General features: G+C 68.6%; 59 protein-coding genes (2 of these 59 only partly in view). 24 read left to right on the top strand and 35 right to left on the bottom strand.

Annotated elements, in window-relative coordinates:
- Both SH203_RS10540 and SH203_RS10535 read left to right on the top strand, forming a co-directional pair.
- Nucleotides 1-346 carry the 3' end of a hydroxymethylglutaryl-CoA lyase gene (locus SH203_RS10540; RefSeq protein WP_087120889.1) on the top strand. Its footprint begins 569 nt before the window's first position, so the window shows 346 of its 915 coding nt (coding positions 570-915); its start codon lies off the left edge, out of view; its stop codon occupies nucleotides 344-346.
- Between the two features lie 103 nt (nucleotides 347-449).
- Nucleotides 450-875 (top strand): hypothetical protein, encoded by a 426-nt coding sequence (locus tag SH203_RS10535; protein WP_087120888.1) that lies wholly within the window; start codon nucleotides 450-452, stop codon nucleotides 873-875.
- A 260-nt stretch (nucleotides 876-1,135) separates the two neighbouring features.
- Here the strand turns inward: SH203_RS10535 and SH203_RS10530 are convergent, their stop codons facing one another.
- The 3 genes from SH203_RS10530 to SH203_RS10520 all read right to left on the bottom strand — a co-directional run bounded on the left by SH203_RS10530 (nucleotide 1,136) and on the right by SH203_RS10520 (nucleotide 2,925).
- Nucleotides 1,136-1,492 carry a hypothetical protein gene (locus tag SH203_RS10530; protein WP_087120887.1) on the bottom strand — a complete coding sequence of 119 codons (357 nt, stop codon included), beginning with the start codon at nucleotides 1,490-1,492 and terminating at the stop codon, nucleotides 1,136-1,138.
- Nucleotides 1,489-2,118 (bottom strand): polyhydroxyalkanoate synthesis repressor PhaR, encoded by a 630-nt coding sequence (gene phaR, locus SH203_RS10525; protein ID WP_234989465.1) that lies wholly within the window; start codon nucleotides 2,116-2,118, stop codon nucleotides 1,489-1,491. The genes SH203_RS10530 and phaR overlap by 4 nt, the downstream gene beginning before the upstream one ends.
- Nucleotides 2,119-2,211: 93 nt before the next feature.
- Nucleotides 2,212-2,925, bottom strand: a complete 714-nt coding sequence (locus SH203_RS10520; protein WP_087120885.1) for a hemolysin III family protein — start codon at nucleotides 2,923-2,925, stop codon at nucleotides 2,212-2,214.
- Between the two features lie 160 nt (nucleotides 2,926-3,085).
- Here SH203_RS10520 and SH203_RS10515 point away from each other — a divergent pair, with 160 nt between their 5' ends.
- Nucleotides 3,086-4,267 (top strand): acetyl-CoA C-acetyltransferase, encoded by a 1,182-nt coding sequence (locus SH203_RS10515; RefSeq protein ID WP_087120884.1) that lies wholly within the window; start codon nucleotides 3,086-3,088, stop codon nucleotides 4,265-4,267.
- Between the two features lie 135 nt (nucleotides 4,268-4,402).
- Here SH203_RS10515 and SH203_RS10510 read toward each other — a convergent pair whose 3' ends face one another.
- Nucleotides 4,403-6,007, bottom strand: coding sequence for a M20/M25/M40 family metallo-hydrolase (locus tag SH203_RS10510; protein ID WP_087120883.1), 1,605 nt, complete (start codon nucleotides 6,005-6,007; stop codon nucleotides 4,403-4,405).
- A gap of 90 nt (nucleotides 6,008-6,097) precedes the next feature.
- A complete protein-coding gene (gene htpX, locus SH203_RS10505; RefSeq protein ID WP_087120882.1) occupies nucleotides 6,098-7,063 on the bottom strand; it encodes a zinc metalloprotease HtpX in 966 nt (321 codons plus the stop codon).
- A 95-nt stretch (nucleotides 7,064-7,158) separates the two neighbouring features.
- Here htpX and SH203_RS10500 point away from each other — a divergent pair, with 95 nt between their 5' ends.
- Nucleotides 7,159-7,419, top strand: coding sequence for a DUF1674 domain-containing protein (locus tag SH203_RS10500; RefSeq protein ID WP_087120881.1), 261 nt, complete (start codon nucleotides 7,159-7,161; stop codon nucleotides 7,417-7,419).
- A gap of 111 nt (nucleotides 7,420-7,530) precedes the next feature.
- Nucleotides 7,531-8,721, top strand: a complete 1,191-nt coding sequence (locus tag SH203_RS15915) for a hypothetical protein (RefSeq protein WP_200808899.1) — start codon at nucleotides 7,531-7,533, stop codon at nucleotides 8,719-8,721.
- A gap of 42 nt (nucleotides 8,722-8,763) precedes the next feature.
- Here the strand turns inward: SH203_RS15915 and pyrF are convergent, their stop codons facing one another.
- Nucleotides 8,764-9,495 (bottom strand): orotidine-5'-phosphate decarboxylase, encoded by a 732-nt coding sequence (gene pyrF, locus SH203_RS10490; RefSeq protein ID WP_087120879.1) that lies wholly within the window; start codon nucleotides 9,493-9,495, stop codon nucleotides 8,764-8,766.
- Nucleotides 9,496-9,577: 82 nt separating this feature from the next.
- Between pyrF and SH203_RS10485 the strand changes: the two genes are divergently transcribed.
- Nucleotides 9,578-10,273: a MarC family protein gene (locus tag SH203_RS10485; RefSeq protein WP_087120878.1), complete on the top strand. Its 696-nt coding sequence runs from the start codon at nucleotides 9,578-9,580 to the stop codon at nucleotides 10,271-10,273.
- 7 nt (nucleotides 10,274-10,280) lie between these two features.
- On the opposite strand, the gene SH203_RS10480 is transcribed toward SH203_RS10485, so the two are convergent.
- The gene (locus SH203_RS10480; protein ID WP_087121009.1) at nucleotides 10,281-10,679 is read right to left on the bottom strand and encodes a metallopeptidase family protein; all 399 of its coding nucleotides are present in this window, start codon (nucleotides 10,677-10,679) and stop codon (nucleotides 10,281-10,283) included.
- A 129-nt stretch (nucleotides 10,680-10,808) separates the two neighbouring features.
- Here SH203_RS10480 and SH203_RS10475 point away from each other — a divergent pair, with 129 nt between their 5' ends.
- A complete protein-coding gene (locus SH203_RS10475; protein WP_087120877.1) occupies nucleotides 10,809-13,130 on the top strand; it encodes a PAS domain-containing sensor histidine kinase in 2,322 nt (773 codons plus the stop codon).
- On the opposite strand, the gene SH203_RS10470 is transcribed toward SH203_RS10475, so the two are convergent.
- Together SH203_RS10470 and SH203_RS10465 are read right to left on the bottom strand one after the other, a co-directional pair.
- Entirely contained in the window at nucleotides 13,127-14,770 is a 1,644-nt protein-coding gene (locus SH203_RS10470) for a M28 family peptidase (RefSeq protein ID WP_087120876.1), read from the bottom strand. The two genes, SH203_RS10475 and SH203_RS10470, sit on opposite strands and share 4 nt — an antisense overlap.
- Nucleotides 14,771-14,807: 37 nt before the next feature.
- The gene (locus SH203_RS10465) at nucleotides 14,808-16,013 is read right to left on the bottom strand and encodes a TIGR03862 family flavoprotein (protein ID WP_087120875.1); all 1,206 of its coding nucleotides are present in this window, start codon (nucleotides 16,011-16,013) and stop codon (nucleotides 14,808-14,810) included.
- A gap of 65 nt (nucleotides 16,014-16,078) precedes the next feature.
- On the opposite strand from SH203_RS10465, the gene greA reads away from it, so the two are divergent.
- Nucleotides 16,079-16,558 (top strand): transcription elongation factor GreA, encoded by a 480-nt coding sequence (greA, locus tag SH203_RS10460; protein ID WP_200808909.1) that lies wholly within the window; start codon nucleotides 16,079-16,081, stop codon nucleotides 16,556-16,558.
- Between the two features lie 3 nt (nucleotides 16,559-16,561).
- Here greA and SH203_RS10455 read toward each other — a convergent pair whose 3' ends face one another.
- The 12 genes from SH203_RS10455 to SH203_RS10400 form a co-directional block, all read right to left on the bottom strand.
- On the bottom strand, nucleotides 16,562-16,975 hold the full coding sequence (locus tag SH203_RS10455) for a helix-turn-helix domain-containing protein (protein ID WP_087121008.1): 414 nt from the start codon (nucleotides 16,973-16,975) through the stop codon (nucleotides 16,562-16,564).
- A gap of 17 nt (nucleotides 16,976-16,992) precedes the next feature.
- Nucleotides 16,993-18,630 (bottom strand): apolipoprotein N-acyltransferase, encoded by a 1,638-nt coding sequence (gene lnt / locus SH203_RS10450; RefSeq protein ID WP_087120873.1) that lies wholly within the window; start codon nucleotides 18,628-18,630, stop codon nucleotides 16,993-16,995.
- 1 nt (nucleotide 18,631) lies between these two features.
- Nucleotides 18,632-19,087 carry an rRNA maturation RNase YbeY gene (gene ybeY / locus SH203_RS10445; RefSeq protein ID WP_087120872.1) on the bottom strand — a complete coding sequence of 152 codons (456 nt, stop codon included), beginning with the start codon at nucleotides 19,085-19,087 and terminating at the stop codon, nucleotides 18,632-18,634.
- Nucleotides 19,084-20,070 carry a PhoH family protein gene (locus SH203_RS10440; protein ID WP_087120871.1) on the bottom strand — a complete coding sequence of 329 codons (987 nt, stop codon included), beginning with the start codon at nucleotides 20,068-20,070 and terminating at the stop codon, nucleotides 19,084-19,086. The genes ybeY and SH203_RS10440 overlap by 4 nt, the downstream gene beginning before the upstream one ends.
- Nucleotides 20,070-21,509, bottom strand: a complete 1,440-nt coding sequence (gene miaB / locus SH203_RS10435) for a tRNA (N6-isopentenyl adenosine(37)-C2)-methylthiotransferase MiaB (RefSeq protein ID WP_087120870.1) — start codon at nucleotides 21,507-21,509, stop codon at nucleotides 20,070-20,072. Before miaB ends, SH203_RS10440 begins: the two co-directional genes overlap by 1 nt.
- A gap of 44 nt (nucleotides 21,510-21,553) precedes the next feature.
- Nucleotides 21,554-22,039, bottom strand: a complete 486-nt coding sequence (locus tag SH203_RS10430) for a Fur family transcriptional regulator (protein WP_087120869.1) — start codon at nucleotides 22,037-22,039, stop codon at nucleotides 21,554-21,556.
- A 28-nt stretch (nucleotides 22,040-22,067) separates the two neighbouring features.
- Nucleotides 22,068-22,511, bottom strand: coding sequence for a ribosomal protein S18-alanine N-acetyltransferase (rimI, locus tag SH203_RS10425; RefSeq protein ID WP_087120868.1), 444 nt, complete (start codon nucleotides 22,509-22,511; stop codon nucleotides 22,068-22,070).
- Nucleotides 22,508-23,188, bottom strand: a complete 681-nt coding sequence (gene tsaB, locus SH203_RS10420; RefSeq protein WP_087120867.1) for a tRNA (adenosine(37)-N6)-threonylcarbamoyltransferase complex dimerization subunit type 1 TsaB — start codon at nucleotides 23,186-23,188, stop codon at nucleotides 22,508-22,510. The genes rimI and tsaB overlap by 4 nt, the downstream gene beginning before the upstream one ends.
- 9 nt (nucleotides 23,189-23,197) lie before the next feature.
- The gene (locus tag SH203_RS10415) at nucleotides 23,198-23,599 is read right to left on the bottom strand and encodes a helix-turn-helix domain-containing protein (RefSeq protein ID WP_087120866.1); all 402 of its coding nucleotides are present in this window, start codon (nucleotides 23,597-23,599) and stop codon (nucleotides 23,198-23,200) included.
- Between the two features lie 45 nt (nucleotides 23,600-23,644).
- Nucleotides 23,645-24,241 carry a helix-turn-helix transcriptional regulator gene (locus SH203_RS10410; protein WP_087120865.1) on the bottom strand — a complete coding sequence of 199 codons (597 nt, stop codon included), beginning with the start codon at nucleotides 24,239-24,241 and terminating at the stop codon, nucleotides 23,645-23,647.
- A 57-nt stretch (nucleotides 24,242-24,298) separates the two neighbouring features.
- The gene (locus SH203_RS10405) at nucleotides 24,299-24,859 is read right to left on the bottom strand and encodes a NifU family protein (RefSeq protein WP_087120864.1); all 561 of its coding nucleotides are present in this window, start codon (nucleotides 24,857-24,859) and stop codon (nucleotides 24,299-24,301) included.
- An 83-nt stretch (nucleotides 24,860-24,942) separates the two neighbouring features.
- Nucleotides 24,943-26,514 (bottom strand): helicase HerA-like domain-containing protein, encoded by a 1,572-nt coding sequence (locus SH203_RS10400; RefSeq protein WP_087120863.1) that lies wholly within the window; start codon nucleotides 26,512-26,514, stop codon nucleotides 24,943-24,945.
- A gap of 97 nt (nucleotides 26,515-26,611) precedes the next feature.
- Here SH203_RS10400 and SH203_RS10395 point away from each other — a divergent pair, with 97 nt between their 5' ends.
- A complete protein-coding gene (locus SH203_RS10395) occupies nucleotides 26,612-27,736 on the top strand; it encodes an AI-2E family transporter (protein WP_087120862.1) in 1,125 nt (374 codons plus the stop codon).
- Here SH203_RS10395 and obgE read toward each other — a convergent pair whose 3' ends face one another.
- The 6 genes from obgE to SH203_RS10365 form a co-directional block, all read right to left on the bottom strand.
- The gene (gene obgE / locus SH203_RS10390; RefSeq protein ID WP_087120861.1) at nucleotides 27,737-28,783 is read right to left on the bottom strand and encodes a GTPase ObgE; all 1,047 of its coding nucleotides are present in this window, start codon (nucleotides 28,781-28,783) and stop codon (nucleotides 27,737-27,739) included.
- A gap of 52 nt (nucleotides 28,784-28,835) precedes the next feature.
- Nucleotides 28,836-30,290 carry an NAD-dependent succinate-semialdehyde dehydrogenase gene (locus SH203_RS10385; RefSeq protein WP_087121007.1) on the bottom strand — a complete coding sequence of 485 codons (1,455 nt, stop codon included), beginning with the start codon at nucleotides 30,288-30,290 and terminating at the stop codon, nucleotides 28,836-28,838.
- An 88-nt stretch (nucleotides 30,291-30,378) separates the two neighbouring features.
- Complete coding sequence (locus tag SH203_RS10380) at nucleotides 30,379-30,516, bottom strand: entericidin A/B family lipoprotein (RefSeq protein ID WP_017505506.1); 138 nt, start codon at nucleotides 30,514-30,516, stop codon at nucleotides 30,379-30,381.
- 47 nt (nucleotides 30,517-30,563) lie between these two features.
- A complete protein-coding gene (locus SH203_RS10375) occupies nucleotides 30,564-32,267 on the bottom strand; it encodes a sensor histidine kinase (protein WP_087121006.1) in 1,704 nt (567 codons plus the stop codon).
- Between the two features lie 99 nt (nucleotides 32,268-32,366).
- Nucleotides 32,367-32,978 (bottom strand): sigma-70 family RNA polymerase sigma factor, encoded by a 612-nt coding sequence (locus tag SH203_RS10370; RefSeq protein ID WP_087120860.1) that lies wholly within the window; start codon nucleotides 32,976-32,978, stop codon nucleotides 32,367-32,369.
- Nucleotides 32,975-33,178, bottom strand: a complete 204-nt coding sequence (locus SH203_RS10365) for a NepR family anti-sigma factor (RefSeq protein WP_087120859.1) — start codon at nucleotides 33,176-33,178, stop codon at nucleotides 32,975-32,977. The genes SH203_RS10370 and SH203_RS10365 overlap by 4 nt, the downstream gene beginning before the upstream one ends.
- 197 nt (nucleotides 33,179-33,375) lie before the next feature.
- On the opposite strand from SH203_RS10365, the gene SH203_RS10360 reads away from it, so the two are divergent.
- From SH203_RS10360 to SH203_RS10350, 3 genes are all read left to right on the top strand, one after another.
- The gene (locus SH203_RS10360) at nucleotides 33,376-34,173 is read left to right on the top strand and encodes a response regulator (protein WP_087120858.1); all 798 of its coding nucleotides are present in this window, start codon (nucleotides 33,376-33,378) and stop codon (nucleotides 34,171-34,173) included.
- Nucleotides 34,174-34,487: 314 nt separating this feature from the next.
- Entirely contained in the window at nucleotides 34,488-35,519 is a 1,032-nt protein-coding gene (locus tag SH203_RS10355; protein WP_087120857.1) for an NADP-dependent oxidoreductase, read from the top strand.
- A 22-nt stretch (nucleotides 35,520-35,541) separates the two neighbouring features.
- The gene (locus tag SH203_RS10350) at nucleotides 35,542-35,949 is read left to right on the top strand and encodes an acyl dehydratase (RefSeq protein WP_087120856.1); all 408 of its coding nucleotides are present in this window, start codon (nucleotides 35,542-35,544) and stop codon (nucleotides 35,947-35,949) included.
- Between the two features lie 63 nt (nucleotides 35,950-36,012).
- Here the strand turns inward: SH203_RS10350 and SH203_RS10345 are convergent, their stop codons facing one another.
- Entirely contained in the window at nucleotides 36,013-36,792 is a 780-nt protein-coding gene (locus SH203_RS10345) for a SapC family protein (protein ID WP_087120855.1), read from the bottom strand.
- 120 nt (nucleotides 36,793-36,912) lie between these two features.
- Here SH203_RS10345 and SH203_RS10340 point away from each other — a divergent pair, with 120 nt between their 5' ends.
- The 7 genes from SH203_RS10340 (at nucleotide 36,913) to SH203_RS10310 (ending at nucleotide 42,695) form a co-directional block, all read left to right on the top strand.
- Entirely contained in the window at nucleotides 36,913-37,404 is a 492-nt protein-coding gene (locus SH203_RS10340) for a Fur family transcriptional regulator (protein ID WP_087120854.1), read from the top strand.
- Nucleotides 37,405-37,421: 17 nt separating this feature from the next.
- Entirely contained in the window at nucleotides 37,422-38,303 is an 882-nt protein-coding gene (locus SH203_RS10335; RefSeq protein ID WP_234989464.1) for an alpha/beta fold hydrolase, read from the top strand.
- Between the two features lie 77 nt (nucleotides 38,304-38,380).
- The gene (locus SH203_RS10330; protein WP_087120852.1) at nucleotides 38,381-39,058 is read left to right on the top strand and encodes a nicotinate-nucleotide adenylyltransferase; all 678 of its coding nucleotides are present in this window, start codon (nucleotides 38,381-38,383) and stop codon (nucleotides 39,056-39,058) included.
- A gap of 145 nt (nucleotides 39,059-39,203) precedes the next feature.
- Nucleotides 39,204-39,629 (top strand): ribosome silencing factor, encoded by a 426-nt coding sequence (gene rsfS, locus SH203_RS10325; RefSeq protein WP_200808897.1) that lies wholly within the window; start codon nucleotides 39,204-39,206, stop codon nucleotides 39,627-39,629.
- A 4-nt stretch (nucleotides 39,630-39,633) separates the two neighbouring features.
- Nucleotides 39,634-40,098, top strand: coding sequence for a 23S rRNA (pseudouridine(1915)-N(3))-methyltransferase RlmH (gene rlmH / locus SH203_RS10320; RefSeq protein WP_087120851.1), 465 nt, complete (start codon nucleotides 39,634-39,636; stop codon nucleotides 40,096-40,098).
- 1 nt (nucleotide 40,099) lies between these two features.
- A complete protein-coding gene (locus SH203_RS10315) occupies nucleotides 40,100-41,179 on the top strand; it encodes a murein hydrolase activator EnvC (RefSeq protein ID WP_087120850.1) in 1,080 nt (359 codons plus the stop codon).
- Between the two features lie 139 nt (nucleotides 41,180-41,318).
- On the top strand, nucleotides 41,319-42,695 hold the full coding sequence (locus SH203_RS10310; RefSeq protein WP_087120849.1) for a S41 family peptidase: 1,377 nt from the start codon (nucleotides 41,319-41,321) through the stop codon (nucleotides 42,693-42,695).
- 325 nt (nucleotides 42,696-43,020) lie between these two features.
- On the opposite strand, the gene SH203_RS10305 is transcribed toward SH203_RS10310, so the two are convergent.
- On the bottom strand, nucleotides 43,021-44,193 hold the full coding sequence (locus SH203_RS10305; RefSeq protein WP_087120848.1) for a carboxynorspermidine decarboxylase: 1,173 nt from the start codon (nucleotides 44,191-44,193) through the stop codon (nucleotides 43,021-43,023).
- A gap of 14 nt (nucleotides 44,194-44,207) precedes the next feature.
- Nucleotides 44,208-45,413 carry a saccharopine dehydrogenase family protein gene (locus SH203_RS10300; protein ID WP_087120847.1) on the bottom strand — a complete coding sequence of 402 codons (1,206 nt, stop codon included), beginning with the start codon at nucleotides 45,411-45,413 and terminating at the stop codon, nucleotides 44,208-44,210.
- 391 nt (nucleotides 45,414-45,804) lie between these two features.
- On the opposite strand from SH203_RS10300, the gene ffh reads away from it, so the two are divergent.
- From ffh to rimM, 3 genes are all read left to right on the top strand, one after another.
- Nucleotides 45,805-47,340 carry a signal recognition particle protein gene (gene ffh / locus SH203_RS10295; RefSeq protein ID WP_087120846.1) on the top strand — a complete coding sequence of 512 codons (1,536 nt, stop codon included), beginning with the start codon at nucleotides 45,805-45,807 and terminating at the stop codon, nucleotides 47,338-47,340.
- A 24-nt stretch (nucleotides 47,341-47,364) separates the two neighbouring features.
- Nucleotides 47,365-47,904, top strand: a complete 540-nt coding sequence (gene rpsP / locus SH203_RS10290; protein ID WP_087120845.1) for a 30S ribosomal protein S16 — start codon at nucleotides 47,365-47,367, stop codon at nucleotides 47,902-47,904.
- 69 nt (nucleotides 47,905-47,973) lie between these two features.
- Entirely contained in the window at nucleotides 47,974-48,501 is a 528-nt protein-coding gene (rimM, locus tag SH203_RS10285) for a ribosome maturation factor RimM (protein WP_087120844.1), read from the top strand.
- Nucleotides 48,502-48,519: 18 nt separating this feature from the next.
- Here rimM and SH203_RS10280 read toward each other — a convergent pair whose 3' ends face one another.
- Nucleotides 48,520-48,693, bottom strand: a complete 174-nt coding sequence (locus SH203_RS10280; RefSeq protein ID WP_087120843.1) for a DUF1508 domain-containing protein — start codon at nucleotides 48,691-48,693, stop codon at nucleotides 48,520-48,522.
- A gap of 161 nt (nucleotides 48,694-48,854) precedes the next feature.
- Here SH203_RS10280 and SH203_RS10275 point away from each other — a divergent pair, with 161 nt between their 5' ends.
- Complete coding sequence (locus SH203_RS10275) at nucleotides 48,855-49,568, top strand: glutathione S-transferase N-terminal domain-containing protein (RefSeq protein ID WP_087120842.1); 714 nt, start codon at nucleotides 48,855-48,857, stop codon at nucleotides 49,566-49,568.
- Nucleotides 49,569-49,619: 51 nt separating this feature from the next.
- Nucleotides 49,620-50,006 carry a DUF3597 domain-containing protein gene (locus SH203_RS10270; protein WP_087120841.1) on the top strand — a complete coding sequence of 129 codons (387 nt, stop codon included), beginning with the start codon at nucleotides 49,620-49,622 and terminating at the stop codon, nucleotides 50,004-50,006.
- 56 nt (nucleotides 50,007-50,062) lie between these two features.
- On the opposite strand, the gene SH203_RS10265 is transcribed toward SH203_RS10270, so the two are convergent.
- The 4 genes from SH203_RS10265 to SH203_RS10250 all read right to left on the bottom strand — a co-directional run.
- Complete coding sequence (locus SH203_RS10265; RefSeq protein WP_087120840.1) at nucleotides 50,063-51,235, bottom strand: benzoate/H(+) symporter BenE family transporter; 1,173 nt, start codon at nucleotides 51,233-51,235, stop codon at nucleotides 50,063-50,065.
- A gap of 94 nt (nucleotides 51,236-51,329) precedes the next feature.
- Entirely contained in the window at nucleotides 51,330-52,127 is a 798-nt protein-coding gene (locus tag SH203_RS10260; protein ID WP_200808907.1) for an enoyl-ACP reductase, read from the bottom strand.
- Between the two features lie 125 nt (nucleotides 52,128-52,252).
- A complete protein-coding gene (gene galU, locus SH203_RS10255) occupies nucleotides 52,253-53,131 on the bottom strand; it encodes a UTP--glucose-1-phosphate uridylyltransferase GalU (protein ID WP_087120838.1) in 879 nt (292 codons plus the stop codon).
- Between the two features lie 83 nt (nucleotides 53,132-53,214).
- Nucleotides 53,215-53,799 carry the 3' portion of a substrate-binding domain-containing protein gene (locus SH203_RS10250; protein WP_087120837.1) on the bottom strand. The gene runs 486 nt beyond the window's last position, so only the last 585 of its 1,071 coding nucleotides appear in the window; the start codon falls outside the window, past its right edge — the gene reads right to left on this strand; the stop codon is at nucleotides 53,215-53,217.

Genomic DNA, 53,799 nt, shown 5'->3' with positions numbered 1-53,799 from the left:
GGTGACGAAGAAGGTCGAGGCGGCCAGGGCGGCGGCGCCTGGCGCGGTCCTGCGCCTGCATTTCCACGACACCCGCAACACCGGCCTGGCCAACGCCCATGCGGCGGTCGAGGCCGGGGTCGACGTTCTGGACGCCTCGGTCGGCGGCATCGGCGGCTGTCCGTTCGCGCCCGGCGCCACGGGCAATATCGCCACCGAGGATCTGGTCTATATGCTGGAGCGCGGCGGGTTCCAGACGGGCTACGACCTGGACGCCCTGATCGAGACAGCGCGGTGGATCGGCCAGGCCATCGGCCGGCCGGCGCCCTCGGCGCTCAGCCGTGCGGGCGGCTTTCCCCGGTCCTGACCACCCCAAGCGTGGCTGTGGCCCCATGGCGGCCGGATGCAATCGGCGCTATTCATGATGAATGACGCGAAGGCCGGGGGGCCGGTCGCGTAGAGGACCGACCATGCTGATCGCCATTCCGCTGCTGCTGATCCCGGTGGTTCTCTACAATATTGTGGTCCTGTTCGGCGGTGCGGGCGACGCGGGCGTGGCCCAGGCCGACGTGCTGCTGCGCGATCCGCTGTTCGCCGTCACCATGACGTCCGGCGCGCAATGGACCATAGGCTCGGGCGACCTGATCCTGTTTCTGGGGCTGATCCTGCTGTTCTTCGAACTGCTGAAATCGACGTCCAGCCAGCGGGTGGCCATCATCAATCACGCCCTGTCGATGATCCTGTTCATCGGGGTGCTGATCGAGTTCCTGCTGCTGCCGGGCTTTGCGACCTCGACCTTCTTCCTGATCGTGACGATGATCCTGCTGGACGTGCTGGCGGGCTTCATCGTCACCATCGTCGCCTCGCGCAAGGACTTCGACTTCGGCGGGGCGTGACGCCCGGCCTCAAGCAGCGCGACGCGCGGTAGGACAAACGTTCAGGCCTCAAGCAGCGCGACGCGCGGTAGGACAAACGTTCGGGCCTCAAGTAGCGCGAAGCGCGATAGGCCCAAAAAACTGCCCTAAGAGAACACCGAGAAGATCAGGGCCACGACGGCGACGTCGAAGACTTTGGCGGCGAGGCTGAAGGCGGCGGGCATGGGCGGGTCCGGCGTGAGGCGACTGCCCGCCTCTTCAGCAAGCCCCGTGCCGCCGGATCAGATCTCGGTCTTGGTCGTCTTGCCCGTGGTCGGGCGGCGCTCGGCCGCGCCCGAATATTCGGTCCCCAGATAGGCGGAGCGGGCCGCGTCCAGCACGGGCGGGCCGCCGCGCAGGCCGCGCTTCTGGCCGCCCTGGCCCATCTGCTGGGCGACGAAGGCGGCCGCGCCCGGCTCGGCGGCGGGCTGCACGGCAGCTCTTGCCGGGCGATCCTGAGCCCTGGTCTGCGGTTCGGGCGGGGCCAGGGGAACCAGCTCGCGCGAGGCGGCGCGGGCGCGCCGCTCGCGTTCGCGACGTTCGCCCTCGCGCCGCTCGATGCGCTCGGGCCCGCCGACGGGGCCGATGCGGTCGGTCATTTGGGTCTGGCGCCGGCCAAGCTGTCGATCTGGCGGCGCATCTCGTCCATCTGGCGGCGCATTTCGTCCAGGGCGTCGGGCGCCTTTTCGGCCGTTTCGGAGGAGTGGGCCGGGTCGACCCTGGCCTCGGTCGGCTCGGCGCGGGCATAGCCGAAGCCGGGGAACATCTGCATGGCGCGTTCGAACATGGCGATGTTGGCCCGGGCCGCGTCCTCCATCAGGCTGGCGCCCGCGCCGGTCCCAAAGGCGCGGCTCATCTGGCTGGCGAACTGTTCCTGCTGGCGGCCGAAGTTGGCCAGGGACATCTCCAGATATGAGGGCAGCACCCCCTGCATCTGGCCGCCGTAGAAGCCGATCAGCTGGCGCAGGAACTGGACCGGCAGCAGGGCCTCGCCCCGGCTTTCTTCCTCGAAGATGATCTGGGTCAGGATCTGGCGGGTCAGGTCGTCGTTGGTCTTGGCGTCATAGACGACGAAATCGACCCCTTCGCGCACCATGGTCGCCAGGTCCTCCAGCGTCACATAGGCGCTGGTCCGCGTGTTGTAGAGACGTCGGTTCGCATACTTCTTGATGACGACCGTTTCGGCCGCGTTCTTGTTTCCGCCCTTGGATTTTTCGTCAGCCACGCTTGTTCTCGCGATGTTGCAACGCATCACTATCCCCCCTTGCGCGCCCGAGCGCCAGAGGGGGCGACAATGCGCCGGAAGCGGAACGTCGTCCTAGTGCGTCAGGGCGGGGGCCAGAACGACCCCAACCAGCACCGCCGCCCAGTGGACGGTGGCGCCGGTGACGACGAACCCATGCCAGATGGCGCGGCGGAACCGGACCTTGGGGCTGATGAAGACGAAGACTCCGGCGGTGTAGATCAGGCCGCCGATGACCAGCAGGGTCAGGGCGACGGGATGCACCGTCTCGACCATCGGCTTCAGCGCCGCCACCGCCAGCCAGCCGAAGACGACATAGACGCCGCTCCAGAACCGATCCGAGATGCGCGGCGCGAACAGCTTCACGCCCGCGCCCATGAAGGCCAGGGTCCAGATCAGGGTGGTGAAGCCCACGGCCCACAGCCCCTCGAACCGCTGGGTGGTGAAGGGGGTGTAGCTGCCAGCGATCATCAGGAAGATGGCCGCCTCGTCCAGGCGACGCAGAACCGGCCGCGCGGCGCACGGATTGGTCCAATTATAGATAGTCGAGGCCGTCAGCATTCCCACCAGACAAAGCGCATAGATGGCCGTCGAAAGCACGCCGCCGATGCCCGTGTAAACGCCCGCCAGCCCCGCCAGAATGACGCCGCCGACCGCCGCCAGCATCAGGCCGACGACATGGACCCACAGGTCCGCCAGCTTTTCGGCCTGGGTCGGATAATGCTCGATCATATCCAGCTCGTCCGGCGTGCAGACGTGGGCGACAAGACGTTTGATCGTGCGCAGCATGGCCAATCCAATCCCAGATCGCGCGTATCGTTCCGCCACAATGCGCCGACAGGGTGACGATTGGCTGAATCCGCAGCCGGGTTGCGTCGTCGCAGGTGACGAAGCCCTCGCGATGCGGCAAAACGGCCACGCATCCTTATTCCGCAGAGAGTGAAATCCCATGACCGAGGTCGTCATCGTCTCCGCCGCCCGCACGCCCGTCGGGGCCTTCATGGGCGGTCTGGCCGCCCTGCCGGCCTCCAAACTGGGCGAGATCGCCATCAAGGCGGCGGTGGAGCGCGCCGGCGTCTCGGGCGAGGAGGTGGACGAGGTGATACTGGGTCATGTGCTTCAGGCCGCCGCCGGTCAGGGACCGGCGCGTCAGGCCGCCGTCGGCGCGGGCGTCCGAAAGGAAGCCGCCGCCTGGAGTCTGAACCAGATCTGCGGCTCGGGCCTGCGGGCCGTGGCCATCGCCGCCCAGCAGATCGCGCTAGGCGATGCGAAGATCGTCGTCGCCGGCGGTCAGGAAAGCATGAGCCAGGCGCCCCACGCCCAGCAACTGAGGGCGGGCGCCAAGATGGGCGACGTGGCCTTCGTCGACACCATGATCAAGGACGGCCTGTGGGACGCCTTCAACGGCTATCACATGGGCCAGACGGCCGAGAACATCGCCGACAAGTGGGAGATCACGCGCGAGGCCCAGGACGATTTCGCCCTGGCCAGCCAGCGCAAGGCCGAGGCGGCCCAGACCGCCGGCAAGTTCGACGACGAGATCGTTCCCGTCGTCATCCCCGGCAAGAAGGCCGACGTCACGGTCGACAAGGACGAATACATCCGCCACGGCGCGACCATCGAGGCGATGCAGAAGCTGCGCCCGGCCTTCGCCAAGGACGGATCGGTGACGGCCGCCAACGCCTCGGGCCTGAACGACGGCGCCGCCGCCCTGGTGCTGATGAGCGCGGACGAGGCCAGGGCGCGCGGGCTGGAGCCGCTGGCCCGCATCGCCTCCTACGCCACCGCCGGCGTCGATCCCTCGGTCATGGGCACGGGGCCGATCCCGGCCTCGAAGAAGGCGCTGGAGAAGGCGGGCTGGACTGTCGCCGACCTCGATCTGGTCGAATCCAACGAGGCCTTCGCCGCCCAGAGCCTGTGCGTCTTGAAGGAACTGGGTCTCGATCCGGCCAAGGTCAACGTCAACGGCGGCGCCATCGCCATCGGCCACCCCATCGGCGCCTCGGGCGCCCGCATCCTGACGACGCTGCTGTTCGAAATGAAGCGGTCGGGCGCGAAGAAGGGTCTGGCCACCCTGTGCATCGGCGGCGGCATGGGCGTGGCGATGTGCGTCGAGCGGGCGAACGCTTAAACCGTCATTCCGGGGCCGAGCGAAGCGAGGAACCCGGAACCCAGGACTGCCCGCTCGCTCTTAACCGCGTCGAGAATGGCCGCCATCCTCCTGGGTTCCGGGTTCGCCCGATGGGCGCCCCGGAATGACGTGGTTTCAATCCGCCGGATATTCGAACGGATCGCTCGGCGTCGGTTGGGTCGGCAACGGCATCCGGGGCAGGGGCTCGTCGCGGTTGGCGGCGTTCAACAGGAAGCTGGCCAGGATGACGGCGGCCTGACGCAGATCCTCGGCCTTCAGGTGGTCGTAGCTGTCGATGCTGGTGTGGTGCAGGCGGCTGGAATAGTCGAGCGGGTCCTGAATGAACTGATACCCCGGCACGCCCACGGTCTGCATATAGACATGGTCGGTGCCGCCCGAGTTGCGCAGCGACACGCTGGTCGCGCCCAGGCTGGCGAAGGGCGCCAGCCAGTCCTGGAAGATCGGGGCGGCGGCGACATTGCCCTCGGCGTTGATGCCGCGAATCTTGCCCGAGCCGTTGTCCAGATTGAAATAGGCGACCAGATCGCGATAGCCGGCGCGCGGTTCGACGGGCCAGCGGCTGCGCCAGGTGCGATTGTTCGACAGGCCCGCCAGCGCCGGATCGTTCGACGGCGCGCGCGTCGCCAGATGACGGTCCACATAGGCCAGCGAGCCCAGGATGCCCTGTTCCTCGCCGTTCCACAGGGCGAAGCGGATGGTGCGTTTGGGCCGCACGTTCAGCGCCTTCAGGATGCGCGCCGCCTCCAGGACGACGGCGCTGCCCGCCGCATTGTCCACCGCGCCGTCGGAGGCGACCCAACTGTCCAGATGGGCGCCGGCCATGACATATTCGGTCCCGCGCGCGGTGCCGGGAATGTCGGCCAGGATGTTGTAGGCGTTGACGTCCTCGTCGTGGAACCGGACCTCGCTGTTCAGCTCCAGCGTCGGCGGGGCGTCGGTCAGGGCCAGACGCGCCAGACGGCGATAATCCTCGGCCGCCAGCTCCATCCCCGCCAGTTTCGGCGTGGCGCCGACCTGATAGGTGTAGCCCGTGCCGTGCAACAGGCCGCCGTCCCGCTGGGAAATCCGCACCCAGGCCAAGGCGCCCTGTTCGACCAGGAAGGCGTCCATCTTCGAGGCGAAATCTGCGGTCTCCAGCGACTTGCGGATGGCGGCGGGGGAATACTGCGGCTGGTTATAGGTGTTGCGCTCGGCCAGTTCGGCGCTGGTCCAGCGGCGGAAGGCCGGCTCGGTCGGCTCCGACCCCGCGCCCGGCTGGGAGATCATGACGATCTTGCCCGCCAGCTTGCCGCGCCATTTGTCGAAATCCTCGACCTTGGACAGGGGCGCCACGATCACGCCCGCGCTGATCGTTCCATTCGTGCCGGGCGTCCAGGCCACCGGAATGGCCCGCAGGTCCAGCGGGCGCGGCGCGGTCATGCGGGCGCTGGAGCGGACGATGGACCAGCCCCGACCGAACTCGAAACCCTCGGCGCGCACGTCGGACAGGCCCCAGGCGCGGAACTGCTGCTGCGCCCAGCGTTCGGCCTCGCGCATCTGGGGCGAGTTGGTCATCCGCCCGCCGATCCGGTCGGTCAGATAGGCGGCGGTCTGCATCACCTGGCTGTGGTTCAGCCCCTGGTCGATGATGCCGTTGACGGCGACGCGATCCACAGACTGGGCGGCGACGGGCGTGGCGAGCAGGGCGGCGGCGGACACGAAGGCGAGCAGGCGCGACATGGATTCCCCTTTACTGAACAGGGGCGCATCTGAGGCGATCCGCCCGGGGAGTGCAAATCGCAAAGGTCGCTCAGGCCGCGACGATCAGCCTCAGCCCCAGGGGCCGCGCGGCTCGGTCGGGGTGGTCGGAACGCCCGTGGTCGTGAAGCCGGCGGCGGGGCGCGGCTGGGTCAGATCGGGCGTCTGCGACCGGGGCTGCATCCCCATCCGCGCGCCCAGCTCCATCAGCGCCCGCACGCGGTTGCCCGTCGCCGGGTGGGTCGAGAACAGGTTGTCCGCCCCGCGTCCCGCCAGCGGATTGATGATGAACAGCTGGCCCGAGGCCGGATTGCGCTCGGCCGTCGGATTGTGGATGCGCTTGGCGTAGGCCTCGATCTTCTGCAGGGCGCTGGCCAGGGCCTGGGGATCGCCGGCGATCTCGGCGCCGACGCGGTCGGCCTCGTATTCGCGGCCCCGGCTGATGGCCATCTGCACCAGGCCCGCCGCCATGGGCGCCAGCAGCATCAGGGCGATCGTGCCGATAATGCCGCCCGGACGCTCGCGGTCGTTGCCGCCGAAGAACAGGGCGAAATTGGCCAGGGCGGCGATGGCCCCGGCGATGGTCGCCGTCACCGTCATGATCAGGGTGTCGCGGTTCTTCACATGGGCCAGTTCGTGCGCCATCACCCCGCGCACCTCTTCCCGCGTCAGCATGTCCAACAGGCCGGTGGTGGCGCAGACGGCGGCGTTCTGCGGATTTCGTCCGGTGGCGAAGGCGTTGGGCTGGTCGTTGGGGATGATGGCGACCTGGGGCTGTGGCAGGCCGGCGTCCTGGGCCATCTGGCGCACGTCGGCGACATAGTTCCTGACCACGGCGTTCGGATGCTGCTCGTCGACCGGCTGGGCCCGGTACATCTTCAGCACGATCTTGTCGGCGTTCCAGTAGCTGAACAGATTCATCCCGCCTGCGAACAGCAGGGCGATGGCCATGCCGGTCGCGCCGCCGATCAGATAACCCAGCCCCATGAACAGGGCGGTCATGACGGCCAGCAGGATGAAGGTCTTCAGATGGTTCATCGCGGTTCCATGCCCGATCCGGCCGCAGCGTCTGGCGTCACGGGTTCGATCGTCTATTTGAGGAAAGGCGCACCAAGCCTCAAGGGAGCCGCCCTGTGACCGAACATCCCACCCCCGCGCCCGACGGCGACGACCAAACGGCGCCGACAGGCCCGGTTTTCAACGCCGACGTGCCGCACGCCACGCCCGAAAGGCCCCTGAGCGAAGCCGCCCGTCGCGCGCTTCAGGAGGCGGCGGATCGCCGCGCGAAGCAGTTGGAGGAGGCGAAGGCCGATCCCGAACATGGCGGACCCAGGGGGCCGGAGCCGACCCGGTTCGGCGATTGGGAGAAGAAGGGCATCGCCGTGGATTTCTGACGCCGCGGCGGCCCCTCGCGCGGCGGGCGTTAACCTTCGCTTAAGAAATAGGCGCCGGACTTGCCAGTGTCGGGACAACTCAGAGGAGTCTGTCCCGTGACGATACAGTCGATGATCACCGCCGCGTCGGCGGCTCTGCTGCTCTCCGCAGCGCCCGCCCTGGCCGGAGGCCCCGGCGGTTATGGCGGCGGCCATGGCGGCATGCCCGGCGGCTGCGGAGGATGCGGCGGCGGCGGCCATTACGGCGGCGGCGCCTACAACGCCAACAACAACGTCAATGTGAACGTGAACGGCGGGGCCAACGCCTATTCCAACGCCTACGCCAATGCGGGGGCCTATGCCGGCGCGACCGGCTATTCGGCCATCAACGCCCGGTCTTATTCCAGTTCGTCCAGCTTCCAGCGCGGCTATGTCGGCGGCGGCACGACCTATGTGGGCGGCGGCGGCTATTCGGACGGCTATGTCGGCGGCGGTTATGGCGGCGGTTACGTGACGTCGGCCCCGGTTCTGGTCGGTCGTCCGCCCGTCAGCGCTCCGGTCGGCTATCCGGTCTATGGCTTCGGCCGCGACTATATCGGCTGGCGTCCCTATCCGGGCCGTCCGGCGGACTGCAACTGCCGCCCGCCCGTCCGTCAGCCCGCCCGTCCGCCCGTGCGTTATGAACAGCGCTACGAGCAACGCTATGAGCAACGCTATGAGCAGCGTTACGTCGAACAGCCGCCGGTCTATGTGCAGGCGCCGCCGGTCCAGGTCGCGCCCCAGCGCATCTATGTCGCCCCGTCCCAGGTGAACATCGCTCCGGCCCAGGTCGAGATGGGTCCGCCCACCTATATCGAACAGCCGCCGATCTATGTGCAGGCGCCGCCGGTCAACATCGGGCCCCAGCGCGTGCAGGTGGCCCCGGCCCAAGTCAATATGGCCCCGGCCCAGGTCGACGTCGGACCGCCCGTCTATGTCGATCAGGCCCCGATCTACGCCCAGTCCGCGCCGGTCAACATCGGCCCGCAACGGGTTCAGGTCGCCCCGGCCCAGGTCAATGTCGCGCCCGCCCAGGTTGAGGTCGGCGGTCCGGTCTATGTCGATCAGTCGCCGGTCTATGTGCAGTCGGCGCCGGTCAATGTGGCTCCGGCCCAGGTCTATGTCGCGCCGCCCGAGGTGAACACGGCGCCTCCGCCCCCGGCCCCGCCGCCTCCGCCGCCCCCGCCGTCGGGCTATTACGGCGATCTGCCGCCGCCGGACGCCCCGGCGCCCCGCGCGCCGGCGCATCACCGCTACGCCCAGGAGCCGGGCGAGCGGGGCTGATCGCGCGAAACTATTGAAGCGTAACCGTCGCCCTGATCTGTCTCAGATCAGGGCGATCTGCTGTGCGATGGCCTGGGCGGCCGCGCGCGGATCGACGGCGGCCGTGATCGGGCGGCCGATGACCAGATGGGTCGCGCCGGCCTGCAGGGCCTCGGCCGGCGTCGCCGCCCGCGCCTGATCGTCCAGCGCCGCGCCCGCCGGCCGCACGCCCGGCGTCACGATCAGGAAGTCCGGTCGTCCCGTCGCGACGGCCAGGGCGCGGACGCGCGCCGCCTCGTGCGGGCTGGAGACGACGCCGTCGATCCCCGCGTCCAGCGCCTGGCGCACGCGCAGCTCGACCAGGTCCGCCGGCGACAGGCTGTGATCGTCCGCCGACACATCCTCGGCCGTCAGGCTGGTCAGGACCGTGACCCCCAGCACCTTCAGCGTCGACCCGTCCGCGCCCCGCCGAGCCGCCGCCATCACCTGGGGCCGGGCGTGGACGGTCAGAAGATCGCAACCGGCCCCCGCCAGATTGGCCGTCGCCTTCTCCACCGTCGCGCCGATGTCGTGCAGCTTCCAGTCCAGAAAGACCTGTCGCCCTTGCGCCTTCAGGTCGCGCGCCAGCTCCATGCCGCCCGCCGCGAACAGCTGAAGCCCGATCTTGTAGAAGCCGACCGCATCGCCGATCCCCTCGACCAAAGCGGCCGCTTCATCGGTCGTCGGCACGTCCAGGGCGCAGATGATGCGCGCGTCGGGGCCGGGCGCGGGCGCCGCTGTGTGGGTCTGGGTCATCGACGGACTCGCGCTGAGCGGCTATGCCGGACGAGAGGGCGCGTCGACATGCGGCGTTATGGACTGAGGGCGAGGGCAGGCGATGAACGCAGTCGATTTGGGTGTCAACCTGTTCGTGACCCTGTTCGCCCTGTTGGACCCGATCGGCAACCTGCCGATCTTCGCCGCCGCCACGGCCGGGGCCACGCTGCGTCAGCGGATTTCGGTCTCGGCCCTGATCTGCGCCTTCGCCACGGTCTTTCTGGCCTTCTTCCTGTTCACCGGCCTGGGCCTTCTGCAGTTCTTCGGCATTTCGCTGGCCGCCTTCCGCATCGCCGGGGGCATTCTGCTGCTGTTCCTGGGGCTGGACATGGCGCGCGGCGACTTCCTGGCCATGTTCGCCGACAAGGATGCGCTGAGCGACGCCAAGGACGTGCGCGGCTATGCGCGTCGCCGGTTCCAGCGGCTGGTCGTGCCCTTCGCCATTCCGCTGATGATCGGGCCGGGCGCCATTTCGGCCGTCATCATCCAGGCGGGCGAGGCGGCCAAGCTGGGCTATGCCGGCACGATGGGGTCGCTGATCGCCATCGCCGCCGCCTGCGCCGTGTCCTTCGTCTGTTTCGCCCTGACCGGCTCGCTCAGCCGCCTGCTGGGCGAGGTGGGCATGGCCATCGTGGTCAAGGTGCTGGGCCTGATCCTGTGCGCCCTGGCGATCCAGTTCATCCTGCTGGGTCTGGGCGAGGCCATTCCCGGCATGATCTCTGGCGCGGTGACGACGCCCTATCCGGCGGATCGGTGACCGGCGTTCAGTCGGCGTCGTCCTCGATGGCGTGGATGTCGTCGTCGGTCAGGCCCAGGTGATGGCCGATCTCGTGGATCAGGACGTGGGCGATCAATTCGGCGATCCCCACATTCCCGCGCTCGCACCATTCGTCCAGGATCGGACGGCGATAAAGGAAGACCCGCGACGGCTCGGCCGCCGGCCCCAGACCGTCGCGCCGACCGATGTCCACGCCATGATACAGGCCCGTCAGTTCGAACGGGTCCTCGATCTCCATCTCCGCCAATGTGGCCTCGTCCGCAAAGTCGTCGATGCGGATGACCACCTCGCCCGCGGCCTGGCGGAACGGGGCGGGCAGGGCGTCGAACGCCTCGCGCGCCAGGCGGGCGAAGTCATCGAGCGAGGGGGCGATGGGGTCGGTCATGGGCCGCATATCGCCGCGCCGGGCCGCCTTCGCAACGGGGCGCGATGACGCGATCAAGAGACTGCCGCATTTTCGCGCGGTTGGCGTTATGGTTAAGCGAATCGCGGCGCGAACTCTCCAGGGACACGAATGGCCGAGGCCGACATCGCCTACGTCGCCACTGCAGGCGCAGCCGGACTGGCCATGGCGGTCAGCGCCTGGGCCTTGCTGATGCGCGGGCGGTTGAACACCGCCGCCGACGAGGCCGAGCGCGAGCGGATCGACGCCCTGGCCAGCCTGGGCCGCCATGACGCCATGCTGCGCGCCTTCGACGACGTCAGCCTGGCCCTGACGCCCGACGGCCGGGCGGCCGGGGCGCCGATCGGTTCGCCCGAACTGGTGGCGCGGTTGGCCGAGGACAGCGACGATGTCGGCCCCGCCGTCCTGGCCCGCCTCAGGGAAACGCACGGCGCCCTGATCGACGCCCTGGTGCAGTCGGGACAGGCGTTCGAGGGTCTGACGGCGCTGGATGCGGGCGAACCCTGGCGGATCGAGGGGCGGGTCGCGGGCGGGGTCGCCTGGCTGCGCCTGGCGCCGGCCTCGCGCTTCACCCTGACCGGGGCGGATGCGACCGAAAGCGGCCTGGCCATGCTGGGCGACGCCTCGCCCACCCCGACCTGGGTGGTCGACGGCGCGGGCAAGCTGGCCTGGGCCAACCGGGCCTGGTTGAACGCGGTCAACGCCGAGACGCTGGACGCGGCCGTCGAGGGCGGCCTGTCGTTCGATCGCGGCGCCGACGCCCTGGTCGCCGAGGCTGCGCGGCTGGGCGTGCGTCAGGAGGGCTTCCGCTGGACGACCGGCGGCGGCGCGCGGCGGGCCTGGCGCATCATCGCCGAACCGGCGGGCGGCGGCGCCGTCACCGCCTTCGCCATCGACGTGACCGAGGCGGAGGAGACGCGCGACACCCTGCGTCGCCACGTCGAGGCCCATGACGAAACGCTGAACCATCTGGCGGACGCGGTGGCCATCTTCGGCCCGCAGAAACGGCTGGCCTTCCACAACACCGCCTTCCAGACCCTGTTCGACATCGACCCTGCCTGGCTGGACGAACGGCCGACCCACGCCGAACTGCTGGACCGCCTGCGCCAGCGCCGCAGCCTGCCCGAGGTCGTCGATTACGCTGGGTGGAAGGCGCGCGAGCTGGACTTCTACGGTGCGTCCGAGGCTTCGCCCGACGACAGCTGGTCCCTGCCGGACGGCCGGACGTTGCGCATGGTGCGCCAGCCCCACCCGCTGGGCGGCATCCTGCTGATCTTCTCGGACATCACCGACGAACTGAAGCTGCGCAGCCGGTTCAACGCCCAGATCCAGGTCCAGCGCGCCACCCTGGACAAGCTGAACGACGCCGTGGCCGTGTTCGGCTCCGACGGTCGGCTTCGCCTGCATAACGAGGCGTTCGAGAGTTTCTGGAGCCTGTCGGCCGACCGGATCGCCGTCCTGGCCGACTTCGACGACCTGGCCGAACTGTGCAAGGCGGTCCTGCCTGATCCGGCCCTGTGGCTGGGGCTGAAGGCGCGGGTGGCCGATCCCGATCCCGAAAGCCGGGTGGCCATTTCGGGCGAGGGGCGCACCGTCGACGGCCGCGTCGCCGCCTGGCAGACCCGCCCCCTGCCGGACGGCGCCACCCTGGTCGCCTTTTCCGACGTCACCGCCCGCCGCGGGCTGGAACAGGCCCTGGTCCAGCGCGAACAGGCTTTGGCCGAAAGCCAGGCCCTGAAGCGCGAGTTCGTGGGCAGCGTCTCCTATGAGCTGCGCACGCCGCTGACGACCATCGTCGGCTATTCCGAACTGCTGGAGACGATGGGCGATCTGCCCGACCGCAGCCGCCAGCACGCCGGCGCCATCCGCGTCGCCGCCAGCCAGTTGGCCCGCTCCATCGACGACGTGCTGGACATGGCCCAGATCGACGCCGGCGAGATGGAGCTGTCGCTGGGCGACCTGCGCGTTTGCGACCTGCTGGCCGAGGCGGGAGAAAAAGTCCGTTCACGGATCGAGGGACGCGGCGCCAGCCTGACCGTATCCTGCCCGACCGATCTGAAACCGATCCGCGCCGACCAGCATCGCATCGGCCAGGCGCTGGATCATCTGCTGGAAAACGCCGCGCGGGCGGTGTCGGACGGCGGGGCTGTGGTGCTGAAGGCCGAGGGCGGGCCGTCCGAAGTCCGTCTGAGCGTGTCCGACACCGGGCGCGGCATCCCCTATCATCTGCAGGCCCACGTCTTCGACCGTTTCGTGCGGCGCGAACGCGGCGGCCCCGGCGTCGGCCTGGCCCTGGTCAAGGCGCTGGTCGAACTGCACGGCGGCTGGGCCGAGGTGGAAAGCGAGCCAGGCAAGGGCGCCGCCTTCATCCTGCATCTGCCGCTGGGCGCCGCGACCACCGCCGCCGCGCCCGAGCTTCAGCTGGAGCTTTAGCGCCGCGTCGACTTCGAGGCCTCGCGCGCCGGGCCGAACTCGGCGCCCGCGTTCCATTCGGGCCATTGATCGCTGTCGGCCAGATCGCGTCCGACGGCGTAGATCAGGGCCACGTCGGCGGCCGCCGCGTCCATGCGCCAGCTGTCGTTCCATTCGTCCGTGGGCTGATGGTATCGGTTCTGGACATAGTCGCGGCTGGCGGCGCTGGCGCCGGTGAAGCCCGCCGCCGGGAACAGGGCCGGCACCCCCTTCAGCGCCAGGGGGAAATGGTCCGAGCGATAGAAGGCCCCGGCCTGGGGCGCGGGATCGGCGATCAGGGTGCGGCCCGTCTGCGTGGCATGGCGGGCCAGAATGTCGTCCAGCTGGTTCTTGCCCTTGCCGATGACCACGACGTTGGGATCGATCTCGGTCCCCGGCAGCAGGCTGTCGACATTGATGTTGGCGACCGTGGTTTCCAGCGGCCAGACCGGATTGGCGGCGTAATAGGTCGAACCCAACAGGCCCGCCTCCTCGCCCGACCAGGCGGCGAAGACGACCGAGCGTTTCGGGCGCGGTCCCTCGGCGAAGGCGTGGGCCAGCTCCAGCAGGGCCGCCACGCCGGTCGCATTGTCCACCGCCGCATTATAGATCTTGTCGCCCTGGGCGTTCGGCGTGCCGACGCCGTAGCCGTCCCAGTGGGCGCCGTAGATGACGGTCTCGTTCGGGCGTTCGGCGCCGGGAATGCGGGCCAGGACGTTCTTGGTTTCCACCCGGTCGGCGATCTGGCCGAAATCGACGCTCATCGTCAGGCCGGGCAGGACCACGGGTTTGAAGTCGGCCTTACGGGCGCTGTCCTTCAGGGCAGCGAAGTCCAGACCGGCGGCGCGGAACAGCTCTTCGGCCCTGGCGCGTTGAATCCAGCCCTGGAAGGGCGCGCGTTCGGCGTCGGGATCGGCGCGCACGATGTCGAACTTGGGCGCCGCCGACGAGTTCTGCAGCACCGACCAGGGATAGCCGGCGCCCGCCGTCTCATGCACCACCAGGACGCCGGCCGCGCCGCGACGCCCCGCCTCCTGGAACTTGTAGGTCCAGCGGCCATAGAAGGTCATGGCCTGACCGTCGAACTTGCCGGCGACGGCATCACTCTCGGCGGCCTCGAAATCGGGATCGTTGACCAGGACGACGACGACCTTGCCGCGCACGTCCACGTCCTTGAAATCGTCCCACTGGCGCTCGGGCGCCGTCGCGCCATAACCGACGAAGACGACGGGGGCGTCTGTCACGGTGATGTGGTTCACCGGCCGGTCGCTGGAGACCAGCACGTCGGGGCCGCGTTCGAGGGTGATCGTCCTGCCGCCGACGGTCGCGGCGACGGTCGCCGGCCCGTCCTGACGGGTGCGCGACAGATGGGCGACCTGGACGAAGGCGCCGTCCGGCCCGCCGCCCTCGGCGCCTGCCGCGCGGAACTGCTCGACCAGCCAGGCGACGGTCTTCTCCTCGCCGGGCGAGGCGGGGGCGCGGCCTTCGAATTCGTCCGAGGCCAGAACCCGCACCGCCTGGTTCATCCGCTCGGCGTCGATCGCGGGCGCCTGCTGGGCCAGGGCGGGCGCGCAGGCCATCATCAGGGCCAGGACGGAAACGGCGGGAAGGGCGTGGCGCATAGGGAACTCCTGATCGAACCGGCCGACCCTGCCCGTCTCAGCCCTGGCTGTCGAGCCAGTCGATCACGCCCCGGGCCGCGACGACGCCCGAGGCGAAACTGGCCTGAAGCAGATAGCCGCCCGTCGGCGCCTCCCAGTCCAGCATCTCTCCGGCGAGGAAGACGCCCGGCCGGTCGCGCAGCATCAGCCCCGGGTCCACGCCGTCCAGCCGAACCCCGCCGGCCGAGGATATGGCCCGCTCCAGTCCCTGAACGCCGGTCAGGGTCAGGGGAACAGCCTTGATCCGCTGAGCCAGCGCACGGGGATCGGCGGGCGGCGGGCCGGCCTCGTGCAGCAGGGCGACCGCCGCCGGTTCAAGTCCTGCGGTCTTTCGCAGATGGTTCGACAGACTGGCCTTGCCGCGCGGTCGATCCAGCCGCGCGGTCAGGCGGTCGATGTCGAGGTCGGGCTTCAGATCAATCCGCACCTCGGCCTGACCCGCCGCCTGAACCGCGTCGCGCAGAGGCGCCGACAGGGCATAGACCGCGCCGCCTTCCAGCCCATAGCGCGCGATCATCGCCTCGCCCCGGACGGATCGGTCGCCGTGGCTCAGCGCGATGCCCTTCAGCGGCTGACCGGAGAACCGTTCGCGGAACAGCGGCGACCAGGCGACGTCGAAACCGACGTTGGCGGGTCGGAACGGCGTCGTCGGCGCGTCCAGCCAGGCGGTCCAGGCGCCGTCCGATCCCAGGCGCGGCCAGCTGGCGCCGCCAAGGGCCAGAACCACGGCGTCCGGCTGCTCCAGCCGCTCGCCCTCGGGCGTGTCGAACGCAAGAGCCCCGGCCTTCCATCCGATCCAGCGCGAGCGGGTTCGCACCTCCACTCCCAGCGTCTCAAGCCGGGCCAGCCAGGCCCGCAGCAGGGGCGAGGCCTTCATCGCCTGGGGGAAGACCCGCCCGCTGGACCCCACGAAGGTCGGCTGACCCAACCCCTCGACCCATTGCGTCAGGTCGGCCGGCGAAAAGGCGTCCATCCAGCGGCTGACCGTCGGCTGGGCTGTTCCATAGCGGGCGGCGAACCGATCCAGCGGTTCGGAATGGGTCAGGTTCAGCCCGCCGCGACCGGCCATCAGAAGCTTGCGCGCGACCGACGGCATCCGCTCGTGGACCACGACCCGCACCCCGGCCTGGGCCAGCCGTTCGGCCGCCATCAGCCCGGCCGGGCCGGCGCCGATCACATGAACCTGTCTGACGGATTCGCTCATCGTCCCCGCTTTGCCCGCTCGGCTCCGCTCTGGCTATAGGCGCGCGCGTCGCTATGTTCCGCACCATGAGCGTCGCCTTCACCCGAGAAGAAGATATTGAGGCCACCGCCGCCGACCTGGCGGATCGCCCGATCTCGCCCCATCCCAATCTGGTCACGCCGCAGGGCCTGGCCCTGATCGAGGCCGAACTGGCCGCCGCGCGCGCCGCCTATACGGCCGCCCAGGTGCAGGGATCGATCGAGAGCGACCGCACCGCCATGGCCCGCGCGACGCGCGATCTGCGCTACTGGTCCGCGCGCCGCGCCTCGGCCCAGTTGGTCGAACCGGGCGAGGACGAAGGCGTGGTGCGTTTCGGTGGGTCCGTGACCATCGAACGCGACGACGGCCGCACCCAGACCTGGCGCATCGTCGGCGAGGACGAAGCCGATCCCGCGGCCGGCTCGGTCAGCCATGTCTCGCCCTTGTCGCGCGCCGTCATGGGCCGCCGCGTCGGGGACGAGGTTCAGGTGGCCGGACAGTCCGCCGAGATCGTCGCCGTCGGCTAGGGCTCAGGCGTCGCCGTCGCCGCCTTCATCCAGCATTTCGCGCATGATCTGCACGACCGCCTTCTGCTTTCGCACGGGCAGGCGCGCGGCCAGCTTGCTGATCTCCACGCTGTGCCTGGTCATGGGGAAGTCGTGGTCGAAGCCGGGGGCGGCGGGTTCGGCCATGCCGGGCTGCTGGAGCGGAACGCCATCGAAGAAGAAGGCGATCTCCTCCTTCATGAAGCGGGCGATTTCGAACAGTTTCGAGGCGGACACCCGGTTGGTGCCCTTTTCGTATTTCTGAACCTGCTGGAAGCTGACGCCGACGGCGTTGGCCAGGGCGGTCTGGGTCAGGCCCAGGTTCAGCCGCTTCTCCTGAACGCGACGGCCGACATGACGATCGACGGGATGGATGGTCTCGTCCTTTTCGCGCGCCATCGTCATTCCCCCCCGCTTCAGATCGCCGCTTGCTTCGACCTCATCCTAGATCGCAAAACCAACGGCCACAAGGATAGGGCGAGCGTAGCCATTAGCATCATGGCCAGCGGCCAGTCGCCGAAACGGCCATAGGGGGTGATCCCCGTGGGGCGCGGCAGGGGCGCGTCGATCACCCCCATGACGCCGGGCTCCAGCTTCTCGCCGTCCACGATCCGGCCCCACGGGTCGATCATGGCCGAAATCCCCGTCGGCGTGGCGCGCGCGATGGGCAGGCCGGTCTCGATGGCGCGATAGCTGGCCAGGTTCAGGTGCTGGCGCGGGCCGGACGTGGCGCCGAACCAGGCGTCGTTGGAGGCGTTGACGATCCAGTCGGGGCGCCCCGCCGCGCCCGGCGTGAAGCCGGGATAGAGGCTCTCGTAGCAGATCAGGATCTGGGCGCGCGGGGCGCCGGGCACGGTGATCGGCTCGGGCGTCGGGCCGGCGGAAAAGTCGCTGGGCATATGCACCAGGCTGCGCAGACCGATGGAGGTCATCAGCGACCCCAGCGGCAGATATTCGCCGAACGGCACCAGCCGGTGCTTGTCATAGACGGCCGCGACCCTGAGGCCCGCCCCGCCCTCGTCCGCCAGGACGAACAGGCTGTTGTAATAGCGGGCGCCCTCTGGCGCGGTGAGGTCAGGCTCGCCTCGCGCCAGCCCCATCAGCAGGGTCTGGCCGGGACGCAGGGCGGCGGCGATGGCCCCGGCGTCGGTCGAGGCGAAGACGTCGTTGGCCGAGGCGGGCAGGGCGCCCTCGGGCCAGACGACCACATTGGGCGTGCGCGCCGCCGCCTGACCCGTCAGGGTCACATAGCGGTCGACGATGGAGCGATAGGCCTCGGGCGACCATTTCGTCTCCTGTTTCACATCGGCCTGGACCAGACGCACGACCGTATCGGTGAACTCAAGATGGGATTGCGCCAGCCGCACCGCGCCGAAGATCCCCACAGACATCAGCGTCAGCGCGCCGAGGCCCGCCGAGATCAGGCGATCGCGCTTCAGGCCCGGCCCGACCAGCGGGCCGAAGGCCGAGGTCGCGGCGACCGTGACCAGGCTCAACCCATAGACGCCGACGACCGAGGCGAGCTGGGACATGCCGCCGCCCGCCTTCCAGGTCGCCCCCGCCGGGTTCCACGGAAACCCGGTCAGCACATGGCCGCGCAGCCATTCGAAAATGCAGAACAGGGCCGCGAACAGCAGGACCCGCACCGGGCCGATGGGGGCGAACCGGCGATAGAGCGCCGTCGCCGTTCCCCAGAACAGGCCCAGACCCGCCGGCAGCAGGCTGGCCGCGAAGGGCGCCATCCACGCCTGTTCGGGATTGACGAAGAAGGCCTCGGCCACCCACCAGCAACCGACGAAGAAATAGGCGAAGCCCGCCAGCCACCCCATCCAGAAGGCGCCGCGCGCCGTGTCGGATCGCTCCGACAGGATCATCAGCAGGGGATAGCCCAGCAGGCCGATCAGGATTCCGAACGGCGGATGGGCGAAGGCTGTCCCGGCCCCCGCCAGCAGGGCCAGAAGTATGCGGATCAGCCGCCAGCTCCATGTGCGCCGCCTGACGGGCATGGCCCGGATCGGCGCGGCGAAACGGTCCAGCAGGGCGTCGATCATCATGTCAGTCGGCGCTTTCAGCATCTGCGGCATAGGGGTCGGCGACGCCGATCCCGGCCAGGATTTCACGCTCCTCGGCCTCCATCTCTTCGGCCTCGGCGTCGTCTTCATGATCGCGACCCAGCAGGTGCAGCACGCCGTGGACGACCAGATGGCTGAGGTGATCGGCCAGGGTCTTGTTCTGCGCCACGGCCTCTTCGGCGCAGACGCCGTAAGCCAGGACGATGTCGCCCAGATGCGGCGCCGCGCTCTCATTGGCGGGGAAGGACAGGACATTGGTGGGCCTGTCCTTGTCGCGGAACCGGGCGTTCAGGTCGCGCACGGCCTCATTGTCCGTCAACAGAATGACGACATCGCCCGCGACCGTCCCCAGCGCGGCGAGGGCCGCCCGTTCCACCACGGCCTCGACCTCCGGCAGGGCGCCGGTCCAGGCCTCGGTCTCGACTTCGATCTCGATCATGCGGGGTCTTCGAGGTCCGGGGCAGGGCGTCCGCGTGCGGCGTCGGCGTCATAGGCGCGCACGATCCGCTCGACCATGGCGTGACGCACCACGTCCGAGGCCTCGAACTTCAGGATGCCGACGCCCTGCACCCCGTCCAGAATCCGCAGGGCGTGGGCCAGGCCGGAATCGCGCGGGTTCAACAGGTCGATCTGCGACGGATCGCCCGTCACCACCATCCGCGCGCCCTCGCCCAGCCGCGTCAGCACCATCTTCATCTGAAGGCGGCTGGTGTTCTGGGCCTCGTCCACGATGACGAAGGCGTGGCTCAGGGTGCGGCCGCGCATGAAGGCGATGGGGGCGGCCTCGATCTCGCCCTTGTCGCGGCGACGCTGCACGTCCTCGGCGCCCAGAATGTCGTTCAGCGCCTCCCAGATCGGGGCCAGATAGGGGTCGACCTTTTCGTTCAGGTCGCCCGGCAGGAATCCCAGCTTCTCGCCCGCCTCGACCGCTGGACGGGTGATGACCAGCCGGTCCACCTGTCCGCGCCTGAGCAAAGACGCGCCATAGGCCGCCGCCAGAAACGTCTTGCCGGTGCCGGCCGGTCCCACGCCGAACGACAGTTCGCACCGGCCCAGCATGTCCAGATAGGCGGCCTGGGCCTTGGTCTTGGGCACGATGGCGCCGCGCTTGCCGCCGGGCAGGGACACGCCCGCCGCCGCCATGCCCGGCGTGCCCTTGCCGCCGCGCGCCTGGCCCAGGGCGGCGCGCACATCGGCCTCCGTGACCTCGGCGCCCAGGGCCGCGCGCTTGGCCAGATCCTCGATCACCTGGCGGGCGTCGGATCGGTCGCGCGTGCCGCCGTTGACGGAGACCCCGCCGCCCGGCGCCTCGACCAGCACCTTGAAGGCGTCCTCGATCAGGGCGACGTGGCGGCTGTTCGGCCCGATGACCGCGCGCAGCTCGGCGTCGTTCAGCGGTACGAACTCGGACTCTCTCGCCATCAAGCGGCCTTTTCTCTTTGGGCTATCGCCTCGCGCGCGGCGCTCGGCTGCATGAGCCCGTGGGGTGTGAGCAGTCGGCCATGCAGACTGTTCTGCTGGCCCCGTATGATCTCGACCGGAACGATCTGGCCGATCAGATGATCCGCGTCGTCGACGTGGACCGATTGCAGATAGGGGGACCGACCGACGGCCTGGCGACGGTGGGCGTGACGCCCCGGCTTGTCGAACAGGACGTTCAGCGTCCGCCCCGCCTGGGATTCATTGAAGGCGGTCTGCTGTTCGGTCAGCAGGGCGATCAGGCGGTGCAGCCGTTCCCTGGAGACCTCCGGCTCGACCTGCTTGCCCATGCCCGCCGCCGGGGTGCCGGGACGCGGCGAATAGGCGAAGGCGAAGGCCCCCGCGTAGTTCACCCGCCGCACCAGATCCAGCGTGTCCTCGAACTCCCGGTCCGTCTCGCCGGGGAAGCCGACGATGAAGTCGCCCGCCAGCGCCATGTCGGGCCGCGCGGCGCGGATGCGGTCGATCAGGTCGAAATATTTCTGACGCCCGTGCTTGCGGTTCATCAGCCGCAGGATGCGATCCGACCCCGCCTGAACCGGCAAGTGCAGATAGGGCATCAGGGCGTCCAGATCGCCATGGGCCGCGATCAGGTCGTCGCCCATGTCGTTCGGATGGCTGGTCGTATAGCGGATGCGGTCCAGACCGGGGATTTCGGCCAGGGCGTAGGCCAGTTCCGCCAGGGTCGCCTTTTTCCCATCCGCTCGTTCGCCGTCATAGGCGTTGACGTTCTGGCCCAGCAGGGTGACTTCGCGCACGCCGCGATCCGCCAGCTGGCGCGCCTCTTCCAGCACCGCCGCCATCGGCCGCGACCATTCGGCGCCGCGCGTATAGGGCACGACGCAGAAGGTGCAGAACTTGTCGCACCCCTCCTGCACGGTCAGGAAGGCCGTCGGCCCCTCGGTGAAGCGCGCGGCGGGCAGGGCGTCGAACTTGTCGTCGGGGGCGAAGTCGGCGCCGATCCGCTCGCCCCGCGCCCGCGCCGTACGGGTCAGAAGCTCGGGCAGCTGGTGATAGGCCTGCGGGCCGACGACGATGTCGACGGCGGGCTGGCGTTTCATGATCTCCTCGCCCTCGGCCTGGGCGACGCAGCCGGCGACGGCGATGGTCATGTCGCCGCCGGTCTCGCGCCGGATGTCGCGCATCTCGCGCAGCTTGCCGAGTTCGGAATAGATCTTTTCCGCCGCCTTCTCGCGGATGTGGCAGGTGTTCAGGATGACGAAGTCGGCGTGCGCGGGATCGTCCGTCGTCGCATAGCCCAGCGGGCGCAGGACATCGGCCATGCGCTCTGAGTCATAGACGTTCATCTGACAGCCGTAGGTCTTGATGAACAGACGCTTCTCGGCCGTCGTCTCGACCTGGGGAGCCTGGGTGTCGGTCATGACGGGCTTATGGTCGCCCGCGACCGCCTCGACAAGACGGCGGCTCAGCCCGCGTCCACATCGGCGGGATCGACGCGGGCGGCGTGGCGCGTGAAGATCAGGCCCTCGCGCTTGGACGGCTCGGCCCCCTCGATGGCGACGCCGTAAAGCTCCAGCTTGTGGCCGATCAGCTGGAAGCCCAGACGTTCGGCGATCTCGGACTTCAGACGTTCGATCTCGGCGTCGAAGAATTCGATCACCTCGCCGGTCTTGGTGTCGATCAGGTGGTCGTGGTGATCGTCGCCCGCCTCTTCATATCGGCTGCGACCGTCGCCGAAGTCGTGCTTCTCGACCACGCCCGCCTCTTCGAACAGGCGCACGGTGCGATAGACGGTGGCGATGGAGATGTGCGGGTCGATGGCCGAGGCGCGACGATACAGCTCCTCCACGTCGGGGTGGTCTTCGGCGTTCGACAGCACCCGGGCGATCACCCGGCGCTGTTCGGTCATACGCATGCCGCGGTCGGCGCAGAGTTTTTCGATCCGGTCCATGACCCCTAGAATAGGGATTCGCGGCGCATCAGGGAAGCGTTGGCGTGACGTGATCGACAGACAGGTCGCGACGCAGGGCCAAGGCGTCGATCCGGCGCCCGTCCGTGCCGGTGTAATAGGCTTTTCGGCGGCCGATTTCGACGAAGCCGGCGCGGGCGTACAGGGCGCGCGCGGCCGCATTGTCCTCGGCGACTTCCAGAAACAGGCTGGCGGCGCCCGCCTCCTTTGCCGCATCGCAGGCGCGTTCGACCAAGCGACGGCCAAGGCCCTGGCGACGCGCGTCGGGTCGAACGGCCAAGGTCAGGATTTCCGCCTCGTCCAGCACGACACGGATCAGGATGAACCCATCGGTCTCGACGCCCAGACAGACGCCGGGCTGGGCCAGAAGGTCGGAAAAGGCCCGGGCGTCCCAGGGCGCGGCGAAGGCTTCGGCGTGGAGGGCGGCCAGAACGTCCGGGGGCGTCGCGCTCATGGCGCAGGCTGGCGCGGTTGGCCCGGCAGGCGGCTGGGCGGGGTGGCGTCGGGCGCGCGCAGATAGAGCGGACGCGGCGGATGGGTCGCCGGATCGGCCGCCGCCGCCAGACGGGCCAGGGCCTCGGGCGCCGGCGCGACCCGGTCGTCCGTCCGCGCGAAAATCTGGTCGGGGAAGGCTTCGGCCAGAACAGCCCCCCCGTTTCCGACCAGGGCGACGGCGGACCCCATTGCCGCGATCCGTTCGGCCGCCTGGTCCAGCGACAAGGCTTCGGCCTCTCCCAGCGCCCTGCCATCGGCGAACAGGCGCGCATAGACCTGTCCCCGCCGCGCATCGATCAGGGCCGCGACCGGCCCGTCCGACGTTCCCCGCGATGCGGCCAGGGCGTCCAGCGTCGAAATCCCCACGACGGGCCGGTCCAGAGCGGCGCCCAAACCCTGAGCGAAGGCCAAGCCGACGCGCAGGCCGGTGAACGATCCCGGCCCGACGGTGACGCCGATCCGGTCCAGACTGTCGAAGTCCGCCCCGGCCTCGGCCATCACGTCGCGCACCATGCCGCCAATCCGCTCCTGATGGCCCTTGGTCATCGGCTCGAATCGCACAGCCAGCGCCCGGTCGTCCTCGAACACCGCAGCCGTGCAGGCGCCGAGCGCCGTATCGATCACCAGAAGTCTCATGGCCGCCTTTTAGGCGGGCTTGGCCAGAACCTCCACCAGCTGCGTGACGGCCTGGCGCACAGCGCGGTTTTCCATGCGTGCGAAGCTCAAGGCCAGGGTCCGACCTTCGATCGTGGCGCAGACAGCGCGGATCGCGGCGGCGTCGGGATCGTGCGAGGGTTCGGCTCGCTGAGGAAAGAAGACCTGGATCGGCGCGCCCAATGCGAGGGCCAGTCCATGCAGGCGCGAGGCCGATATGCGGTTACGCCCGCTTTCGTATTTCTGCATCTGCTGGAAGCTGACGCCGACCTGATCGCCCAGAGCGGACTGCGACAGGCCCAGGGCCATGCGTCGCGCCGCGATCTGGGCGCCGACGAAGACGTCGACCGGCTCGGCGGCTCTGGGGGCAGGGTTGCGGCGAAGGTTGGCCATGACCAAGGTGTTTCATGACCTGGCGATGAAATCAACGATTTTGTTTCATTGTCGTTCGATTCGCGCGACTACGGCGGACAGACGGTCGATGGTCTGGCGGGCCAGCACCTCGGGCGCGTCGGCGGACGATGCGCCGCGCACGGTGACGGTTCGGGCGTCGCCCGTTTCATAGATGCGGACGCGGGTCTCGCCGCCCATTTCGATCACGCAGCCCTGTCCGCGACGCGGCCAGACGCCCAGCGCATATTCCACCACCACGCCGGAATCGGCCCAGGGGGACAGGTCGTCGTTCAGGATTTGCAGACGGCGGAGCTGGGGCTCGGCGCCGGCGAAGTCCCGTCTCCGGCTTTCGACAGCCTTCGCCGCCGAGGCGACGGGCGTCGCAGGAGGCGAAGGGGCGGTGGTCGTCGACAACGCCAGGGCCAGCGCCTCGGGCGTGGAGTCCAGGGCGCCCGTCAGGCGGCGCTGCACATCGGGACGAAACAGACCCGAGCGTCGGCCGGCTTCATAGAGGCCCCACCCCTGGCTGGTCATGTCCAGACGCGCCCCGGCCTCGGCCTGGGACAGGCCGCGCTCGCGCCTCAGGGCGGCCAGCGCCTCGCCAAGACGCAGGGCTTCGGGATGGGGAATGAAACGCGACATCGCCGTCAGAATGGCGCACCGGCGCGCGTCTGGCGAGGACGAAAAGGTTTCAGCCGGTTACAGGGTCTGCTCGACCCGCGTCACTTCGGGCACATAGTGGCGCATCATCTGCTCGACCCCGGCCTTCAGCGTCGCGGACGAGGACGGGCAGCCGGCGCAGGCCCCGCGCATCCGAAGGTTCAGCACCCCGGTCGCCTCGTCGAAGGAATCGAACAGGATGTCGCCGCCGTCCTGGGCCACGGCCGGGCGGATGCGGCTGTCCAGCAGGGCCTTGATCTCGGCGACGATCTCGCTGTCGTCCTCGGCATGGCCGTCGGTCTCGGCGTCCGCGCTGCGCGTCAGCGCCTGTCCCGAGACGAAATGATCCATGACGACGCCCAGGATCGGCGCCTTCATCTCCGACCACTCCGGTCCCTGGGCCTGGCGCGTCACAGACACATAGTCGGCGCCGAAGAAGACGCCGTCGACGCCTTCCAGTTCGAACAGGGCCTCGGCGAGCGGCGAGGCCGTCGCCTCGTCGATTGTGCGGTATTCCAAGGCGGCGGCCGGCGACACCTCGCGGCCGGGCAGGAACTTCAGCACATTGGGATTGGGCGTGGGTTCGGTCTGGATGAACATGGGCGGGAGATGCGCCCGCCCCCGCCCCGTTGCAAGACCTCGGAGCCTGATCGACGTCGACCGATCAGGCTCTGGCGGTCGCTCTAGCGTTTTTTCAGGCCGCCCAGGATGCCGCGCATCAGCTCGCGGGTCAGGGTCGATCCAGCGGTGCGAAGGACGGACTTGGTCAGGGCCTCGATCGGCGTCTCGCGGGTCGACCGGCGCGGGGCGGGGGCCGGGCGGGCCGCCGCCGCATCCGCCCGGGCCTGGGCCTTCGCCTGGGCCTGAGCCGCCTTCTGGTCGGCCTTGGCCTGAACCTCGGCGGCCTTGGCGGCGTCGGCCTGAGCCTTGGCTATGGCCTGGGCCTGGGCCGCCGCCTGATCGGCCGTGCTGTGGCGGTTGGCCAGGATTTCGGCGGCGGATTCGCGGTTCAGCACCTGATCGTAGATGCCCCGCACAGGGCTGGCGGCCATGACCGTCGCGCGCTCGGCGTCCGTCGCGGGCCCCAGGCGTGAGGCAGGCGGGCGGATTCTGGTGCGGGCCACGATGGTCGGGGCGCCCTTTTCGTCCAGCACCGAGACCAGGGCCTCGCCCACGCCCAGGGCCTGGATCGTCTCGGCCGTGTCGAAGGCCGGATTGACGCGGAAGCTTTGCGAGGCCGCCTTCAGTCCCTTCTGTTCGGACGGCGTATAGGCGCGAAGCGCGTGCTGGATGCGGTTGCCCAGCTGGGCCAGGACGGTGTCGGGAATGTCGGCCGGATTCTGGGTGACGAAATAGACGCCGACGCCCTTGGACCGGATCAGGCGCACGACCTGTTCGACCTTTTCCAGCAGGGCGCGCGGGGCGTCGTTGAACAGCAGATGGGCCTCGTCGAAGAAGAAGACCAGGCGCGGCTTCTCCGGGTCGCCGACCTCGGGCAGTTGTTCGAACAGTTCCGACAGCAGCCACAGCAGGAAGGCCGCATACAGGCGCGGGCTGTTCATCAACCGCGTCGAATCCAGCACATTGACCTGACCCCGGCCGTCCAGACCGACGCGGATCATGTCCTCCAGCTTCAGCGCCGGCTCGCCGAAGAAGGCGTCGCCGCCCTGCTGCTCGACCTGCAGCAAGGCCCTCTGGATGGCGGCGATGGAGGCGGGGGCGACATTGCCGACCTCGCGCCCGATCCGGTCGGCGTTCTCGCCGACATAGACCAGCAGGCTCCTCAGATCGTCCAGGTCCAGCAGCAGCAGGCCTTCCTTGTCTGCGACGTGGAAGACCACGGTCAGCACGCCTTCCTGCACCTCGTTCAGGTTCAGCATCCGCGCCATCAGCACCGGCCCGATTTCCGAAACCGTGGTGCGGATCGGGTGCCCCTTCTGACCATACAGATCCCAGAAGACGACCGGCGCGGCGCGCGGCGTCAGGGTCAACCCCATTTCGGTCGCGCGCGCGATCAGCTTTTCGTTGGGCGTCCCGATCTGCGAAATGCCCGACAGGTCGCCTTTGACGTCGGCGCAGAAGACCGGCACCCCGGCGTCGGAAAAGCCCTGGGCCATGATCTGCAGCGTCACCGTCTTGCCAGTGCCGGTCGCGCCCGCGACGACGCCGTGGCGGTTGGCGCGGTTGAACAGCAGGTTTTCGGGCTGGGCGGCGTCGGACTGGCCGAGGAACAGGCCGGGCAGGGCGTCGGGCATTGGGGTCTCCGATAGGGCTCGGCGCAAGCTCTAGCGCGGAACAAACGTCGCCGGAACAGCGATTGACGCCGCCGCCGCCCGGTTCGACAACACGGGGATGAAAAGCCCCGTCGCCGTGCCCTCCTCGACCGCATCCCGAAACGCCGTGGCCCTGATCGCCACCGTGGCGGCGGGGGCGGCGCTGTACTGGTTGCGGGACATACTGACGCCGCTGGCCATGGCCATCTTCCTGCTGATCATGATCGACGGGGTGAAGCGGTCGGTCGAGGCGCGCACGCCGCTGACCAGCCGCTGGGCCGGGATCGCGGCCCTGACCCTGGTGGTGCTGGCCTTCTTCGCCTCCATCGCCATCATCGTGAACGGGGCGGCCGGATTCTTCGGCGAAGCATCGGGCGTGTCGGCCAACATCGGCCCGCGCATCGATCAGATCATCCGCGACGTCTATGGTCTGGTGCGGCTGGACAATCCGCCCACGGCCCAGGACCTGATCAATGGCGTGGACGTGCGCGGCTGGCTGACCTCCCTGGCCTTCCAGGCCCAGGGGATCGCCTCCGGGGCCTTCTTCGTCCTGGTCTATCTGGGGTTCCTGCTGGCCTCGCAGGCGGGGTTCCGCAAGAAGATCGTCGCCATGTTCCCGCACAAGACCCAGCGCGACGAGGCCCTGGCGGTGTTCCAGCGCGTGCGCGGCGGGGTCGAGGGCTATATCTGGGTCCAGTCGGTGACGGGGGTGATGATCTGCGTGGTCGCCTGGATTCTGATGCGGGCGGTGGGGCTTCAGAACCCAGAGTTCTGGACCTTCGTCATCTTCATCGTCGGCTTCATCCCCGTGCTGGGCGGGGCGGTCGCGGGCCTGGCGCCGCCGCTGTTCGCCCTGGCGCAGTTCGAAAGCTATTGGCCGGCCGTCATCCTGCTGGTCGGGCTGCAGGTCATCCTGTTCGTGGTCGGCAACTTCATCCAGCCCCGGATGCAGGGCGAAAACCAGAACATCGACCCGGTGGTGGTGCTGCTGGCCCTGGCCTTCTGCGGCAAGATGTGGGGCGTGGTCGGCATGTTCCTGTCCACGCCGCTGGCCGTCATGGCCATGGCCATCCTGGCCGAGTTCAGGGGATCGCGCTGGATGGCGATCCTGCTGTCCGGCGATGGCGAACCCTATGCGGATGAAGACAAGAAACCCGCCGCGCCCAGGCGCAAGCCCAAAACCGAACCCGCGCCCGAGGCGTGATCAGGGCCGCCAGCCGCTGACCTGATCCACGTCGCTCTCGCCGGCCAGGGCGCCGCGCGTCTTCTTGACCTCGGCCCAGGCGGCGCGCAGCAGGGCGGGCACGCCTTCGCCCGACACACCCGACACCAGCATGGGACGACGGCCGGCGACCGCTTCCAGCTCGGCCGCCTTTTCCTCGCGCGCGTCCGGCGTCAGGGCGTCGATCTTGTTCAGGGCCAGGATTTCGGCCTTGTCCGCCAGCCCCTCGCCGTAAGCCTCCAGTTCGCCGCGAATGATGCGGTAGGCCTCGACCACATCGTCCTGCGTCCCGTCGATCAGGTGGATCAGGCTGGCCGAGCGTTCGACGTGACCCAAAAAGCGCGTGCCCAGCCCGGCGCCCTCGCTTGCGCCCTCGATCAGGCCGGGGATGTCGGCGATGACGAACCGTTCGCTGGGCGACAGGTCCACCATCCCTAGGTTCGGGGCCAGGGTGGTGAAGGGATAGTCGGCGATCTTGGGCTTGGCGGCGCTGGCGGCCGACAGGAAGGTGGACTTGCCCGCATTGGGCAGACCCGCCAGACCGATGTCGGCGATCAGCTTCAGCCGCAGCCAGATCCAGCGTTCCTGACCTTCCTGACCCGGATTGGCGTAGGTCGGCGCCTGGTTGGTCGGCCCCTTGAACCGCACATTGCCCCAGCCGCCGTTGCCGCCCTTCAGCAGCAGCTCCATCTTGCCGGCCGTGTCCATATCCAAGAGGACGGTTTCCTTGTCCTCGTCCAGAACCTGAGTGCCGACGGGCACCTTCAGATGCACGTCCTCGCCCTTGCCGCCATGCATCTGGCGGCCCTGGCCGTGGTGGCCGGTCTGGGCCTTGAAATGCTGCTGATAGCGATAGTCGATCAGGGTGTTCAGCCCCTCGACCGCCTCGATCCAGACGTCGCCGCCCTTGCCGCCGTCCCCGCCGTCGGGACCGCCGTTGGGGATGAACTTCTCGCGTCGAAACGACACGGAGCCCGCGCCGCCGTTGCCGGAGCGGATGTAGATCTTGGCCTGGTCGAGGAACTTCATCGCGGGCTTATGCCGCAGAAGCGCGGCGAATTACAGGCCCGGCGACCCGGCGCTATTTCAGCGCCAGCGTCACCGTCTTGACGTCCACATATTCGTCGATGCCGTGGATCGAGCCTTCGCGGCCGTAGCCCGACTGTTTGACCCCGCCGAACGGGGCGACGGCGGTGGAGATCAGGCCGGTGTTGACCCCGCACATCCCCGCCTCGATCCGGCGGCTGAACCGCATGGCGCGGTCCAGATCGCGGGTGAACAGATAGGAGGCTAGGCCGTAGTCGCTGGCGTTGGCCTTCTGAAGCGCCTCGTCCTCGGTGTCGAAGGCGAAGACGGGGATCATCGGGCCGAAGGTCTCTTCCTCGCGGAACAGGGCGTCGTCGCCACCCAGGGTCACGGTCGGCTGGAAGAAGCGTCCGCCCAGTTCATGACGGGACCCGCCGGTCAGGACGCGGCCGCCGTCGGCCTTGATCGCCGCGACATGTTTCTCGACCTTGTCGACGGCCTTGTCCTCGATCAGCGGCCCGACCTTCACGCCGTCGTCGAAGGCGGCGCCGACCCTGATCCTGGCCACCTCGGCGGCCAGTTTTTCGGCATAGGTCTCGGCGACCGAGCGTTCGACATAGACGCGGTTGGGACAGACGCAAGTCTGTCCCGAGTTTCTGAACTTGCCCTTGATGGTCTCGGCGACGGCCCGATCCAGGTCCGCGTCGGCGAAGACGATCAGGGGCGCCGCGCCGCCCAGCTCCATCGACACCCGTTTCAGCGTCGGCGCGCACTGTTCGGCCAGTTTGCGCCCCACGCCGGTCGAGCCGGTGAAGGACAGTTTGCGGATGTCCGGGCTGTCGGTCAGCGCCTTGCCGATGGTCGCCGCATCGCCGGTGACGACGGACAGCGCCCCCTTCGGCAGTCCCGCCTCATAGGCCAGTTCGGCCAGGGCGATGGCGGTGAACGGCGTCTGGCTGGCGGGCTTGACGACGGCGGTGCAGCCCGCCGCGAAGGCCGGTCCCAGTTTGCGCGTCAGCATGGCGGCGGGGAAGTTCCACGGCGTGATCAGGGCGCACGGCCCCACCGCCTCGCGATAGGTCAGGATCAGATGGCCCAGCGGGCTGTCCTGCGTCTCGCCGATCAGCCGCTCGGCCTGACCGGCGAACCATTTCAGAAAACCGTTGGCGTAGGCGACCTCGCCCTTGGCCTCCTCGAAGGGCTTGCCGTTCTCCAGCGCCATTAGGGCGCCCAGACCCTCGGTGTTCTCGTCGATCAGCGCCGCCCAGACCCGCAGGAAGGTCGCGCGTTTGTGGGGATCGGACCGCGACCAGTCGGCGAAGCTTTCGGTCGCCGCCGCAATGGCCCGCTGGGTTTCGGCCGCGCCGAGATCGGGGACATGGCCGATGATCTCGCCCGTCGCCGGATCGTCCACCGCTATGCCCGCGCCGTTCGCCTGAATGGGTTCTCCCGCGATCAGGGCGTGCTGTTTCAGCAGGGCGAGGCCGGCGTTGCGGGCGGTCTGGTTCACGGCGATCTCCTTCAAGGCGGTCTTGAAACGAACAAGGCCCCGACGAAGCGGGGCCTTACAAGCCGATGCAGCCGAGGCTGCGTCGAAATCAGTTCTTGGCGTCCTGGGCGGCGCCGGTGACGGCCTGGCCGGCGGCCTGGGTGTCGCGGCCCACGCCTTCGACAGTGTTGCAGGCGGCGGTGGTCAGGGCGGCGGCGGCGGCGACCAGAACGAAAATCTTGCGCATGAAGAGACTCCGGGGTTGGCCGGGGCCAACGCCCCGGTCTTGCCGGATCAACGCGACCCCATGCCTCCGGTTCCTCTTGCGACAGACGACTTGTCGGCGGGATCGGCCGGGATCAACGCCTCGGGCGTGGCGAAGGTCATGCGCGCGATGGTGCCGCCGCCGGGCGGCGTGACGAAATCGGTCTCGCCGCGCAGTTGTTTGGCGAAGGCGCTCATCAGGGTGCGCCCCACCCCGACCTCGGCGCCGGCCGGCGCGCCGGGGCCGTTGTCCTCCACCTCCAGGACCGAGGTGTCGCCCTGGACGCGGAACCGGACCTTCAGCTCGCCGCCGTTCAACGCGAAGGCGTGCTTCTGGGCGTTGGTCACGGCCTCGACCAGCCACAGGGCCAGGGGCGCCAGCTTGTCGGGGTCCACATGCAGGGAATCGGCGTCCACCGAACTGATCACCACGGGGCCGCGCCCGGCCTCGCTGGCGATCAACTGACCGACCAGTTCGTTCAGGAACTCGCGCGCGTCGGCGTGGCGGATGTCGTCACTCTGATAGAGGGTGCGATAAATCAGGGCCAGGGCCGAAATCCGCTGGCGGGTGTCGCCCAGCGCCGCCTTGGCCGGTGCGTCCGTCAGCGCCCGCTGCTGCATCGACAGCAGGGACGAGATGATCTGCAGATTGTTCTTCACCCGGTGATGGATCTCGCGCATCAGCGCGTCCTTCTCGGCCAGGGCGTCGGTCAGCTCCCGGTCGCGCACGGTGATGGCCTCGGCCATCTCGTCCAGCGTCTTGGCCATGGTGCGGATTTCGGCGGGCGCGTTCATGGCCTGAAGCGGGCGCACGGAAAATCGGCCGCGCGTATAGATGGCCGCCACCCGCTCCAGATAGTCCAGCCAGCGGATGAAGATGCGTTCGGACAGCAGCATCACCGCCGCGAAGGCCGTCAGCCAGGCGCCCAGCGGCAGCAGAAGCGTGCCGATCGGATTGAGCCGCGCCCAGGACAGCCACCCCTGGGACGGGGCCGACAGCAGGGCGTAGAGATCGCCGCCCGCAAGGGCCGCGCCGGCGTAGTCGCGCTGTTCGCCGCCCGCGTCGCGCGCCTGAAACACGGCGGACCCCTCATTGCGTGCGCGCGACACCCAGCCCGCCAGCTTGTCGCCGCCCGACAGCCGGAAGACGCCGGCGTCGCTGGCCGTCAGAATGCGCCCTGCTCCGTCGGTCAGGGCCGCCTGGGAGCCGGAGGGCAGGGCGGGGTCTTCCAGATCGGGCTGCAGGGCCGACAGCGGGATCACCGCCACCATGGCCCCGTCGAACCGTCCCATCGGTCGTTCGGCGCGCGTCGCGACGATCAGGGCGGCGCGATAGCCGGCGTCGTCCGGCGCCCGCATGACCACCAGGTCCTCGCCGTCCCGCAGCCGCTGGAACCACCGGGCGTTCGACGCCGGCGACACCCCGGAGCGCAAGCCGTCGGGCCGGCCGGAGGCGCAGGTCGCCTCGCCCGTCGGGCTAATGCGATAGAGCCCCTCATAGCCGTCCAGCCGACCGACCAGGGCGGTCAGCCGCGCCGCGCAATAGGGGCCGGCGGCGTCGGGGCTGAGGGCGCGCAGCAGAACCTGCGCGCTGTCCAGCTGGGCCTTGGCGTCGGAGGCGCTGCGTTCGGCCGCCAGCTGCAGATCGACCTGGCGATCCTCGGCCTGACGGCGGAAATCCGCCTGGGTCTGGATCAGGCTGAGGACGAAGATCGGCAGCAGCGCCATGGCCATGGCGGCGCCCAGCCGAAAGCGGATGCCCTGGAACCGGTCGTTCGTCCATGTTCGACCCAGGCGCGGCCGTGCGGCTTCGGACGGCGCATTCACCGCCGATCAGCCCCGGGCGCCGGCCAGCCTGTCGGCCTCGCCCAGAATGGTGCGCATGGCCTCGCCGGCCGCTTGGCCGTCGCGGCTGTAGCCGCCCTTTTCCAGCGTGGCCTGAAGGGCGCGGCGCGCCCGGCTGACACGGCTTTTCACCGTGCCGACCGCGCAGCCGCAGATTTCGGCCGCCTCTTCATAGGCGAAGCCGCCCGCGCCGACCAGGATCAGGGCCTCGCGCTGTTCCTCCGGCAGGGTCTTCAGAGCTTGGCGCAGTTCGTCCAGGGCGACGGGCGCCTCGGGATCGTCCACGGCGACCAGGGTGCGTTCGGCCGCCTCCTGATCCAGCTGCGACTGGCGCCACGACCGGCGCTTTTCGGAATAGAACTGGTTGCGCAGGATCATGAAGGTCCACGCCTTCATGTTCGTGCCCATCTGATAGCTGGCGCGCGCGTCCCAGGCCTTCATCATGGCGTCCTGCGCCAGATCGTCTGCGGCGGTGGGGTCGCCGGTCAGGGTGCGGGCGAAGGCGCGCAGATGCGGGATCAGCAGAACCAGTTCGCGCTTGAAGCCTTCATCGTCGGCCGATGCGGGCTTGGGGGCGGCCCCCAGGCGTGAGGTGCTCATGCAGGACCGTCCGCCGCCTTGGCGTCGGCGCGCTTCAGGATTTCCAGGAATTCGTCCGGGACGGGCTCGTTGACGACCTCGTCGAACATATGCCGCAGCTTGACGCCGATGGCCTGCTGGCGAAGACGCGCTTCCTCAAGCCCCGCCTCCCCTTTGTTGTCGGCGCCGCGCGGACGCGAGGAGTCGGAAGAATCAATCATAGACAGAACGGGCCCACCCAACGGTCGTCGCAGAGATGCCAGCCTTAACGCCGTCCCGGCGGCCGGGTTCCTGTAAGCCGTGCATTTTATGCTCAAGCTTGATCGAAGCTGGGGAACCGCGACCGATATGATACGTTTGAACCCGATGTAGCGCTTTCCCTTGCCGGGACGGCGGAGATTTGTCGGGGACTAACTGAATGAGCCTTTTGGCCAGACTCGCGCCGCACCTTCCTTACGTGCGTCGCTACGCCCGCGCCCTGACCGGCGATCAATCCACGGGCGACAACTATGTGCGTGTCGCGCTCGAAGCCCTGGCGGCCGGCGAGCAGCAGCTGTCCCCGGACATGACGCCCCGCGTGGCGCTCTATCACGTCTTCCACGCCATCTGGTCCTCCACCGGCGCCCAGCTGGAAACGGGTGGTCTGGAGACGACGGGCGGGGGCGACGCCTCGCAGCGTCTGCTGCGCATCGCGCCGCGTTCGCGCCAGGCCTTCCTTCTGACCGCGCTGGAAGGGTTCACCCCGTCCGAGGCCGCCCAGATCCTGTCGGCCGATCCGCGCGACGTCGAACGCCTGATCGCCGACGCCCAGGCCGACATTGACGCCGAACTGGCCACCGACGTTCTGGTGATCGAGGACGAGGCCATCATCTCTGCCGACATCCAGAGCCTGGTGCAGGAGTTGGGCCATCGCGTCACCGGCACCGCCACCACCCATGACGAGGCCATCGACGCCGTCGCCCGTCACAAGCCGGGCCTGGTCCTGGCCGACATCCAGCTGGCCGACGGCTCGTCCGGCATCGACGCGGTGAAGGACATCCTGAAGACCCTGGATGTGCCGGTGATCTTCATCACCGCCTTCCCGGAACGCCTGCTGACCGGCGAGCGTCCCGAGCCGACCTTCCTGATCACCAAGCCGTTCCAGCCCGAGACGGTGAAGGCGGCGATCAGCCAGGCGCTGTTCTTCCATCCGTCGCGTCAGAAACAGGCCGCCTGAGGTCTGTATTCCCTAGGACGAGAAGGCCCTGTTCGCCCGTGGCGACAGGGTCTTTTTCGTTTCGACGGTCCCTCGCGAAAGAAAAGGGAGCGTCCCCGGAACCGTCGCCATACGGCGTCGTTATCGGCATGTGGAGGCGGCGACGCCCCCCGACTTGACTGGCCAAGGCCGGTCATGCCGCCTCCGCACCTCATTCTCGATGATGCCACTTCAAAGCGGTCCGAAAGGGCCGCTTTTTTCTTGCGCCTCGTCTCGACCCGCCGCAGCGTCCGGCTCAAGATGGTGGTCAAAGAAAACTTTCGGGAGAGACGCGGATGGCTTCGCAAGACGGCAAGACGAACCGGCAATGGGTGCTGCGCCAGCGGCCCAAGGGGCTGATCCAGCCCGGCGATCTGGAACTGGTCGAAACCCCCGTGCCGGAGGTCGGCGAGGGCGAGGTGCTGGTCCGCACCGTCTATCTGTCGCTGGACCCGACCAACCGCACCTGGATGAACGACACCGAGGGCTATCTGCCGCCGGTGGGTCTGGGCGAGGTCATGCGCGGCCTGACCCTGGGCGTGGTCGAGGGTTCGAAGTCGGATCGCTTCAAGCCTGGCGACGTGGTCATGCCGGCCTCGGGCGGCTGGGCCGACTACGCCGTCGTGCCGGAAAGCGGCCTGCGTCCCGTCCACCGCGCGCCGGGCCTGCCGCTGACGGCCAATATGTCGGTGCTGGGGATGACGGGGCTGACCGCCTATTTCGGCGTGACCGACGTGCTGAAGGCCAGGGCCGGCGAGACCATCGTGATTTCGGCGGCAGCCGGCGCGGTCGGCTCCATCGCCGGCCAGATCGCCAAACAGCGCGGATGCCGCGTCATCGGCATCGCCGGCGGGCCGCAGAAATGCGCCTGGCTGACCGACGAACTCGGTTTCGACGCGGCCATCGACTACAAGAACGAGGACGTGGGCGAGGCGTTGGACCGGCTGGCCCCGGACGGGATCGACCTGAACTTCGAGAACGTCGGCGGCGACATCATGATCGCCGTGTTCAACCGTCTGAAGGTGCATGGCCGCATGGCGGTGTGCGGGCTGGTGTCGTCCTACAATGCGACCAAGGCGCCGCCTTCGCCGAACTTCTCGCGCATCATCACCCACCGGCTGCACGTTCAGGGCTTCCTGGTGCTGGACTACGCCGGGCGGGCCAAGGAGATGGTCGCGGAGATGGGGCCGTGGCTGGCCGACGGTCGGGTGAAGTGGAAGGTCCACGTCGATGACGGCCTGGACGGGGCGGTCGATTCGCTGAACCGCTTGTTCACCGGCGATCACGACGGCAAGCTCTTGGTTCGGGTTTCCGAGGAACCCGCCTGACCCCGTCACAAAAGGCCCGCGCATGAGCGACCCGCTGCACGTCCATTTCGAAGACCTGGAAGTGGGGCAGGTCGTGCCCCTGGGCGCCTGCGCGGTCGATCAGGCCGCGCTGGATGTCTTCGTCGAGCGGTTCGCGCCCGGCTGGGACCCGGCCTATGGCGCGCCGGACGCCATGGTCTATGTGCTGTGGAGCCGCTTGGCCGCCGACAAGTCCGGCGGCTGGGCCCAGACCAAGGTCCTGGCCGTCGACGGCCTGCGCTATATGCGCAACCCCCCGGCGGGCGAGCTGCTGCGCGGGCGGATGACGGTGATGGGCAAGGACCCGGTCGGGGACGAAAAGGGCATCGTCATCGCCTCGCACGACCTGCTGGACGAGGCGGGGCGGCTGGTCTTTTCCTGCCTGACGCGCGCGGTTTTCTCGCGGCGCTGAAAACGAAAAACGCCCCGACGGCGCGAACCGTCGGGGCGTTTGTCCTGGGTCCGAACGTCCGGCTTAGTTGACGGTCGTGGACTGGGCCTGACGCAGGAAGGCCAGGGCGATCAGGCGATCCCAGCCCAGCAGCGACACCAGATGGGCGTAGATCTGGCCCAGGGCGCCGTTGTCGCGCAGTTCGGCCAGCTTCTCGGCCGGCAGGGCGCGCAGCTTGTCTTCCGACACCGCATAATATTCGGCCAGCTTCTGCGGCTCGCCCGGCGTGCCGTCGGGGTTGCGCGGCGTGAAGACGGCGTCGCGCGTGTCCAGCAGGTCCAGATCCTTGATCAGCTGGACGAAGCTTTCCGTGCGCTGGCGCTCCTGCTCGAAGTTGTTGCAGAACTCCATGGCCATGTTGGTGTAGTCGCTGGGCTTGCCGTCGACGAACAGCGGGTTCTCGCCGCCCTCGGCGACGATCGACGCGCCGCGGTCGATGCACAGGATCAGGCGCTGGTTCTGCTTGTCGTCGGCGAAGACGAACGGATAGCGGCGCACATAGGCGGGCACATAGGCGTCGGCGCGGAACTCGCCGTCGTCGGCGACGAACAGGTTTTCGCCCTGGCGCAGGCCCATGACCACGACCGGCTGGCGGTTATCGCCGGTGAAGATGATCGGATAGGAAAGGGCGGCGGCGGCGAACTCAGTCACCGTCAGCGGCACGATGTTCGTCTGGGCCACGAAGGCATAGGGCTTGTCGGCCGGATTGACGCCCAGCGTCGCGTGAACGCCCTGATCCAGCGGCTCGGGGTTCACATAGAAGAGGACGTTGCCTTCGAGCGGCGAGGTGTTCGTGTCGGTCATGAAGCGAGGACGCTCTGGATAAAGAAGATATGAGGCGCGCCTTCTAGCCCAAGCCCGCCTCAGCGGCAAACCCGTGATGCGTCGGTTGCAGCGAAGGGGCTCAGCCATTAGCTGTGGGCCATGGGCAACGCCTGCGATCACGATCACGACCATTCCGGCCTGAAGGGCGGCGCGCTGGATCGCGCCCTGGCCCTGGCAGAGGCGCGCGCGGTCAAGGACGGCGAGCGGATGACCGCCCAGCGCCGCCGGGTGCTGGCCCTGCTGCTGGAGGCCGGCGAGCCGGTCAAGGCCTATGATCTGATCGCCCGTTTCGGCGAGGACGGCCAGGCCGCCAAGCCGCCCACCGTCTATCGCGCGCTGGAGTTTCTGGAGCGGCTGGGCATGGCCCACCGCATCGCTTCCATCAGCGCCTATGTCGCCTGCAGCAGCGACGAGGGCGACGCCGTCCACGCCGCCGCTTTCCTGATCTGCGACTGCTGCGGGGCGACGCGCGAGGTCAGCGGACCCGATCAGGGCGCCATGACCGCCGCCGCCTCGGCCGCCGGCTACGCCATCGCCCGCACCACCATCGAGGCCCACGGACGCTGCGCCGCCTGTCGCGAGGCGGCGTGATCATGGACGCGGCGCTGATGTCCCCGCCGCGCCGCCTGTCCGTGCCCGTCGACAACCGCTGGGGCGCCGGCGAGATGGCGGTGCTGGATTTCGGCGACCCGAACCGGCCCGTCGATCTGATCTTCAGCCACGCCAACGGGTTCAACGCCGCCACCTATCGTCGGCTGCTCTCGCCCCTGTCGACCAGCTTGCGCATCTGGGCGCCGGACCTGCGCGGGCATGGGGGTTCGACCCTGCCGACCTTCGCCCGACCCAAGGTCAGCTGGCGCGATCACCGCGACGACCTGCTGGCCCTGCTGGAGGCCGTGGACGGGCCGCCGGTGGTCATGGCCGGACATTCGATGGGCGGGACCGCCTCCCTGCTGGCGGCGGCGGAACGGCCCGATCGCGTCTCCAGCCTGGTGCTGTTCGATCCGGTCATCTGGAAACAGGCGGCGGTCCTGGCCTTCAACCTGCCGTTCGCCCATCGGCTGATGGGCAATATTCCCATCGCGGCCGCCGCGCGCCGGCGTCGCAGCCGGTTCGACAGTCGCGAACAGGCCATGGCGGCCTATCGCGGACGCGGCGCCTTCAAGGGTTGGCCGGACGGGGTGCTGGCCGACTATCTGTCCGAGGGGCTGGTCGAGGCGACGGGCGAGGACGGCTTCGACCTGGCCGCAGCCCCGGCGTGGGAGGCCGCCAACTACGCCGCCCAGGCGCACGATCCCTGGCGCGCCCTGCGCCGCTATCCCGGCCCCGTCCATATCCTGAAGGCCGAGCATGGGGCGCTGACCCATCTGCCCGTCGCGCCGCGCGGCCTGCCCAAAATCCGGGTCGATGTGGTGTCGGGCGGCGGGCATCTGTTCCCCATGACCCACGCCGATGTGGCGCGCGACGCCCTGTTCGAGGCGGCCGTCTGAAATGATTTCTGTAGGCTGAACAAAGTCCCGCGCTATAAGGGCGCCGCTGAGCATAACTCCCCCGCCCGAGACGCCGCTTGTCCTTCTTTCACGCCGGTCCCGCGCCCAAAGGCGCCGGCCCCCGACCGGGGGCGCTGCGCGACGGCCTGATCCTGGCCCCGGGGATGAAGGTCGGCCTGTTCGGCGGTTCGTTCAATCCGGCCCATGACGGCCACGCCCATGTCGCGGAAACCGCCATGCGCCGCCTGGGTCTGGACCGCGTGGTCTGGCTGGTCTCGCCGCAGAATCCGCTGAAGGACGCCCGACAGAGCGCGCCCCTGGCCGAGCGGATGGCCTCGGCGCGCGCCCACGCCCACGGCCCGTCGATGATCGTTTCGGATTTCGAGAGCCGGGCCGGCGTCGCCTGGACGGTCGACACCCTGCGCCTTCTGGTCGCGCGGCATCCCGGCGTGCAGTTCGTCTGGCTGATGGGATCGGACAATCTGGCCAGCTTCCACCGCTGGCGCGGCTGGACCGACATCATGCGGCTGATGCCGGTGGCGGTGATCGCCCGGCCGGGCTCGCTGCTGGACAGCCGCACGGCGCCGGCCGCCGCCCGGTTCGCCGGCTTCCGCGTGCCGGAACGTGAGGCGGGTCTGTTGCCCAGCCTGTCGGCGCCCGCCTGGACCTATCTGACCGCGCCGCTGAATCCGCTGTCCTCGACGGCCATTCGCAGCGCAGGGGCGCGGCGTCAGACCGGACGCCCGGCGGCATAAACGCCGGCGTGATTGCGGCGCCGGTTCACGTTTCGGCCCATCCGTGCTAGAGGGCGTCTTTAGTCAACGCTCCCGGAGCCCTCCGCTGACCCCCTCGCCCGCGTACGATACGCAAGACGCCGCCGTTTCGAATACGGCGCACGAGATGGACCCTATCGAACCTCTCCATTCCGAAGACGGCCCAGACTCCAACCTGGCCTTCGGCGATTCCGCCCCGCGCCCCGTCGGCTCCACGCCGCTGGAAGAAGCCCTGCTGAGCCGCCTCGACGAGGACAAGGCCCAGGACCTCGTCCTGATCGACCTGAAGGGCAAGAGCGCCATGGCCGACACAATGATCGTGGCGTCGGGCCGGTCGCACCGTCACGTCGGCGCCATCGCCGACCACCTGCTGCGCACCCTGAAGGAACAGGGTCTGGGCAAGGCCAAGGTCGAGGGCCTGCCGCATTGCGACTGGGTGCTGATCGACGCCGGCGACGTGATCGTCCACCTGTTCCGCCCCGAGGTCCGCACCTTCTACAATATCGAGAAGATCTGGGCCGTCGATTCCGCGCACCGCACCGCGCGCGACTGACCCCATGAAGCTGGGCATCGTCGCCATCGGCCGGCCGGGCCGGGGGCCCGAGACGACGCTGGCCGACGACTACGCCCGGCGCGCCACCCTCGCGGGACGCGCGCTGGGCCTCGGCCCCCTCGAATTGATCGACCTGGACCCGCGTAAGCCGGGCAAGGCGCCGGAGGCCGAACTGATCCTGGCGGCCGCCGAGGGCGCGCACCTGATCGCCTGCGACGAACGGGGCAAGACCTATTCCTCGCGCGCCTTCGCCGACCATGTCGCCAGACTGCGTGATCAGGGCGAACGCCGTCTGGTCTTCGCCATCGGCGGGGCGGACGGGCTGGACGAGAGCGTGCGGGCCGCCGCATCCTCGACCCTGGCCTTCGGTCCCCAGACCTGGCCCCACGCCCTGGCCCGCGCCATGCTGGCCGAACAGCTGTATCGGGCCGTGACCATTCTGGCCGGATCGCCCTATCATCGCGACTGAGATGCGTCGCGCCGGTCCCCTTTCCCTCGCCCTGCTGACGGGCTTCGTCTGCGCCGCCCCGGCCATGAGCCGTCAGGCGCCCGAGAGCGAACTGTCGCGCATCCAGGCCGAATACCGCGACGAGGCGGTGCGCGCCCGGCGGCTGCGCGCCGACGCGGACGCCGCCAAGGCCGAACTGGCGCAGCTGGAGCGCCGGCTGGCGACCCTGCGCGCCGACGCCCGCAACGACGACCGCCAGATCGACGACCAGCGCGCCCGCCTGCGACAGCTCAGCGAGCGCGAGGCCGAACTGGTGTCCAGCCTGGCCCGCGAACGCGGCGCCCAGAGCCGCCTGCTCAGCGCGCTGCAGATGATGAGCCGCCGTCCGCCCCCGCCGCTGCTGGTTCCGGCGGACAAGGCCATCGACACCGTGCGCGCCTCCATCCTGCTCAAGGCCATGACCCCGGACCTGGAGACCCGCGCCAAGGCCCTGGCGGCGCGTCAGGCCGAGATCATGCGTATCCGCCGCCTCGCCGTCCTGTCCTCGGAACGCTTGCTGACGACCGAGAGCGCCCAAGGCGATCGCCGGGCCGAGATCGAGGGGCTGACGTCGCGCAAGACCGCCCTGACCGCCGTGCTGAACGCCGAGGCGCGCGCCGCCGAACGCGCCGCCGACGTGTTGGAGCGCCGCATCCGCGAACTGGGCGGCGCCGTGCCCCAGGCCGAGGCCGTCGAGACGCCCACAGCGCGTCTGCCCGCCAACCGCGCCCGCCTCAGCCCGCCGGTCGGGGGCGCGCCGACCCAGACCTGGGGTCAGGGAACCTCCGGCTGGCGCTGGCGCGCGGACCGGGCGGCGATCAAGGCGCCCGCCGACGCCAAGGTCGCCTACGCCGGGCCGCTGACCGGCTGGGGGCAGGTGGTGGTGCTGGACCTGGGGCCGGGCTGGCGCGCGGTGATCGCGGGGCTGGAAAGCGTCGATGTCCACGGCGACGCGCGCGTCGCGGACGGCCAGACCCTGGGGCGCAGCGGGCCGGACGGCGACGTCTATTTCGAACTGCGTCGCGACGAACGGCCCATCGATCCGGGGCCGTGGCTGCGATGAATCCGCAATAGGCCTTTGCATTATCCTCCGACGCTGATTTTATCGGAGGGACGCCGCGTCGCCACGATTTGGTCGTGTCTGCGGGGCCTTACCCTTCAAACGGGCGCCTTGAATGATCGGCCCGACCGAAAGAGACCGAATGCGTAAACTGCTCCTCGTCGGCTGCGCCGCACTGGTGCTCGGCGGCTCCGCCGCTGCTGTCAGCAGTCAGACCCCCCGCAACGAAACCTTCCGCATGCTGGAGCTGTTCGGCGACGTGGTCGGCATCGTGGAGCAGGCCTATGTCGTCCCGGTCGACAACAAGAAGCTGATCGAGGCGGCGCTGGCGGGCATGATGACCGCGTTGGACCCGCACTCCAACTATCTGCCGCCCACCAATTACAACGAGCTGCGCGAACGCACCGAGGGCCAGTATTCGGGCGTCGGCCTGACCATCAGCGCCGACGGCGGCATGGTGAAGGTCATCTCGCCGATGGACGACAGCCCCGCCGCCAAGGCCGGGGTCCAGGCGGGCGACGTCATCTCCTCCATCGAGGGTCAGAACGCGGCGGGCCTGACGGTCAGCCAGGTGTCCGAGAAGCTGCGCGGCGCCGTGGGCACCAGCGTCAAGGTGACGTTCCTGCGCGACGGCTCCGACCCGCTGGAAGTGACCCTGACCCGCGAGGTCATCAAGGTCCAGTCGGTCACGGGCCGGGTCGAGGGCGACTTCGGCTATCTGCGCGTCTCGACTTTCAACGAGAACACCGGCCGCGAGCTGAACGAGGCCATCGCCAAGATCAAGGCCGAGAAGCCGGGCGTGAAGGGCTATGTCCTGGACCTGCGCAACAACGGCGGCGGCCTGTTGAACGCCGCCATCGACGTGTCCGACGCCTTCCTGGAACGCGGCGAGATCGTCAGCCAGCGGGGAAGGAAGCCCGAACAGATTCAGCGTTATTCCGCCAAGCCGGGCGACATCACCGGCGGCCTGCCGCTGGTCGTGCTGGTCAACTACGGCTCGGCCTCGGCGTCCGAGATCGTCGCCGGCGCCCTGAAGGATCATCAGCGCGCGACCATCGTGGGTCTGACCAGCTTCGGCAAGGGTTCGGTCCAGACGGTGATCCCGCTGCGCCAGGGTCAGGACGGCGCCCTGTCGATTACGACGGCGCGCTACTACACACCGTCGGGCGCCTCGATCCAGAAGATCGGCATCGAGCCGGACCTGGAGGTCGCCCGGTCCGAGGCCGAGGCCCGCATCGTCTCGCGCTCCAGCTTCATCTATTCCGAGGCCGCCTACGCCACGGCGCTGGACGCCTCCATCGGCGCCGAGCGCAAGGGACCGCACACCCCGCGCGAGGCCCCCGGCGAAGGCTTCGACAAGGACAAGGATTATCAGCTGGAGCGGGCGCTGGACGTGCTGCGCGCCGGCGGCGACCTGTCGAAACTGTCCAAGGCGCCGGAAGGGATCGTCGTCACCGAACCGGGCTCGACGCCCAAGCCCGACGCCGAGCCGGCGGCGGATGCGCCGAAAGACGAATAGGACGGGGAAAGGGCGGCGCGAGCCGCCTTTTTCTTGCGGCTGGAGATTCGGCGGCTGAGTTTGGCCGGCCGACCTATCGGCGCACTTCAGACAAAAGATTCATCACAACGGGCACGACGAGGTCACGACGAACACGACGCCGCCGTGCCATTTCGAAAAAGCTTGATGGGTCTGAGGCGGCGAAGCCGCAACTCGATCAACGGTCTGAGACGGAACGGGGCGCCGAGGCGCGCTCGGTTCCGTCGTGGTCGTCGTGACCTCGTCGTGCCCGCTGTGATGAAAACGGCTTCCAGGCGCTCCGCATCACCTCAGCAATACGATTGCTCTAGGACAGGCGGTCCCGGAACGCCGAATAATCGAAATCGCGCATCGTCCTCAGCGCATCCGTCTCCGAGTTCCACAGCACGATGGACGGCAGGGGCACGCCGTTGAAGGTGTTGGTCTTGACCATCGAATAGTGGGCCTGATCCAGAAACGCGATCCGCGTCCCCGGTGTCGGCCGCTCGGCGAAGACATAGTCGCCGATGATGTCGCCGGCTAAACACGACGGCCCGCCCAGCCGCACCGTCACCCCCTGCGCCGGCTCGTCCAGCAGGGCGGGGCGATAGGGCGCCTCGATCACGTCGGGCATGTGGCAGGTGGCCGAGATGTCGGTGATGCCGATGGGCATGCCGTTGTCGAAGACATCCAGCACCTCGCCGATCAGGATGCCGGCGTCCAGCGCGACCGCCTCGCCCGGCTCCAGATAGACCTGGACGCCGTGTTTGGCCTGGATGTCCCGCACGAAGGCGACCAGATCGTCGGTCTGATAGTCGGCGCGGGTGATGTGGTGTCCGCCGCCCAGATTCAGCCATTTGATCCCGCCCAGCAGCGGCTCAAGCTTGGGCTCCACCGCCGCCCAGATGCGCGACAGGGGCTCGAAATCCTGCTCGCACAGGGCGTGGATATGCAGGCCGTCCACCCCGACCAGATGTTCGGGCGTCAGTTGCGACACCGGAAAGCCCAGACGCGAACAGGGCTGGGCCGGATCGTATTTGGCGACCTCGCCTTCCGAATGTTCGGGGTTCAGCCGCAGGCCGATCTCGAACACTTCGCCTTCGGCCCGCGCCGCCGCGATCAGGTCGGCGAACCGGGCGATCTGGGCCGGATTGTTGAAGATGACATGGTCCGACAGACGCAGGATTTCGGGCAGGTCCTGCGCCGTATAGGCCGGCGAATAGGTGGTCAGTTCGCCCTTGTAGAACTCGCGCGCCAGCCGCGCCTCCCAAAGACCCGAGGCGCAGACCCCGTCGAGGTATTCGCCGACCACATCGGCCAGCGACCACATCGAAAACGCCTTCAACGCCAGAAGCACGCGCGCCGCCGCCCCGTCGCGCACGCCCTTCAGCACCGACAGATTGCGACGGATGGCCGCCTCGTCCACCACGAAGGCGGGCGAGGCGACGCGGTTCAGGTCGAAATGCGCAAAGGCGCCCGGATCGCCGGCCTGGGTCTGCATTCAGTAGGGTCCGATCAGAAGTCCAGAGGGGCGTCCAGGTCCTGAACCTTCCACGGCAGGCCGTGCTGGTTCAGCATGTCCATGAAGGGATCGGGATCGAGCTGCTCCATGTTGAACACGCCGTCGCCCTTCCACTGGCCCGTCACCACCAGGGCCGCGCCGATCATGGCCGGGACGCCGGTGGTGTAGCTGACGGCCTGGTTGCCGGTCTCGGCATAGGCCGCTTCGTGGTCGCAGATGTTGTTGACGTAAACCGTCTTCCTGACCCCGTCCTTCAGGCCGGTGGCGATGACGCCGATGTTGGTCTTGCCCTTGGTGATCGGCCCCAGAGAGGCGGGTTCCGGCAGTAGGGCCTTCAGGAACTCGATCGGAATGATCTCGCGGCCCTGGAACGACATCGGCTCGATCGAGGTCATGCCGATGTTCTCCAGCACTTCCAGATGCTTCAGATAGGAGTCGCCGAAGGTCATCCAGAAACGGATGCGCTTGATCTCGGGGTAGAATTTGGCCAGCGATTCCAGCTCCTCATGGTACATGAGGTACATATTCTTCTCGCCCACGCCCTCGAAGTCGAAGACCTGTTTGTGGCTCAGCGCCGGGCCTTCGACCCACTGGCCGTTTTCCCAGTGACGCGAGTTGGCGGTCACTTCACGCAGGTTGATCTCGGGGTTGAAGTTGGTCGCGAACGGCAGGCCGGTGTCGCCGCCGTTGCAGTCCAGGATGTCCAGCGTCTCGATGGAATCCAGCAGGTGCTTCTTGACGTAGGTGGTGAAGACCGAGGTTACGCCGGGGTCGAAACCCGAACCCAGCAGCGCCATCAGGCCCGCATCCTTGAAGCGATCCTGATAGGCCCACTGCCACTTGTATTCGAACTTGGCCTCGTCGCGCGGCTCGTAGTTGGCGGTGTCCAGATAGTCGACGCCCGCTGCCAGACAGGCGTCCATGATCGACAGGTCCTGATAGGGCAGGGCCAGGTTCACGACCAACTGGGGCTGGACCGACTGGATCAGGGCCGTGGTCGCCGCCACGTCGTCGGCGTCGATGGCCGCCGTGTCGATGTCGACGCCGAAGCGCGACTTCACGGACTGGGCGATGGCGTCGCACTTGGACTTGGTGCGGCTGGCCAGGGTGATATGCGAGAAGATGTCCGTATTCATCGCCATCTTGTGGACGGCCACCGAACTGACGCCGCCCGCGCCGATAACCAGCACCTTGCTCATTCGTGCTTCTCCCGAAGTCTGAAACCCTGGCGACAACGCCGCCCCTATAAAGGGCGCGGCTCTTAGCACGATGATGACAATCCGCTAAATGCCTTGGCGCGCATCGGCTTTATAGCGCGATTGACTCGCCGTGGTTGCCTTGGCGCCGGTTTTCCTTCATAAGCCGCCGCTTCCGACGCAAGTGAACCTCGCGTCTCCACCCACACGACAGCTTTTTTGTCGTGCTACCGCGCTCCGCGCTGCTTGAGCACAGCCCTTTCGGGCTCAAGCAGGCCGCAAGGCCGATAGCCCGCAAAAAAGAACGAGGTGGGCGAGAACCCTCCGCCGACGTGATCGTCGCCGGGGGCCGTTGTCGTATGGAGCCGTTTCACCCGTCGATATGAGGTAGTGAATGTTCGAGGCTCTGAACGAGCGGCTGACAGGCGTCTTCGACCGGATCACCGGGCGCGGCGCCCTGTCCGAAAAGGATGTCGCCGAGGCGATGCGCGAAGTGCGCGTGGCCCTGCTCGAAGCCGACGTCGCCCTGCCGGTCGTCAAGGAATTCATCGCCTTCGCCACCGAGCGCGCCACCGGCGAAGAGGTGATCCGTTCGGTCAAGCCCGCCGATCAGGTGGTCAAGATCGTCTATGACGGCCTGATCGAGATGCTGGGCGGCGAGGAGCCCGTCCCCCTCAACACCAACGCCAATCCGCCCGCCGTGGTGCTGATGGCCGGTCTGCAGGGGTCGGGCAAGACGACGACCTCGGCCAAGCTGGCGCTGCGTCTGACCAAGTTCGATCGCAAGAAGGTCATGATGGCCTCGCTCGATACGCGCCGTCCGGCCGCGATGGAGCAGCTGGCCACACTGGGCAAGCAGATCGAGGTCGCGACCCTGCCCATCGTTCAGGGCGAGAGCGCGGTCCAGATCACCAAACGCGCCCTGACCGCCGCCAAGCTTCAGGGTTTCGACGTTCTGATCCTGGACACCGCCGGCCGCATCACCCTGGACGAAGGGCTGATGAACGAGGTCGCCGAGGTCGCCGACATCGCCAGGCCGGTCGAGACCCTGCTGGTCGCCGACAGCCTGACGGGTCAGGACGCGGTTCGCACCGCCAAGGCCTTCCACGAGCGCCTTCCCCTGACGGGTCTGGTCCTGACCCGCGCCGACGGCGACGGGCGCGGCGGCGCCATGCTGTCGATGCGGGCCGTCACCGGCCTGCCGATCAAATATCTGGGCGCCGGCGAAAAGGTCGATGCGCTGGACGTGTTCGACGCCCGCCGCGTCGCCGGCCGCATCCTGGGTCAGGGCGACATCGTCGCCCTGGTCGAAAAGGCCAGTCAGGAGCTGGACCAGGCCAAGGCCGAGAAGATGGCCCGGAAACTGGCCAAGGGTCAGTTCGATCTGGACGACCTGGCCGGTCAGCTTCAGCAGATGAAGCGGATGGGCGGGCTTCAGGGCATCATGGGCATGCTGCCCGGCGTGGCCAAGATGAAGGGTCAGATGGCCGAGAGCGGCATCGACGACCGCATGATCCTGCGTCAGGAAGCGATCATCTCCTCGATGACCAAGGCCGAGCGCAAGAAGCCCGACCTGCTGAACGCCTCGCGCAAGAAGCGCATCGCCGCCGGCGCCGGCGTCGACGTGCAGGACGTGAACCGGGTTCTGAAACAGCACCGCCAGATGGCCGATGTGGTCAAGTCGATGGCGCGCGGCGGACCCAGGAAGATGCAGCAGATGGCCGCCATGCTGGGCGGTCTCGGCGGCGGCGCAATGCCCGGAATGGGCGGCGGCCCCGACATGGCCCGCCTCAAGGCGCTGGGCGGCGGCAAGATGGCAGAACCCTCCGCCGACGATCTGAAAGCCATCCAGGACCGCCTTGCGGGTCTGGGCGGCGGACAACTTCCGGGAGGCCTTCCGGGCCTGCCGGGCTTCCCTCCCAAGAAATAACGACTACCTGGAAAGAGACCTGAAATGCTGAAGATTCGTCTGGCCCGCGGCGGCGCCAAGAAGCGCCCCTACTACCACATCGTCGTCGCCGACTCGCACTCGCCCCGCGACGGCAAGTTCATCGAGAAGGTCGGCTCCTACAACCCGATGCTGCCCAAGGACGGCGCCCAACCGCGCGTCGCCCTGAAGGTCGAGCGCATCGCCGAATGGCTCGGCAAGGGCGCCCAGCCGACCGACCGCGTCGCCCGCTTCCTGTCGCAGGACGAGACCCTGGGCCAGAAGGTCAAGTGGACCCAGTCCAACAACCCGAACAAGGCCCAGCCCGGCAAGAAGGCGCAAGAGCGCGCCGCCGAACGCGCCCAGCGCGAAGCCGACCGCCTGGAGGCCGAAGCCGCCGCCAAGGTCGAGGCCGCTGAAGCCGCCGCCCGCGCCAAGGAAGAGGCCGCCGCCGCCGCCGAAGCCGCCAAGAACGCCCCCGCTGCTGAAGAAGCGCCTGCCGAAGACGCTCCGGCCGCTGAAGACGCTCCGGCTGCCGAAGCGACCGAGGAAAAGGCCGAAGGCTAAGCCTTTCGGTTCGACGATGATCGAGGCGGCGTCTTTCGGCGCCGCCTTTTTCATGCCTTAAGGACAGAGATGACCACGGACAGCAGATTGATCCTCGTCGGCCAGGTCGGCGGCGGTTTCGGAGTGCGGGGCGAGGTGCGCGTGACCGCCTTCACCGCCGATCCCCTGGCCCTGACCGCCTATGGCCCGCTGCTGCGCGCCGACGGGACCGTGGCCCTGACCCTGACCGCGACCCGCCCGGACAAGAACGGCGTCGTCGGCCGCGCCAAAGAGATCGCCACCAAGGAACAGGCCGACGCCCTGCGCGGCCTGAAGCTGCACGTTCCCCGCGACCGCTTCCCCGAGCCGGAAGAGGACGAATTCTATCTCGCGGATCTGCTGGGGGTGGAGGTTCGCGATGTCGCCGGCGCCGTGCTGGGTGCGGTGAAGTCGGTCCAGAACTTCGGCGCCGACGACATGCTGGAGATCGCGCCCGCCGCCGGCGGCCCGACCTGGTATCTGCCCTTCACCAAGGACGCGACGCCGGAATTGCACCTGTCCGACGGCTGGCTGATGGCGGCGCCGCCGACCGAGGTGGGCGAGCGCGAACCGGATTAGGGCGGGCGGTTTCGTCCCTTATGCGTCCTCGACCGGGGCGTCGCCGACGTGTTTCTTGATCGATTCGATCGCCCGCTTGGCGCCCGACTTGTCCGAATAGCCTTCGGTCGAGAAGATGATCTCGGAATTGTATTTGAAGCGGACGCGGTACTCGCCCGCCTTGTCCTGATAGACTTCGAACTTGTGCGCCATCTGGCGTCTCCTTGACTTCGACCGACTGTCGGTCACGGCCAAGCTGGCGCCGCTTTCTGTCCGGTTCCAGACACAAGCGCGCGATCAAACGGCGCCCATCGCGGTTGCCAAATGGCAGGGGCCTTCCGACATGAAGGGCTCAATCGCCAGAGGTTCGCCCCATGACCGACCTGTCCGCCTTTCCCGTCACCCGCCGCTGGCCGGCCCGGCATCCCGACCGCATCCAGCTCTATTCCCTGCCGACGCCCAACGGGGTGAAGGTGTCGATCATGCTGGAGGAGGTCGGCCTGGCCTATGAGCCGCACCTGATCGACATCATGGCCAACGAGACATGGGGGGCGGAGTTTCTGTCGCTGAACCCCAATGGCAAGATCCCGGCCATCATCGACCCCGATGGTCCGGGCGGCCAGCCGCTGGCCCTGTTCGAATCCGGCGCCATCCTGATCTATCTGGCCGAAAAGACCGGCCAGCTGCTCTCGACCGAGCCGGCGACCCGCTACCAGACGATCCAGTGGCTGATGTTCCAGATGGGGGCCATCGGCCCGATGTTCGGACAGTTGGGCTTCTTCCACCGCTTCGCCGGCCGGGAGTATGAGGACAAGCGCCCGCGCGACCGCTACGTCGCCGAAAGCCGCCGCCTGCTGGGCGTGCTGGAGGCGCAGCTTGAGGGGCGGGATTGGATCGTAGGAAAGGATAGGGGCGACTACTCCATCGCCGATGTCGCCACCCTGGGCTGGGTCCGCAATCTGATCGGCTTCTACGAGGCGGGCGAGATCGTCGGCTTCAAGGATTTCCCCCGCGTCGCCGCCTGGCTGGAGCGCGGGCTGGCCCGTCCGGCGGTGCAGCGCGGGCTGGAGATTCCGGCGCGTCATTGAACCGTCGCCGCAAGCGAGCATTATCTGATGTCTTCAACAGGAGCGCGACCCATGGGTATCTTCTCTTCAATCTGGAACAAGATCACCGGCCACAAGCCCGCGACGGCCCCGCAGCCGACCCCGGTCCCCACCGCCCAACCTGCGCCCGGCGCGACGCCTGCGCCCGCCCCCGCGCTCCCGCCCGTCGATGTCGAGGCGGTGCTCAGCGATCTGGCGGCGTCCAAGGGCGGCGGCGGCAACTGGCGGACCTCCATCGTCGATCTGCTGAAGCTGCTCGACCTGGATTCCAGCCTGGCGGCCCGCAAGGAACTGGCCGAGGAGCTGAACGTCCACGCCGGCGAACACGGCTCGGCCGAGCAGAACATCGCCCTGTCCAAGGCGGTCTGGCAGAAGCTGGCCGAAAACGGCGGCCAGGTCCCGGCCTCGCTGCGGGACTAACGGCCCTCAGGCAGCGCGAAGCGCGGTAGGGCGAACAAGTAAGACCCCTCGCTGGATCAGGCTCTTGGTCTGATCCAGCGCATCGCCGCCAGAGCGGCGAACCCCACGACCAGTCCCCAGAAGGCGGAGCCGATCCCGAACAGGGCGACGCCCGACCCCGTGGCGGCGAAGGTCAGGACGGCGGCCTCCCGTTCGTCCGGCTTGGCCAGCATGGCGCCCAGCGCCCCTGTCAGGGCCGCGATCAGGGCCAGTCCCGTGATGATGGCCAGCACCGCAGGCGGCATGGCGATGAACAAGCCCGCCAGAGGCGCGGCGAACAGCGCCACGACGACATAGAATCCGCCATAGATTACGCCCACGACCCATCGCCGGGCCGGATCAGGGTGGGCTTCGGGGCCTGTGCAAAGAGCGGCGGTAATGGCGGCCAGATTAACCCCGTGGGCGCCGAACGGGGCGGCGATCAGACTGGTCAGGCCTGTGGCGAGGATCAGTCGATTGGCGGGCGGCGCATAGCCTGCGGCCCTCAGCACCACCAGCCCCGGCAGGTTCTGCGAGGCCAGCGTGACCAGAAACAGCGGCAGACCCAGGCTGACCGCGATCTTCCAGTCGAAGACGGGCATGACCGGCTCCAGCCCGCCGAACAGGCCCGTCCCCGGCGGCAGGCCGACTTGTCCCCTGAAGGCCAAAACGGCAAAGGCGGCGACCAGGACGGCAGGTAGGCTCCAGGCGGGCCACATCCGCCGCGTGACGATGAAGACGGTCAGCAGGCCCACCGCCAGCCCCATCTCATCCGGCGCCACCTTGAACAGTCTCAGGACAAAGGGCAGCAGCACTCCGGCCAGCATGGCCGAGGCGACCGAGGCCGGTATCTTCTGCGCCAACCGCCCCAGCGCGGGCAGCAGTCCCGTCAGCACCATCAACACGGCCGCGACGACGAAGGCGCCCACGGCGTTGGCCCAGCCCAGGCCCAGCGTGGAGGCCGCCAGCAGCGCCGCCCCCGGCGTGGACCAGGCCAGGACGACCGGCATCCTGAACCGCCAGCTCAGCAGCATCCCCGGCAGGCCGATCCCCAGGCACAGGGCCGTGACCATCGAAACGATCTGGGCCGGGCTGGCCCCCAGCGCCTGTCCCGCCTGAACGACCAGGGCGACCGTGCCGCCGAACCCGACGACCGTGGCCACGGCGGCGGCGGAGAAGCTGGCGGGCGGGGGCAGGGGCGGCGTCGTCATGGCCCAAGGGATAGGCGCGACGCTGGACCCCCCGAAAGCAAAAAGGACCGCCGGATGCTCCGGCGGCCCTTCATTGTTCACGGATGCGGCGGGATCAGCCCTCGATGTCTTCCGGCAGGCCGACGGCGTGGAAGCCCGCATCGACGTGGACGACTTCGCCCGTGGTCGAACGGCCCAGGTCCGAACACAGCCACAGGGCGGCGCCGGCGACGCCTTCCATCGAGGTCTCTTCCTTGATCAGCGAGAACTGGGCCGACTTGGAATGCAGGCCCCGTCCGCCCGAAATCCCCGCCAGCGACAGGGTCCGCATGGCGCCCGCCGAGATGGCGTTGACGCGGATGTTCTTCGGCCCCAGGTCGCGCGCGATATAGCGGGTCGCGGCCTCCAGCGCGGCCTTGGCCACGCCCATGGTGTTGTAGTTCGGAATGACCCGTTCCGACCCCAGATAGGTCAGGGTGATCATCGAGCCGCCGTTGGGCATCAGCCGGGCCGAACGCTTGGCCACGTCCACGAAGCTGAAGGCCGAGATGTTCATGGCCAACAGGAAGCTGTCGCGGGTGGTGTTGTCGACGAACGACCCCTTCAACTCGTCTTTGTTGGCGAAGGCGACCGAGTGGACGACGAAGTCGATCGTGCCGAATTCCTTCTCCAGCTCCTCGAACGCCTTGTCCATCGAGGCGTCGTCGGTGACGTCGGCCTGGATCAGCAGCCGGGCGCCGACGCTTTCGGCCAGCGGGCGCACCCGACGCTCCAGGCTTTCGCCCAGATAGGTGAAGGCCAACTCGGCGCCCTGGGCGGCCAGTTGCGATGCGATGCCCCAGGCGATGGAGCTGGAGTTCGCGACCCCCATGATCAGGCCCTTCTTGCCCTTCATGAGGTCTCCGGTGGGCATGTCCCAGCCTTCGCTCGTCGCCATTGTGTGTCTCCTGATGATTTGCCGGAGGGTTAGCAGGGCAGGGCGGCAGGCTCAACGCCTCACCCCTCCACCGCAAGGGAGGGGAAACGTGGCGTGGGGCCTTACAGCAGGGCCGAAACCGCCGCCCGGGCGGCCTCGCCCAGGTCCGCGCGTTTCAGGGCCAGGGCGACGTTGGCGCGCAGCAGGCCGATCTTGTCGCCGCAGTCGTGGGTCACGCCGGCGTATTCGACGGCGGTGAAGGCCTGGGTGTCCATCAGCCGGGCCATGGCGTCGGTCAGCTGGATCTCGTTGCCGGCGCCCCGCTCCTGCGTCGCCAGAAGGTCGAAGATTTCCGGCTGCAGGATGTAGCGACCGGCGATCGACAGATTGGACGGCGCCGTGCCGGGGGCGGGCTTTTCGACCATCCCCTTCATGGTGATCCGATTGCCGTCGCGGGCGGCGGGATCGACGATGCCGTATTTGTGGGCCTGTTCGATATCGACCGATTCCACCCCGATCAGATTGCCGCCCGTCTCGGCATAGACCTCGACCAGTTGCTTCAGGGCGCCGGGTTGGCCGTCAACGATCACGTCGGGCAGGATGACGGCGAACGGCTCGGGGCCGATGATGTCGCGCGCGCACCAGACGGCGTGGCCCAGGCCCTTGGGCTGCATCTGGCGGGTGAAGCTCATCTCGCCGGGCCGCGCCAGTTCGGCGTTCATCGCCGCCAGGATTTCGGTCTTGCCCTTGGCCTCCAGCTGGGCCTCCAGCTCAATCTGGTGATCGAAATAGTCCTCGATCGCTTCCTTGGAGCGGCCGGTGACGAAGACGATATGCTCGATCCCCGCCTCGCGCGCCTCTTCCACAATGTAGGACAGGATCGGCCGGTCGACGACATTCAGCAACTCCTTGGGCGTCGTCTTGGTGCCGGGAAGGACGCGGGTGCCGAGGCCCGCGACGGGCAGTACGGCCTTGCGCAGACGCGCGGGCGTGGAGGTCATCAAATCATCCTGACAGCTATCCCGCCCCTCATACCCGGTGCGGACCGGCGAAAGAAGGGGCGGGACGGCGGTCGGGTTCCGCCTTATTTGGCGGGGCGGGCCATCGGCGTCATGGCGACGACCAAAGCGCGCTGGGCCTGGAGCTGGTCTTCCGGCAGCGGGATCAGGCCGCGGTCGGCCAGATAGCCGCCCTTGCCGGCCGACCCTTCCGACAGGAACTCCTGCACGAACTGCTGCAGGCCGGGGATCACGCCGACATGGGCCTTCTTCACATAGATGTAGAGGCTGCGCGACAGCGGGTATTCGCCGCTGGCGATGGTGTCGGCGGTGGGCGAGACGCCGTCGATGGTCTCGGCCTTCACCGTGTCCAGGTTCTGCTCCAGGAAGGAATAGCCGAACACGCCCAGCGATCCCGGCGTGCGGGTCAGGGTCTGGACGATGGCGTTGTCGTTCTCGCCCGAGTCGATCCAGGCGCCGTCTTCGCGCAGGGTATGGGCGATGGCCTCGAACCGGTTCTTGTCGCCCTCGATGGCCTTGACCCCCGGCACCAACTTGGCGCCCGGCGTCATGCCCAGCTCCAGGAAGGCGTCGCGCGTGCCCGAGGTGGGCGGAGGGCCATAGACCTGGATGCGCTGGTTCGGCAGGCCCTTGTTCACCTCGTTCCAGCT

Origin of the sequence: Brevundimonas sp. SH203 (assembly GCF_002157625.1) — a bacterium.
Taxonomy (GTDB): Bacteria; Pseudomonadota; Alphaproteobacteria; order Caulobacterales; family Caulobacteraceae; genus Brevundimonas.
The sequence above is the reverse complement of the archived record's forward strand: the minus strand, read 5'-3'. Positions and strand labels throughout refer to the sequence as shown.

Bases quoted from the DNA above. Each gene is read 5' to 3' on its own strand.
- SH203_RS10535 (WP_087120888.1), top strand. From the start codon at position 450: ATGCTGATCGCCATTCCGCTGCTGCTGATCCCGGTGGTTCTCTACAAT.
- SH203_RS10530 (WP_087120887.1), bottom strand. From the start codon at position 1,492: ATGACCGACCGCATCGGCCCCGTCGGCGGGCCCGAGCGCATCGAGCGG.
- SH203_RS10520 (WP_087120885.1), bottom strand. From the start codon at position 2,925: ATGCTGCGCACGATCAAACGTCTTGTCGCCCACGTCTGCACGCCGGAC.
- SH203_RS10515 (WP_087120884.1), top strand. From the start codon at position 3,086: ATGACCGAGGTCGTCATCGTCTCCGCCGCCCGCACGCCCGTCGGGGCC.
- SH203_RS10510 (WP_087120883.1), bottom strand. From the start codon at position 6,007: ATGTCGCGCCTGCTCGCCTTCGTGTCCGCCGCCGCCCTGCTCGCCACG.
- htpX (WP_087120882.1), bottom strand. From the start codon at position 7,063: ATGAACCATCTGAAGACCTTCATCCTGCTGGCCGTCATGACCGCCCTG.
- SH203_RS15915 (WP_200808899.1), top strand. From the start codon at position 7,531: ATGATCACCGCCGCGTCGGCGGCTCTGCTGCTCTCCGCAGCGCCCGCC.
- pyrF (WP_087120879.1), bottom strand. From the start codon at position 9,495: ATGACCCAGACCCACACAGCGGCGCCCGCGCCCGGCCCCGACGCGCGC.
- SH203_RS10485 (WP_087120878.1), top strand. From the start codon at position 9,578: ATGAACGCAGTCGATTTGGGTGTCAACCTGTTCGTGACCCTGTTCGCC.
- SH203_RS10480 (WP_087121009.1), bottom strand. From the start codon at position 10,679: ATGACCGACCCCATCGCCCCCTCGCTCGATGACTTCGCCCGCCTGGCG.
- SH203_RS10475 (WP_087120877.1), top strand. From the start codon at position 10,809: ATGGCCGAGGCCGACATCGCCTACGTCGCCACTGCAGGCGCAGCCGGA.
- SH203_RS10470 (WP_087120876.1), bottom strand. From the start codon at position 14,770: ATGCGCCACGCCCTTCCCGCCGTTTCCGTCCTGGCCCTGATGATGGCC.
- SH203_RS10465 (WP_087120875.1), bottom strand. From the start codon at position 16,013: ATGAGCGAATCCGTCAGACAGGTTCATGTGATCGGCGCCGGCCCGGCC.
- greA (WP_200808909.1), top strand. From the start codon at position 16,079: ATGAGCGTCGCCTTCACCCGAGAAGAAGATATTGAGGCCACCGCCGCC.
- SH203_RS10455 (WP_087121008.1), bottom strand. From the start codon at position 16,975: ATGGCGCGCGAAAAGGACGAGACCATCCATCCCGTCGATCGTCATGTC.
- lnt (WP_087120873.1), bottom strand. From the start codon at position 18,630: ATGATGATCGACGCCCTGCTGGACCGTTTCGCCGCGCCGATCCGGGCC.
- ybeY (WP_087120872.1), bottom strand. From the start codon at position 19,087: ATGATCGAGATCGAAGTCGAGACCGAGGCCTGGACCGGCGCCCTGCCG.
- SH203_RS10440 (WP_087120871.1), bottom strand. From the start codon at position 20,070: ATGGCGAGAGAGTCCGAGTTCGTACCGCTGAACGACGCCGAGCTGCGC.
- miaB (WP_087120870.1), bottom strand. From the start codon at position 21,509: ATGACCGACACCCAGGCTCCCCAGGTCGAGACGACGGCCGAGAAGCGT.
- SH203_RS10430 (WP_087120869.1), bottom strand. From the start codon at position 22,039: ATGGACCGGATCGAAAAACTCTGCGCCGACCGCGGCATGCGTATGACC.
- rimI (WP_087120868.1), bottom strand. From the start codon at position 22,511: ATGAGCGCGACGCCCCCGGACGTTCTGGCCGCCCTCCACGCCGAAGCC.
- tsaB (WP_087120867.1), bottom strand. From the start codon at position 23,188: ATGAGACTTCTGGTGATCGATACGGCGCTCGGCGCCTGCACGGCTGCG.
- SH203_RS10415 (WP_087120866.1), bottom strand. From the start codon at position 23,599: ATGGCCAACCTTCGCCGCAACCCTGCCCCCAGAGCCGCCGAGCCGGTC.
- SH203_RS10410 (WP_087120865.1), bottom strand. From the start codon at position 24,241: ATGTCGCGTTTCATTCCCCATCCCGAAGCCCTGCGTCTTGGCGAGGCG.
- SH203_RS10405 (WP_087120864.1), bottom strand. From the start codon at position 24,859: ATGTTCATCCAGACCGAACCCACGCCCAATCCCAATGTGCTGAAGTTC.
- SH203_RS10400 (WP_087120863.1), bottom strand. From the start codon at position 26,514: ATGCCCGACGCCCTGCCCGGCCTGTTCCTCGGCCAGTCCGACGCCGCC.
- SH203_RS10395 (WP_087120862.1), top strand. From the start codon at position 26,612: ATGAAAAGCCCCGTCGCCGTGCCCTCCTCGACCGCATCCCGAAACGCC.
- obgE (WP_087120861.1), bottom strand. From the start codon at position 28,783: ATGAAGTTCCTCGACCAGGCCAAGATCTACATCCGCTCCGGCAACGGC.
- SH203_RS10380 (WP_017505506.1), bottom strand. From the start codon at position 30,516: ATGCGCAAGATTTTCGTTCTGGTCGCCGCCGCCGCCGCCCTGACCACC.
- SH203_RS10375 (WP_087121006.1), bottom strand. From the start codon at position 32,267: ATGGCCATGGCGCTGCTGCCGATCTTCGTCCTCAGCCTGATCCAGACC.
- SH203_RS10370 (WP_087120860.1), bottom strand. From the start codon at position 32,978: ATGAGCACCTCACGCCTGGGGGCCGCCCCCAAGCCCGCATCGGCCGAC.
- SH203_RS10365 (WP_087120859.1), bottom strand. From the start codon at position 33,178: ATGATTGATTCTTCCGACTCCTCGCGTCCGCGCGGCGCCGACAACAAA.
- SH203_RS10360 (WP_087120858.1), top strand. From the start codon at position 33,376: ATGAGCCTTTTGGCCAGACTCGCGCCGCACCTTCCTTACGTGCGTCGC.
- SH203_RS10355 (WP_087120857.1), top strand. From the start codon at position 34,488: ATGGCTTCGCAAGACGGCAAGACGAACCGGCAATGGGTGCTGCGCCAG.
- SH203_RS10350 (WP_087120856.1), top strand. From the start codon at position 35,542: ATGAGCGACCCGCTGCACGTCCATTTCGAAGACCTGGAAGTGGGGCAG.
- SH203_RS10345 (WP_087120855.1), bottom strand. From the start codon at position 36,792: ATGACCGACACGAACACCTCGCCGCTCGAAGGCAACGTCCTCTTCTAT.
- SH203_RS10340 (WP_087120854.1), top strand. From the start codon at position 36,913: ATGGGCAACGCCTGCGATCACGATCACGACCATTCCGGCCTGAAGGGC.
- SH203_RS10335 (WP_234989464.1), top strand. From the start codon at position 37,422: ATGTCCCCGCCGCGCCGCCTGTCCGTGCCCGTCGACAACCGCTGGGGC.
- rsfS (WP_200808897.1), top strand. From the start codon at position 39,204: ATGGACCCTATCGAACCTCTCCATTCCGAAGACGGCCCAGACTCCAAC.
- rlmH (WP_087120851.1), top strand. From the start codon at position 39,634: ATGAAGCTGGGCATCGTCGCCATCGGCCGGCCGGGCCGGGGGCCCGAG.
- SH203_RS10315 (WP_087120850.1), top strand. From the start codon at position 40,100: ATGCGTCGCGCCGGTCCCCTTTCCCTCGCCCTGCTGACGGGCTTCGTC.
- SH203_RS10310 (WP_087120849.1), top strand. From the start codon at position 41,319: ATGCGTAAACTGCTCCTCGTCGGCTGCGCCGCACTGGTGCTCGGCGGC.
- SH203_RS10305 (WP_087120848.1), bottom strand. From the start codon at position 44,193: ATGCAGACCCAGGCCGGCGATCCGGGCGCCTTTGCGCATTTCGACCTG.
- SH203_RS10300 (WP_087120847.1), bottom strand. From the start codon at position 45,413: ATGAGCAAGGTGCTGGTTATCGGCGCGGGCGGCGTCAGTTCGGTGGCC.
- ffh (WP_087120846.1), top strand. From the start codon at position 45,805: ATGTTCGAGGCTCTGAACGAGCGGCTGACAGGCGTCTTCGACCGGATC.
- rpsP (WP_087120845.1), top strand. From the start codon at position 47,365: ATGCTGAAGATTCGTCTGGCCCGCGGCGGCGCCAAGAAGCGCCCCTAC.
- rimM (WP_087120844.1), top strand. From the start codon at position 47,974: ATGACCACGGACAGCAGATTGATCCTCGTCGGCCAGGTCGGCGGCGGT.
- SH203_RS10280 (WP_087120843.1), bottom strand. From the start codon at position 48,693: ATGGCGCACAAGTTCGAAGTCTATCAGGACAAGGCGGGCGAGTACCGC.
- SH203_RS10275 (WP_087120842.1), top strand. From the start codon at position 48,855: ATGACCGACCTGTCCGCCTTTCCCGTCACCCGCCGCTGGCCGGCCCGG.
- SH203_RS10270 (WP_087120841.1), top strand. From the start codon at position 49,620: ATGGGTATCTTCTCTTCAATCTGGAACAAGATCACCGGCCACAAGCCC.
- SH203_RS10265 (WP_087120840.1), bottom strand. From the start codon at position 51,235: ATGACGACGCCGCCCCTGCCCCCGCCCGCCAGCTTCTCCGCCGCCGCC.
- SH203_RS10260 (WP_200808907.1), bottom strand. From the start codon at position 52,127: ATGCCCACCGGAGACCTCATGAAGGGCAAGAAGGGCCTGATCATGGGG.
- galU (WP_087120838.1), bottom strand. From the start codon at position 53,131: ATGACCTCCACGCCCGCGCGTCTGCGCAAGGCCGTACTGCCCGTCGCG.